Genomic DNA, 53437 nt, shown 5'->3' with positions numbered 1-53437 from the left:
GTGCCGGGGACCCCGCGCGCGCGGCCGCCGGCACGCCCGCGGCCGTCAGGCCGGACGCCGCCGGCAGGCAGTCCGGTGCGGGCGCACCAGGCAGGCCAGGGACGCGCGGCGCGCTCCCCGTGGGCGTGCCGTCGCGTCGTCGCCGCGGTCGACGCGCACTCGTGGTGCTCGCGCTCGTGCTCGCGCTGCTGCTCGCCTGGCCGCTCGGCCTCGCGTTCTGGGCCAACGGCAGGCTCGAGCGCGTCGAGGCGACGTCGGGCGCCGCCGACACCCCCGGCACGACGTACCTGCTCGCAGGCTCGGACTCGCGCGGCGACGGCTCGGTGGTGCGCCAGGACTCCACCGAGGGCGAGCGCACCGACACGATCATGCTGCTGCACGTGCCGCCGTCGGGCCCGAGCACGCTGCTCAGCCTGCCGCGCGACACGTACACCGACGTGCCCGGGTACGGGCCTGCCAAGCTCAACGCGGCCTTCGCCTGGGGTGGTCCACCGCTGCTGGTCGCATCGGTCGAGGACCTCACAGGCTTCACCGTCGACCACTACGTCGAGGTGGGCTTCGACGGGGTGGCGGGGCTCGTGGACGCGCTCGACGGCGTCGAGCTGTGCCTCGACCAGGACGTGAGCGACCAGAAGTCGAAGCTCGAGTGGACCGCCGGCTGCCACGTCTCCGACGGGAAGACGGCACTGGCGTTCGCCCGTATGCGGTACTCGGACCCCGAGGGCGACGTCGGGCGCGGTGCACGCCAGCAGCAGCTCATCAAGGCGGTCACGAAAGAGGCCGCGAACGTCGGCACCCTCGTCAACCCCGGCGAGCAGGTCAGGCTCGCGCGCGCGGGCACCGACGCGCTCGCGGTCAGCCAGGGGACGAACATCCTCGACCTCGGGCGCATGGCCCTCGCGTTCCGTTCGGCCACCGGGCCCGATGGCGTGACCGGCACGCCGTGGATCGCGTCGATGGACCACCGCCCCGGCGGCGTCGGGTCGACCGTGCTGCTCGACGACGCGCGCAACGCCGAGCTGTACCCCGCGATCATGAACGGGACGCTCGAGCCCGGGAAGGTGGGCGGCGTCCCCGAGTGACGTCGCGCGAGTGACGCCGTGCGGGTGACGCCGTGCGGCGGGCGCACGCCGAGCGGCTCCGGCCGGGTGACGTCCGGGCGTCGGTCGCCGTTCAGGCCCGCCCAGGACCCGGCCGCAGCGCGCGCTCGAGGACGTCACGCACCGGGCCGTGCAGACGCTTCTCCACCCCGTGGTGGATCACCAGTGCGAGGCCGATGCTCACCGCCACCGCGGCCGCGAGGGTGAGGTACGGCGGCAGGTGGTCGTGCAGCAGGTCGATGACCCACAGGCCCCAGAACTGGTGCACCAGGTACACGCCGTAGGTGATCGCGCCGAGACCCGGCAGCACGCCCCAGCTGAGCCGCGCGAGCGGGCTCATCGTGAGCAGCGCGACGCCCCCGAAGGTCGACAGCACCGCGAGCGTCACGAGCCGCGGATCCGCCTCGAACACCGTGACCTGGGCGATCGTGCTCACCGTGGGCTCGACGGTGGTGTGCAGCGCGAGCATCACGTTGCCGCCCACCAGCGCCCACAGCCACGGGCGGTGCCCGTCCCGGAAGACCAGGAACAGGAGCATGCCGCCCGCGAAGTACGGCGCGTAGCGCGGCATGAGCAGCATCGTCGGCACCTCCCAGCCGAGCCGCTCGACGAGCAGCGCGAGCGGTGGCCACAGGGCCGCGAACGCGATCACCCGGCGCGTGCTGAGCCCCACGGCCACGAGCACGGCGACGAGGGCGTAGAAGCGCAGCTCGGCCCAGAGCGTCCAGTAGACGCCGTCGACGTGGCGCACGCCGAGCGGCTCCTGGAGGAGGGTCGTGTTGACGAGTGCCTCACCCCAGGTGAGGTCCTTGCCGGCGGGCCAGAGCACCAGGAGCAGCACCGACGTCAGCGCGAGGGCGGCCCAGTACGGCGGGTACAGGCGCGCGAGCCGCGAGGCCGCGAAGCCCGCGACGTCGCGCCCCCACGCGGTCCACAGGATGACGAACCCGCTCACGACGAAGAAGAGCTCGGGCGCGAGCGTGAGGTAGATCATCGCGCCACCGAGGGTCGGGAAGATCTCACCCGGGCTCCGGTCCCACGACTCGCTCCACATCGCAGTGAAGTGGTAGAGCATCACGCCGACGGCGGCAGCGAAGCGCAGCCCGTCGAGGCTGTGCAGGCGCCGCCGCTCGCGCCCCGACCCCGCCGCGCGTGTCCGCGGCCGCGCGGGCGTGGCGGGGGTCGGGCTCGGAGTCGCGGCGCCGGCAGCCGCGACCGGGGCAGTCGTTACCATTCTGTGACCTTAGGTCGGTCACGTACGACGCGCGACCCGGGGTGCGTCGCGGCGCGTGGCGCCACTGGCGGTGGCGCGTGGGCGGTGGTGTGGCGCGCGCGGGCTCCGATGAGCCGAGCGTCAGGCGCTGAAGCCGACCGAGCCCTGCCGACGCGAGCGCAGCCGCTCACCCTTCGCGAGTGCCTGCTCACGCAGGCCGTCACCGAAGCGCACGAGCGCGGCACGCAGGCGCTCGGCCTCGGCTCCCTCCCCCGCGCCGAGGATGCGCGCCGCGAGCAGGCCCGCGTTGCGCGCACCGCCCACCGACACCGTCGCGACGGGGATGCCCGCGGGCATCTGCACGATCGAGAGCAGCGAGTCCATCCCGTCGAGGTGTGCGAGCGGGACGGGCACGCCGATGACGGGGAGCGGCGTGACCGAGGCCAGCATGCCCGGCAGGTGCGCGGCTCCCCCGGCCCCCGCGACGACGACGCGCAGGCCGCGGTCCGCGGCCGAGCGGCCGTACTCGATCATCTCGAGCGGCATGCGGTGGGCCGAGACCACGTCGGCCTCGTACGGCACGCCAAGCTCGTCGAGCACCGTCGCCGCGGCCTCCATGACGGGCCAGTCGGAGTCCGAACCCATCACCACGCCGACCAGCGGCTGCTCACCCATGGTCCGAGTCTCCCCTCAGCAGCGCCGCGGCCGCCAGGGCCCGCGCGCGCACGTCGTCCAGGTCGTCACCGCACACCGTCACGTGGCCGAGCTTGCGGCCCGCGCGGATCTCCTTGCCGTACAGGTGCACGTGCACCCCCGGGTCCGCGGTCACGGCGGGCAGCGCATCCGTCAGCCGCTCGAGCGAGCTGCCGAGCACGTTCGCCATGACGGACCACCGGTGCACCGCGCGCGTCTCTCCCAGCGGCAGGTCGAGCACGGCCCGCAGGTGCTGCTCGAACTGGCTCGTCACCGCACCCTCGATGGTCCAGTGGCCCGAGTTGTGCGGGCGCATCGCGAGCTCGTTGACGAGCACACGCGCAGGCTCGTCGCCGGCCGCGGGTACCTCGAACATCTCGACCGCGAGCACACCGGTCACGTCGAGCCCCTCAGCCACCCGCACGGCCGCGTCGACCGCGCTGCGCTCGAGCGCCGGATCCAGGCCCGGCGCCGGGGCGATCGCCTCCGCGCACACGCCGCCGGCCTGCACGGTCTGTGTCACGGGCCACACGCGCACCTCACCCGAGGGCCGGCGCGCGAGCAGCACGGCGAGCTCTCGCACGAACGGCACACGCTCCTCCGCGAGCAGGCCAGGGCCGCCGTCGGCCGCCGCAGCGAACCAGTCGGCCACCTCGTCGGCCGAGCGCACCACGCGCACGCCCTTGCCGTCGTAGCCCCCGCGCGCGGTCTTGACCACGGCGACGCCGTCGTGATCGGCGAGGAACGCCTCGAGCGCACCGGCGTCCGCCAGCTCGGCCCAGTCCGGGCCGGGGACGCCCAGCTCGCCGAGCCGGCGACGCATCGCGACCTTGTCGCGCGCGTGCAGCAGGGCCTCGGGCCGCGGGCGCACCGGCACACCGCGCTCGGCGACCGCGTGGGCGACCTCGGCGGGCACGTGCTCGTGCTCGACGGTCAGCACCCGGGCGGCCGGCCGCCCGGTGTCGCCCGCGACGAGCTCCACCACCGCGTCGACGTCGGCGGGCAGACCCACGGGCGCGTCGGCGAGCACCTGGGCGGCCGAGCCCGTGGGCGCCTCGACGAGCACCCTCAGGTGCACCCCGAGCGCCGAGGCCGCGGGCGCCATCATCCGTGCGAGCTGGCCGCCGCCGATCACTGCCACCACTGGTCCGGTCACGAGCGCCGAGACTAACAACGCCGGGCACGCACCTCGGCCGGTGTCCGTCTACGCTCGGTGGGTCACCCGAGCGGAAGTGGAGGCGCCCGTGCGGTCACGTCTCGCCGAGCTCGCGCGCTTCGGCTCCGTCGGGGCGGTCGCCTACGTGGTCGACGCCGGCCTGTTCAACCTGCTGCTGCTGGGGCCCGGCGGGTTGCTCGGCGAGAAGCCGCTCACCGCCAAGGTGGTCTCGGCCTCGGTCGCGACCGTGGTCGCCTGGCTGGGCAGTCGGTACTGGACCTTCCCGAGCCGACGGCGGCACCCGGTACCGGCCGAGCTCGTGGGGTTCGTGCTGGTCAACCTGGGCGGCATGGGCATCGCGGTCGCGTGCCTCGCCGTCTCGCGGTACGTGCTCGGCCTCACGTCGCCCCTCGCCGACAACGTCGCCGCCAACGTCGTGGGCCTCGCGCTCGGCACAGCCTTCCGCTACGTGGCCTACCGCTGGCTGGTGTTCCCCGGCGCGGCCGCCGTCAGCCCCGTGGCCGACGGGGCGGGGAGGGGCGTGGACGACGACGACACGCGCACGACGTCCGGGACGGGCGCCGATGCGGTGGGCACCGGCGTGAACGCGGTCGCGAGCGTGCCGGCTCCCCGCACCTGAGCGGGCCCGTCGGCTGCCGCGACCAGCGCCGCCTGCCCGCGGGTCAGCGTGAGCGAGCCGCCGTCGGCCTCGAGCTCGACCCGACCCTCGAGGCACAGCACGATGCGCGGACCGTCGCCCGGGAGCGCGACCGTCCCCGCCGAGCGGCGCACGGTCGTGACGCCGAGCGCGAACTCGCGCGCCGGCCCGCGGTAGACGGCCGTCGTCGGGTCCGGTCGGTCGGGCTCGGGACGTAGCGTCGGACCGGGCTCGTAGACCGTGCACTCGAGCAGCGCGGCGACGTCCACGTGCTTGCCCGTGAGCCCGGCACGCAGCACGTTGTCCGAGCACGCCATGATCTCGAGCGCCGAGCCCGCGAGGTACGCGTGCACCGAGCCCGCGGGGACGAACATCGCCTCCCCCGGCTCGAGCGTGACGCGGTTGAGGAAGAGCGAGGCGATCGCCCCGGGGTCCCCCGGGTACCACTGCGCGAGGCCCACGACGGTGCCGTCGGCCCGCGGGCAGTGGCTGCCGGCCCGCAGCCGCGCGTCGCACGCGGCGGCGGTCGCGACCACCTCGTCGGCCGGGGCGGGGGCGAGCAGGCTCTCGAACGCGCGGCGCACCCCGTCGGCGTCGGGCTCGGCCGTCAGCATCGCGCGCAGCCGTGCGGTGAGCGGTGTGTCGAGGCCGTCGAGCAGCTCGAGCACGCGCTCGGGCCGGCGGAACCCGCTCAGCGCGTCGAACCGGGTGAGCGCGACCACCAGCTCGGGCTTGTGCTCGGCGTCCTTGAACGAGCGCAGGGGCGAGTCGAGCGGGATGCCCGCGGCCTGCTCGCGCGCGAAGCCCGCGCGTGCGTGCTCCAGGTCGGGATGCACCTGGAGCGAGAGCGGCCGCTCGACCGCGAGCACCTTGAGCAGGTAGGGCAGCTGCGTCCCGTGCGCCTCGCGCACGCGCTCGCCCAGCAGCTCGTCGGGCGTGCGGTCGATGACCTCGTCGAGCCGCACCCGCCGGACGTCGCCCTCGGGGTCGGCCAGCAGCGCGGACGACGGCGCCGCGGGGTGGGCACCCATCCAGAGCTCCGCGAACGGGCGCCCGTCGGGCTCGACACCGAGGAGCTCGGGCAGCTGGGTGGTCGAGCCCCACGCGTAGTGCTGCACGGGGCTGTCGAGGCGGAACATCGTGGGACGCGGCCTTTCGTCAGGAACCCGGGAGTCTAGTCGGGGCAGGTGCCGGGGCGGTGGCGGCCCCGTGCAGGACCTGGGTCGCGCGACACGGCTCAGCGCGCGGGACCGCGGCGCAGACGGCGGCCCTTGCGGGGTGAGACGAGCGCTCCGCGCGGGAGCACGAGGTCGGGGTCGAGGGTGCGCGGCACCCCCGCGAGGAAGACCGCGAAGACGGGCGGACGGCGCTGCGCGAGCTCGAGCCGACCGCCGTCGGCCGCCACGAGGTCACGCGCGAGCGACAGGCCGAGGCCCGTGCCACGCCCCGAGGTCACCTCGCGCTCGAAGATGCGCGGGGCGAGGTCGTCGGGCACGCCCGGGCCCTCGTCGGCGACCTCGAGCACCACCATCCCGGCCGGGCCCGAGGCGCGCGAGCGCACCGTCGTTGTGCCGCCGCCGTGCGTCAGCGAGTTCTCGATCAGCGTCGCGAGCACCTGGGCGAGCGCACCCGGGGTCGCGAGCACCGTGACGTCGTCGGGCACCTCGACGGCCAGGCGCCTGCCCGCGGCGGCGTAGGCCGGACGCCACTCCTCCTCCTGCTGACGCACCACCTCGACCAGGTGGACCGCCTCGGTGGTGCCGCCCGACGCGCGGCGCGAGCGGGTCAGCAGGTCGTCGACCACGGTGACGAGCCGCTCCACCTGCTCGAGCGAGATGCGGGCCTCCTCACGCACCTCGTCCTTGTCGGTGGCCGCCGAGATCTCCTCGAGCCGCATCGACAGGGCGGTGAGCGGGGTGCGGAGCTGGTGCGAGGCGTCCGCCGCGAACTGCCGCTCGGCCGCGAGGCGCCCCGCGAGACGGTCGGCCGAGCGCGCGAGCTCGGCCGCGACCAGGTCGATCTCCTCGACCCCCGACGCCTCGAGCCGCGGGCGCACCTGACCCGAACCGAGCTGCTCGGCGCTCGCCGCGAGGTAGACCAGCGGTGCGGCCAGACGTTGCGCCTGCCAGAGCGCCATCGCGATGCCGGCGCCGAACGCGACGACCGACGCCGCGACCACGAGCCCGACGGCCCGTGCCGTCCGCCAGAAGATGGACCAGGCGTCGACCGAGATCAGCACGATCGCGCCGCTCTCGGTGCGCACCACCTCGGGGTGGGCGCGGCCCTCGACGGGCTCGCCGACGCTCAGCCGGGTGCCGTCGGGAGCCACCACGGAGACGGATGCGGCGAGGTTGCCCTCCTCGCCGCCGACGTAGGGCTCGAGCAGGTCCTCGGTGATGTCACGGCCGCTCGCGACCCGGCTCTCGACCTGGCGCGCGAGGTTCTCGGCCCGCGTCTCGACCTCGTTGACCTCACCCTCGCTCACCAGCTGGGCCCCGTAGAACCCGAGCGGGATGCCGAGCAGCACGACGGCGACCGTGACGGCGGCGATCGTCGCCTGGAGCACGCGGCGTCGCACGGCGCGTCAGCCCGTCACGTGCCGGTCTCGAACCGGAAGCCCATGCCCCGCACGGTCGAGATGTAGCGCGGCGAGTTCGCGTCGTCGCCGAGCTTGCGGCGCAGCCACGACACGTGCATGTCGAGCGTCTTGGTCGAGCCGCTCGGGTCCGAGCCCCACACGTCGCGCATGAGCTGGTCGCGCGACACCACCGAGCCTGCCTCGCGCACGAGCACGCGCAGCAGGTCGAACTCCTTCGCCGTCAGATGCAGCTCACGCTCGCCCTGGAACGCACGGTGCGCGGCGAGGTCGAGACGCACGTTCTGCGCCGCGACCTCGTCCTCCTCGGTGCCGTCGGTGTGTGACCTGCGCAGCAGCGCGCGCACGCGCGCGAGGAGCTCGGCCAGGCGGAAGGGCTTGGTCACGTAGTCGTCCGCACCCGCGTCGAGGCCCACCACGAGATCCACCTCGTCGGCACGCGCCGTGAGCACGAGCACCGGGGTGGTCAGGCCCTGGTTCCGGATCCACCGCGCGACGTCGAGGCCGTCCATGTCCGGCAGGCCCAGGTCCAGGATCACCATGTCCGCACCAGAGGCGGAGTCGATCGCGCCTTGACCCGTGCCTTGCACGACCACGTCGTACCCCTCTCGGCCGAGGGCCCGCGCCAACGGCTCGGCAATGGCCGGGTCATCCTCTGCCAAGAGAACCTGGGTCATGGGGGCCATGCTAGCCACACCCGATCACGGTGTGGTGGGACGCCGCGACGCCCTGTCGGGACTTCTGCGCCGCCTGGCTCCGGGCTCCGCGACGCCCGTGGCCGCTCGTAGTCCCGGGGGTGGAGCGAGGGTCGGCCCACGGTCCGATCCCGGGCCGGCGCCCGGCCCCTACGCTGGCGCGGTGCGGTGGTGGGAGCGCGTCGGCGCGTGGGACGAGACGAACCGGTTCACGGTCGACGCGGCCTGGGCCGCGCTCACCGCGCTGGTCGTGGTGCCGGCCTCGGCGACGTTCGACACCACGTACGGCACCCCCGCGGCGCCGTGGATCGCCCTCGGCATGTGCGTCGCCCTCGCCTGGCGACGCGTGCGTCCCGCGGCGTCCGCCGCGGCGGTCTTCACGGTGGGGCTGTTCCAGCTCGTCATCGGCGTCGACCTGATCTTCCCGGCGGACCTGCTCGTGCTCGTCGCGCTCTACTCCGTCACGGTGCACGGCCCGCGGTGGGCCTACCGCACGGCGATCCTGGGCGCGCTCGCCGGCTCGGCGGGCGTCGGCGCCCTCGCGCTGCAGGGCGTGGGCCTCGACGCGGGCCTGGGCCTCACGATCGTGTACAGCCTGTGCGCCGTCGCGACGTTCGCGATCGGGCTCGTGCGCAGGTCCCGCCGCGAGATGGTCGACTCGCTGCGCGACCGTGCCCGACGCCTCGAGGTCGAGCGGGACCAGCAGGCGCGCATCGCGACGGCGGCCGAGCGCGCGCGGATCGCGCGCGAGATGCACGACATCGTGGCCCACTCGCTCTCGGTGATCATCGCGCAGGCCGACGGCGGCCGGTACGCGGCCGCGCAGGACCCGGACGCCGCGACGCGCTCCCTCACCACGATCGGCGAGACCGGGCGTGCCGCCCTCGCCGACATGCGACGGCTCCTCGGCGTGCTGCGCCCCACCGAGAACGGCGAGCGCACGGCCGAGCGGACCGGCGAGGCGGTGCCCTCGGTCTCGACCCCGCGCGGCGCGTCCCAGCCACCGCCCGCGCCGCAGGGCCCTGCCGACCTGGTCCCCCAGCCTGCCGTCGGCGACGTCGAGACGCTCGTGGAGCAGGTGCGCGGCTCAGGGGTGCGGATCTCGCTCGTGCGGATGGGAGTCGCGCGACCGCTGCCGCCGGGGACAGGCCTCACGGTCTACCGGATCTGCCAGGAGTCGCTCACCAACATCCTCAAGCACGCCGGGCCCGAGCCCACCGCGACCGTGCTCGTGCAGTGGACCGCTCGGTCCCTCGTGCTCGAGGTGACCGACGACGGCCGGGGGGCGGCGGCCGACGCCGAGTCGGACGGCGCCGGCCAGGGCGTGCTCGGCATGCGCGAGCGCGCCGCGATGCTCGGCGGCACCCTGACCGTGGGGCCGCGTCCCGGCGGTGGGTACCGTGTGCGCGCCGAGATCCCCATCCCCGCCCTCGAGGAGTCGTCGTGACCGAGCAGCCCCTCGCCGCCATCCGGGTGGCGCTCGTGGACGACCAGCAGCTGGTGCGCGCGGGCTTCCGCATGGTGATCGACTCCCAGCCGGACCTCGAGGTGGTGACCGAGGCGGGCGACGGACGCGAGGCGCTGCACCGGCTCGCCGCGGTGCGCGCCGACGTCGTCCTCATGGACGTGCGGATGCCGCACCTGGACGGCCTGGCGGCGACCGAGCAGCTCACGGCCGGCGGCACCGACGCCCGACCAGCCCCGCGGGTGATCGTGCTCACGACGTTCGACCTCGACGAGTACGTGCTTGCCGCGATCAAGGCCGGTGCGAGCGGGTTCCTGCTCAAGGACGCGCCGCCCGAGGAGATGCTCGCGGCGATCCGGACCGTGCACGCGGGCGACGCGGTGATCGCGCCGTCGTCGACCAGGCGTCTGCTCGAGCACCTGGTGACGGCCCTGCCCGACGACGCCCCCGCGACCCCCCACCCGGGCATGGACGAGCTGACGGACCGCGAGCGCGAGGTGCTCGTGCTCATGGCGCGCGGCCGTTCCAACACCGAGATCGGCCACGACCTGTTCGTCGCCGAGGCCACCGTGAAGACGCACGTCGGGCGCATCCTGGCCAAGCTCGGCGCGCGCGACAGGGTCCAGGCCGTCGTCGCCGCCTACGAGTCGGGGCTGGTCCGCCCGGGTTCGTGAGCGACCGGCCGCAGGCGCGGCGCCACCCGGGTCACCGTGGGCCACGCCGACGCCGACCCTCCGGGCTGACGCGCCGTCCGACCACGGGATGACACGCCCTCCCACGGGACCATGCCGCGGCCCGACGCGCCCGCTCCCCGACCGTCCGTAGCGTCGTCGTCGTGAACGAACGAGCACCAGGAGACACCGTGGACCTCAGCCCCAGCACGACCCCGGCCCCGTCGGGCGCCCCGCGCGAGCACGACGGCGCGACCGCCGTCCGCGCGCGCGGCCTGCGCAAGACCTACGGCAGCGGTGAGGCCGCGGTGCACGCGCTCGCCGGGGTCGACATCGACTTCGAGGCGGGGGCCTTCACGGCCATCATGGGCCCGTCGGGCTCGGGCAAGTCGACGCTCATGCACCTGCTCGCGGGCCTCGACCAGGCGACCGCGGGCCAGGCGTGGCTCGGCACGACCGACGTGACGACGCTGGGCGACCAGCAGCTCACCGAGCTGCGCCGCGACCGCATCGGCTTCGTCTTCCAGTCCTTCAACCTGCTGCCGATGTTCACGGCCGAGCAGAACATCCTGCTGCCCCTCGAGCTCGCCGGCACCGCGGTGGACCGCACGTGGTTCGCGACGCTCGCGGACACGCTCGGCATCGCCGACCGGCTCACGCACCGCCCCAGCCAGCTCTCGGGCGGCCAGCAGCAGCGCGTCGCGATCGCGCGCGCCCTCATCGCCAAGCCCGAGGTCGTCTTCGCCGACGAGCCCACGGGCAACCTCGACTCCCGCTCCGGCGCCCAGGTACTCAGCTTCCTGCGCCGCTCGGTCCGCGAGCTGGGCCGCACCATCATCATGGTCACGCACGACCCGTCGGCGGCCGCGTACGCGGACCGCGTCGTGATGATCGCGGACGGGCGCATCGCGGGCGACATCTCCTCGCCCACGCCCGAGTCCGTGCTCGCGGGTCTCGACGCGCTGCGTTCGCTCGACGAGCCGGCGGTGCGCTGATGCTGCGCCTCACCCTGGCCCAGATGCGCCGCAGCCTCGGCAGGCTCGCGGCGGCAGGGGTCGCGATCGCGATCGGGACCGCGTTCCTCACCGCGACGCTGCTCGCGGGCAACGCACTGACCCGCACCACGTACGACGCGCTCACCACGACCTTCGCCGACGCCGACCTCGTCGTGCTCTCGAACGCGGGGCTCACGCCCACCGAGCTCGACGCGCTGCGCGAGGTCCCCGGCGTCGACGCTGTCGGCACCGAGCACGTGCTCGGCGTCGAGATGGCCGGTCCCGGCGGCGTCGCCTGGACCGGCGTGCGCACGGAGGCCGTGCACCCGCGCCTGGAGTCCTCGAACCCGGCCGAGGGTCGCCTGCCGTCGTCCGGCTCCGAGGTCGCGCTCCCCGGTTCGCTCGCCGACCGGCTCGAGGTCGGGCTCGGCGACACCGTCACGAGCCTGGTGACCGCCTTCACCGAGGATCCGGCGGCTGCCGACGGGACCACGACGACCGAGGTGCGCAAGGAACGGCTGACCGTCGTCGGCGTGCTCGAGGACGGAGCGGCCGAGGTGCTGGGCATGCCCGGGGACGCGATCGTGAGCGACACGACCTTCGACGCGTGGGCCGGGCTCACCGGGAGCAGCGACGAGACGGCGTACCTCGACCTCGCCCTCATGGCCCTGGCGCCCGGGAGCGACGTCGGTGCGACCCAGGACGCCGCGCGTGCGGCGCTCGAAGGCACCGACGCGATCGTCCGCACGCAGGACGAGCACGCGATGGCGCTGCTCGAGGAGCTGACGGGCCAGACCCGCGGCCTGACCAGCGTCGTCCTCGCCTTCGGGGCGGTCGCCCTGCTCGTCGCGGCGCTCGTCATCGCCAACACGTTCCAGGTGCTCGTCGCCCAGCGCACGCGCACCCTCGCGCTGCTGCGCTGCGTGGGCGCCGACAGGCGGCAGCTGCGCCGCTCGGTGGTGGTCGAGGCGCTGCTGCTCGGCGTCGCCGCGTCGCTCACGGGGCTGCTGGTCGGCGCGGGCGTCATCCAGGTGGTCCTGGCCATCCTCGGCAGCAGCACCGACGTGCCGGTGCCCGCGACCATCACGCCGTCCGTGGCCGCCGTCGTCGTCCCGCTCCTCGCGGGCGTGATCGTGACCGTGGGCGCCTCGCTCACCCCGGCCCGGGCCGCGACACGCGTCTCGCCCCTCGCGGCGCTCGCACCGGTCACCGCGCCGCGGCTCGCCGAGCGCGGCGGGCGCGTGCGCGCCTGGTTCGCCGGCCTGCTCGTGGTGGGCGGGACCGCCGGTCTCGTGCTCGGCATGCTCGCGGTCTCGATCGACCCGATGCTCGGCCTCGGCATCGCCGTGCTCGGCGGCGCGGTCTCGTTCGTCGGGGTGCTCGTCGGAGCGGTGTTCTGGGTGCCGCGCGTGGTCGGCCTGCTCGGCCGCGGGGCCGCGCGGCTCGGCGGCCCGCCCGCGCGCCTCGCCGCGGCCAACAGCATCCGCAACCCGCGGCGCACGTCGGCCACGAGTGCGGCCCTGCTCATCGGCGTGACGCTCGTCGCGATGATGGCGACGGGTGCCGCGACCACGCGGGTCGCGCTCGACCGGACGCTCGACGAGCGGTTCGCCGTCGACGTGGCCGTGACCGGGGCGGCCCCCGAGGTCACCCGCGACGGCCTGCCCGAAGGGTTCGTCACGACGGTCTCCGAGCTCGACGGCGTGGGTGCCACGAGCCTGCTCACGGGTGCACCGGTCGAGGTCACCTGGCCCGACGGCGGCGACGCGCCGATGAGCGTGACCGCCCAGGGCGTCGAGCTCGACGAGGTGCGTGAGCTCATGCGTGCCCCCGAGCACGTCGACGGGCTCACGGACGGCACGGTGCTCGTGCCCGAGCAGGTCACGCGCTGGTACGGGATCCCCGAGAGCGGCACCGTCACCATCAGCGGCAGCAGCGGAGAGCTCACCCTGGACGTCGTCACGACGTCGTTCGAGGCCGACGCCGTGCTGCTGACGAAGGACACCCTGGACGAGATCGCCCCGGGTGCTCCCGCGAACGCCCTGTGGCTCACGCTCGACGATCTCGACTCGGCCTCCGAGCTCGTGACCACCATCGCGGACACCGCCGCTGACACGGAGCTGGCCGTGTCGACCGCCGGGGCGGCCGTCGAGCGCGCCTTCTACCAGCGGGTGGTCGACACCCTGCTGGCGGTGGTCGTGGGCCTGCTCGGCGTGGCCGTGGTGATCGCCCTGGTGGGCGTCGCCAACACGCTCTCGCTCTCGGTGATCGAGCGCAGGCGCGAGTCCGCGACCCTGCGCGCGATCGGGCTGTCACGGCGTCAGCTGCGCAGCACGCTCGCCGTCGAGGGCGTGCTCATCGCGCTGGTCGGTGCGCTCGTGGGGTCGCTCCTGGGCCTCGTCTACGGGTGGGCCGGGGCGTGGACGCTGCTCGGCGAGCTCGCCGACGTGTCGCTCGTCGTGCCGTGGGCCCACCTGGGCCTCGTGCTCGTGGTCGCGGTGCTCGCGGGGCTGCTCGCCTCGGTGCTGCCCGGTCGCTCGGCGGCGCGCACCTCCCCCGTGGAGGCGCTCGCGGTCGACTGAGCCACGGCGCCGCGGTCGGGGGTCCGCGGCGTCGCTCGAGGAGGGCCGGTGCGCGGCCAGGAGGGGCCCGCGCGCCGGCCCTCGTGCGTGCCGCGACACCGTGCGGCGGCACCCGTGGCGCGGTGCGGCCGGCCGTGTCCCCACGGACCGCGAGGCGTACCGCCTGTCCCCAGCCGCCACGGCCCACGCCGACCCGAGGCCGACGCCGTACGCAGACTTCCTCCCGTGCGGGTGGTGATCGACACGGGCGGGGAGCTCGAGCTCGAGCCGGGACGCACCCTCGGCGAGGCGCGCGAGGCGATCGCCGCGGCGGGTGGTCCGCCCGCCGGAACGCCGCTGCGCGTCGGCGGACGCGTGCTCGACGACGCCCACGTGGTCGGCACCCCACCGCTCGTGGCAGGGGCGGCGCTCAGCGCGTCCGAGAGCGCGAGGGTGGACACCGCGGCGCTGGCGGCGCGCGCGCCGTGGCACGTCGCCGTGCTGACGGGGGACGACGCAGGCACGGTGCTCGTCCCACGCGCCGACGGCACGGTGCTTGTCCCACGCGCCGACGGCACGGTGCTCGTCCCACGCGCCAACGGCACGGCGGTCCCGAACGGCCGGCGCGGCGTGCGGGGTGGTGTCGTCGTGCGGCGCGCCGCGCCGTGGACCGTGCTCGTGCCGGCAGCGCTGCGTCGCGCACCGGGCCGACGCATGCTGCGGCCAGGTGAGCGCACGAAGGTGGGGCACGGGGCGGGCGCGGCGCTCGTCGAGCTCAGGCAGCCTGCGCGTCCCGGTGCGCGGTCGCCGGCGTCGGCGGGCAGCACCCAGCCGACCGAACCCCTCGCGGGGACCCCGCGGACCGCGGCTCCCGCGCCCATGGTGTGGCTCGCCCCCGCCCTCGTCTCGGTGGGCCTGGCGGCGCTGCTCCGCAGCCCCGTGCTGCTCGCGTTCGCCGCCGTCGGGCCGCTCACGGCGCTCGGCCCGTGGCTCGCAGGACGGCGGCGGCGCGGCCGGACGACGCTGGTGCCCGATCCCGCGGCGATCGCGCTCACGGTGGGCGACACCGCCGAGCAGGGCGGATGGGTCGCGCACGCACGCGACGGTGGTCTCGTGCTGCGGGGCCCGGACGCGCACGCGGTCGCGCGTTCGCTCATGCTGTCCCACACCGGGCCGCTCACGCTGCTCCACCCTCGTGACGAGGACGAGCGCTGGGCCTGGGCCCGGTGGCTCGTGCCCAGGCTCGCCGTCGCGCGGTCGGACGGGTCGACGCGCGCGGCCCTGGCCCGCGACGTCACGGGTCCGCACCTCGTCGTCGTCGTGCGGCCCGCACGGGTCGAGAACGCTCTCGAGGGCTGGGGCACCCAGCGACGCGGACCCGCGGACGCGCTCGTCGTCGTGGCCGAGGAGCCGCGGAACGGCTCAGCCCCGCCAGACGCCCCCGGCCCCCGGGCGGACGACGGCACCGCGGACCGCGACGTCCCGTCCTGGTGCCGGTGGACGCTCGGCACCGGGCCGCGCGCACGGCTCACGGGGCCCGGCACCGACCGGCGCCTCGAGGTGTGGACCGCAGGCACGACCTGGGCCGAGCGCACGGCTCGCCGACTGGCCCCCGCCGCCGCCCCGGCCGACACGGGCGGAGCCCTCCCCGCACGTGCAGCGCTCGCCGACCTGCTGCCCACCGAGCCGGCAGACCTCGCCCGGCGGTGGAGCGCGCTGGGCGCCCCGACGTGCCCGATCGGCGTGGGCACGTCGGGCGTGGTCGAGCTCGACCTGCGCCGCGACGGCCCGCACGCCCTGGTGGCCGGGACGACGGGCGCCGGCAAGTCCGAGCTCCTGCAGAGCCTCGTCCTCGGGCTCGCGCACGCCCGCCCCCCGGGCGAGCTCGCCTTCGTGCTCGTCGACTACAAGGGTGGCGCCGGGTTCGGTCACTGCCGCGACCTCCCGCACGTGGTCGGCACGGTCACGGACCTCGACGAGAACGGCGCCGCCAGGGCCGTGCACGCGGTGCGCGCCGAGCTGCGCCGCCGCGAGCAGCTGCTGGCCGCGGCCGGGGTCGCCGACCTGGAGAGCCTGCGCGCGGTCGACCCCCACGCGCCACCCGCCCTCGTGATGGTGGTCGACGAGCTGCGGGCGCTCGTCGACGACATGCCCGACGCCGTGCCGGCGCTGATCCGCATCGCGACCCAGGGACGTTCGCTCGGCGTGCACCTGGTGCTCGCGACCCAGCGACCGGCCGGGGCGGTGAACGCCGAGCTGCGGGCCAACCTCGCCCTGCGGATCTGCCTGAGGGTCGCCGACGAGGCCGACTCGCTCGACGTCGTCGACGCGCCCGACGCCGCCGCGATCGCCCCGGCGTGCGCGGGGCGGGCGCTCGTCCGCCGAGGGCCAGGAAGCCCCGAGGCCGTCCAGACGGCGTGGGCGGCGGGTCAGCCGCGCGCGGCTCGGCCGCCCGCACGGCGAGCCCCGGCGTGGAGAGAGGTCGAGTGGCCGGCCCACGACGAGGCCACGCAGCACGGGCTCGCGGCGGCGTCCGACGACGGTGTCGACCACGCCCTCACGCTCGTGCGCACCGTGCGCGCCGCCGCACGGCTCGCGGGCAGCGCTGCCCCGGCGGCGCCATGGCTCGCGCCCCTGCCCGCACGGATCTCGCCCGACGACGTGCCCCGGCTGCTCGCGGCCGGAGCGCCCGCCCACGACGGACCCGCGCTCGGGACGGCCGACACCGGCCCCGCGCGAGACGAGGGTCTCCTGCTGGGCATCACGGACCTGCCGGCCGAGCGTCGCCGTGGCGTGGTGCGCTGGCGACCGGCGTCGGGGCCGCTGCTGGTCGCCGGCCCACCCGGATCGGGACGCAGCACCGCGCTGCGGACCGTCGCCGCGGCCGCGCTCGCCTCGGGCCACCACGTCCACGTGCTCCACGCGGCCGCGCGTCCCCTCGCGCTGCCTGCGACGGTCGGCACGGTGGTGGGGGCCGACGACCCGCGGCGGGTCCAGCGACTCGCGGACCTCCTGTCGCGCGGGCACGCGCCTGCACCCCACGTGCTCCTCGTCGACGACGTCGGCGCCGTCGTGCGCGCGCTCGACGAGACCACCCGGGAAGGCGGGACCACGCTGCTCGACCAGCTCGTCCGTGCACGCGTGCCCATCGCTGTCGCCGGCCTGCCCGGCGACGCGGCCCGTCTGCTCCCCCACGCCCGCGACCTGCTGGCGCTGGGCCGCCCCGACGTGGCCGACACAGCCCTGCTCGGCCTGCCCGCCCACGCACCCGGGACGCGGCCCGACGCCTCGGTGGCTGGGCGCGGGCGGCACCGGGGGACGTCCGGGGTGCAGGTGTGCCAGGTGGTGCTCGCCGACCCCGCCGCGGCGACGCTGCCGGCAGGCACGCCGGAGCCACCACGCCTACGCGCCCTGCCCGCGCACGTGCGACCCGACGACCTGCCGGCCGACCCGCCGGGCACCCTGGTCACGGTGGGCCTCGGTGGTGACGAGGCCGGGGCCGTGCGGCTCGAGGTCGCCGCCGGCGCCCTCGTCGTGGGCCCACCCGGCACCGGGCGCACCACCGCGCTGCGCACGCTCACGGCACGCCTCGCCCGCCAGGGCTGGGAGGTGATCACGCCGCCACCGCACCGCCTCTCCACCGAGGCGCTCGGCGAGCTCACCGTCGCGCGTGCGGCACCCCGCGCCCTCGTCGTCGACGACCTCGACCTCCGCCTGCGCGCCGACCCCCTGATGGAGGCCGCCCTCGAGACGCTCGCCGAGCCTCGCGGCCCCCACGTGCCCGGGACGCCTGCACCACCCGTGCTCGTCGCGTCGAGCCGCACCGAGGCCGCCGCGACTGCGTTCCGCGGCCCGCTCGCCACCCTCCGCAACCACGCCGCGCTCGTGCTGCTCGCCCCGCTCGAGCCGGGATCGCGCGAGGTCGCCGGCACGGACCTCAGGGCCGAGGCCGACCCGGCCCACCCGCGCCTCCCCGGTCGAGGCGTGGTCGTCGAGCGCGGCCGTGTGACCGGGGTCCAGGTCGCCGACGCGCAGGCGGGCCCGCCCTGAGGCGTCGGACGCGTCGCGCGAGGTGCCTAGCCGCGCGCCTGCGGCACGGTGCCTACCCGCGCGCCTGCGGCACGGTGCCTACCCGCGCGCCTGCGGCACGGTGCCTACCCGCGCGCCTGCGGCACGGTGCCTACCCGCGCGCCTGCGGCACGGTGTGCACGACGACCGGGCGCGTCATCATCGCCACCCCCACCACCACGGCCACCGCGAGGGCCGCCCACGCCGCCCACACGGCCGGGGCCGGCAGGGCCCGCACGAGCGTCAGGGCCGTCGCCGCCTGCAGCAGCTGCCACGTGACCACGGGCGCACGACCGCCGCGGCGTCCGTCGCGCAGCGCCCGGACCGAGGCGACGAGCACGGCCGCGACCGCCAGGCCCGCGACCACCAGGAACACCGCGACCCCCGGCGCCGTCGTCACGCCGCGCACCAGGTCGACCACGCCCCACCCCGCGAGCAGCACGCACACGGCCGCCTCGAGCAGCACCAGCACGCCCACGAGGACGACCGGGCGGGGCACGGGGACCGGGGCGGGCGCGGAGGCGGTGGGACGGCTGACCACGGCCCGACCCTAGCGCCGTCCGGCACCGGCCTGGAGCCGCCCCTGAGCACGCCGCGACGCACTCGAACCGATGTGACCAAGACCTCACGGCCACCGCGCCGAAACCTCTTCGTGACCTCTTGTGCACGACGAAGACACGTGTGAGGCTTGTACGCAGTCATAGGACGTTCGCACGACCCCCCAACCGAGCCGCTCCCCGACCGGGAGTCGGCTCGCCGTGTGCCCGAGAGGTGATCCCATGGATTGGCGCCACCGCGCTGCCTGTTTGGACGAGGACCCTGAGCTCTTCTTCCCCATCGGCAACACCGGCCCGGCCCTGCTCCAGATCGAGGAGGCGAAGGCCGTGTGCCGTCGCTGCCCCGTCATGGACACGTGCCTGAAGTGGGCGCTGGAGTCCGGTCAGGACGCCGGCGTCTGGGGCGGCCTGTCCGAGGACGAGCGCCGCGCGCTCAAGCGACGCACCGCGCGCGCCCGTCGCGCAGGCTGACCCGCCGCAGCACGACCGAGGGCCCTGGCCCGGCGACACCGCCGGCCAGGGCCCTCGGCACGTCCGACCCCGGACGCGTCCGGTCCCGCCGCGCCGTGGGTCTCAGCTGAGGACGGCCTGCTGACGCGGGTCGCGCAGGTCGAGGTCGATGACCACCTCGGTGCCCCCGCCCTCACGCGGGCCCCACGTGATGGTCCCGCCGAGCTCGTTGCGCACGAGGGTCGAGACGATCTGCGTCCCGAGCCCCGACATCGGCACGCGCCCCTCGGACAGCCCGACGCCGTCGTCGCTCACGACCGCACGCAGGTGCGAGCCCACGCGCTCGGCCACGATCTCGACCGTTCCCCGCTCGATCCCCGCGAGGCCGTGCTCGACGGCGTTCGTCACCAGCTCGGTCAGCACGAGCGCGAGCGCGGTCGCCCCTTCGGCCGGGACCATCCCGAACGTCCCGGTGCGCAGCGTGCGCACCGAGGCCCCCGCCGACGCGACGTCGGCCGCCAGTCGCAGGCTGCGGTCCACGAGGGCGTCGAAGTCGACCGTCTCGTCCAGCGTCTGCGAGAGGGTCTCGTGCACCAGGGCGATCGTGGTGACACGTCTCATCGCCTCGTCGAGCGCCGCGCGCGCCTCGGGGGACGTCATGCGACGCGACTGGAGCCGTAGCAACGCGGCCACCGTCTGGAGGTTGTTCTTCACACGGTGGTGGATCTCGCGGATCGTCGCGTCCTTCGTGATGAGCTCGCGCTCACGGCGTCGCAGCTCGGACACGTCACGGCACAGCAGCACCGCACCGATCCGCTGGCTCTGCTCGGTGAGCGGGACCGCGCGCAGGGACAGGCACACACCACGCGCCTCGAGCTCGGTGCGCCAAGGGGCACGCCCCATCACCACGAGGGGGAGGGACTCGTCCATGGGCGAGCTCTCCTCGAGCAGGTCCGTGGTGACCTCGGCGAGCGACCTGCCCACGAGCGAGCCGAGCACGCCGAAGCGGTGGAAGCAGCTGAGCGCGTTGGGGCTCGCGTAGAGGACCTCTCCCTCGGAGTTGAGCCGGATCAGGCCGTCGCCCACACGCGGTGCGCCACGTCGCGGGCCCGTGGGAGCGTTCGGGGCCGGGAACTCGCCGCGCGCGATCATCGCGACCAGGTCGTCGGCGGACTCGACGTAGTTGAGCTCGAGCCGGCTCGGCGTGCGGGCACCGCCCAGGTTGGTCTGGCGGGCGACGACGGCGATCGCGCGCCCGTCGTGCACCACGGGCACGGCCTCCTCGCGCACCGCGTACGTGCCGAACCACCGCGGCTCGCGTGACCGCTGGATCGCGACGTCGGTCAGTGCCCGCTCGAGCTGGGGACGCTGCCCCTCGGGCGCCGTCGAGCCCACGACGTCGTCGTAGTGCACGGTCGCACCGGTCGAGGGACGCGCCTGGGCGACGGCGACCCAGCTCTCGTCGCGCGTGGGCAGCCAGAGCACGAGGTCGGCGAACGCCAGGTCGGAGATGAGCTGCCAGTCCCCCACCAGCAGGTGGAGCCACTCGATGTCGGCCGCCCCCAGGTCGGCGTGGCGCTGGACGAGGTCACTGAGCGTCGACACGTGCCCAGGGTAGGCGCAGCGGACGAGCCCCGCCGCCGCCTCCGGCTTGTTAGCCTCGTGCCACCCACCGCACCCCGCCCACGGGGGCGCCGATCCACGAGGACCACCGTGCACCTGACCGCCCAGGCCCGCTACGACGCCGACGTCGTGACCGTGGCAGCGATGCTCGCCGACGAGCGCTTCGTCGAGGCCAAGGTGCGCGCGTCCGGGGCACTGTCCCAGCACGTCGACGTGGTCGGCTCGGCCACCGAGGCGTTCACCGTGACCACCCGACGCCAGATGCCCACCACGGGCATCCCGCCGCAGTTCCGCTCGCTCGTGGGCGCGACGCTCGAGGTCCGTCAGGTGGAGGCGTGGGAGGCCCCCGAGTCGGGTGACGCGGGCCGCCGCGGCACCGTGGTCGTCGAGATCCAGGGCGCCCCGGTGCGGCTGAGCGGCCGCCTGCGGCTCGTGCCCGACGGCGACGCGACGGCCCAGCACGTCGAGGCCGAGCTCAAGGCCTCGGTGCCGCTGTTCGCGTCGGCCGTCGAGGAGGCCACGGCGGGGGCCGTCCGCGCCGCCTTCGACGCCGAGGAGGCGACCGCGCGCGAGTGGCTCACGGGCGCCCACCCGGACGGCTGAGACCGCTTGACTTCCCCCAGGGCGGCCCCGAGGATGCCTCCCACGTGGAACCGCTTCCATGCCGCCTGACGACGGCAGGAGGAGCCCCACCACCCAGCGACGGTCGGCCGCCATGCGTGCCGGCCCGGACGCGGCAAGGAGATGCCGATGACGGCAGACGTGCGACCAGGCCGGCGCGCGCCCGGGACAGCGGCACCCCACGCCCCCACGCTCGAGCAGGTCGCCGCGCGCGCCGGGGTCTCCCGCTCGACCGCGTCGCGCGCCATCAACGGCGGCTTCAAGGTGAGCCCCGAGGCCCAGGCCGCCGTCGACTCCGCGGTCGCCGATCTCGGCTACACCCCCAACCGCGCCGCCCGCACGCTGGTCACCAGACGCACCGACTCGATCGCCCTCGTGGTGCCCGAGCCGGACGAGAAGGTGCTCACGGACCCGTTCTTCGCGGGCACCCTGCAGGGCCTCAGCGCAGCCCTCGCCGAGACGGACATCCAGCTCATCCTGCTCATCGCGCGGCGCGGTGACGAGGTGCACAAGACCACCCGCTACCTGCGCAACGGTCACGTGGACGGCGCCGTCGTCGTCTCCCACCACCGCGACGACGCCCTCGAGTCCGTGCTCGCCGCCTCACGCCTGCCGTGCGTGTTCGTGGGGCGTCCGTGGAGCTCCCAGCCCGGGCTGCAGTACGTCGACGTCAACAACTACCTGGGCGGACGGCGGGCGACCGAGCACCTCATCGCCGCGGGCTGCCGCCGCATCGCGACCATCGCGGGGCCACTCGACATGGCCGCCGGCGTCGACCGGCTCGCCGGGTGGCGTCAGGCGCTGCAGGACGCGGGGCTCTCGGACGAGGCGATGGTGCGCGGGGACTTCACCGCGACGAGCGGCGCGGCCGCGATGGACCGGCTGCTCGACGCCCACCCGGACGTGGACGGCGTGTTCGCGGCCTCCGACCTCATGGCCGTCGGGGCGTTGTCGGTGCTCACGGCGCGCGGGCGTGCGGTGCCCACGGACGTCAAGGTGATCGGCTTCGACGACCTGGGCGTCGCGGTCTCGACCGCTCCCCCGCTCACCACCATGGTCAACCCCGTGGTCGAGATGAGCCGTGTCGCGGGCGAGCTGCTGCTCGAGCAGATCGCGGGGCTCGCGGGGTCCACCGAGCCGCGGATCTTCGGCGCGCAGGTGGTCGTGCGGCAGTCCGCCTGACCGCACCGGCCCAGGACGCGGAGCGCCCCCGGCGTGTCAGCGCACGAGCCTGATGCCGCGGATCTCCTCGCCGTGCAGCTGCGTCGCGATCCCGCGGGCCCAGCCCTGGACCTCCTCCCACGCGCGGAAGTCGCCCTCCTCCGCACGGACCAGGGCGACGACGGCCCGCTCGGCGAGCCCGAGCGCAGCCGCGTCGAGGCGTCCCGCGAAGCTGCGGTGGTCGCGCGCGCCGAGCCGCGCGACCAGACCCGGTACCTCGTCGGGGTCCTGGGCCGGCACCGCCGGGAAGCCGAGGGGTCCGGACGAGAACAGCCACACCGGCCTCTGCACGAGGCCCGAGGCGCACCGGTCGACCATCGCGCGCGCCGAGGCCGCCCAGCGTCCCACGTAGACCGCCGAGCCGAGGACGACGGCCTGGTACGGGTCCACCGCGTCGACGTCGTCCGGGTCTGCGAGGTCGACGTCGAAGCCCTCCTCGCGGAGCACCTCCGCGATCGCCTGACCGATCTCCCGGGTCGAGCCGTGCCGGGACGCCACCGCGACGAGGACCTTCATGACGCACCTCCTGCCGGCCGGGCCGTCGCACCGACGACCACGTCCCGTCCAGCGTCACCCGGCCCGACGCCAGGCGCCTGGGTCGCAGGTCCCGCAGACTGGGGCCATGAGCGACACCATCCCGACCATCGACCTGCGCACGCCCACCGGTGACCTGCCGATCCCGCTGCTGGGTCTGGGCACCTGGCAGTCCGAGGGCGACGACTGCTACCGCGCGGTGCGCCACGCGCTCGACGTGGGCTACCGCCACATCGACACCGCTGCGGCCTACGGCAACGAGGACCAGGTGGGCCGCGCGCTCGCTGACTCGGGCGTCGCGCGCGAGGACGTCTTCGTGACGACGAAGCTGCCGCCGGACGCCGCGGGCCGCGAGCGCGAGACCCTCGAGCAGAGCCTCCGGCTGCTCGGCACCGACCACGTGGACCTGTGGCTCGTGCACTGGCCGCCGAACAAGCAGGCGACGCCGAGCACCTGGCAGGCCTTCCGCGAGCTGCGCGACGAGGGCAGGGCACGGGCGATCGGCGTGAGCAACTACTCGGTCGCGCAGATCGACGAGCTGGTCGAGGCGACCGGTGAGGCCCCCGCGATCAACCAGATCCCGTGGAGCCCGAGCGACCACGACGCGCAGCTGGTGAGCGAGCACGCGCGGCGCGAGGTCGCCCTCGAGGGGTACAGCCCCTTCAAGCGCACCGACGCGCAGGACCCTGTGCTCACCGACGTCGCCCAGGCGCACGGCGTCACGCCGCAGCAGGTGGTGCTGGCCTGGCACCTGCGCCACCGGGTCGTGGTGATCCCGAAGTCGGTGACCCCTGCGCGGATCGAGCAGAACTTCGACGTCCTCGGGCTGCACCTGAGCGACGAGGAGGTCGCACGCATCGACGGCCTCGGCGGTGCCGGCGGCGCATGAGCTCCCGGCCGGTGCCCCGCCCGTCGGGGGCGGGGCACCGCTTGACCGGACGGGCGGGGACGGGTGAGGGTCTGACGCGATGACCGACCACACCCCTGCACCCGAGCGGGTCCGAGCACGAGCCCGGACCCGGGCGCACCCGTGGCGCGACCGCCGCGTCCTGGCCGGGCTGGCGCTGCTCCTGGTGGCGCTCGTCGCGGTCGTCGTCGTCCAGGTCCGTGCGCAGCAGGCCGAGGACGAGCGCGCACGGCTCGCCGCCGTCGCCGCGGAGGCCGCCGCGCAGGCCGAGCGCGCCGAGCTCTCGCTCGCCCGGACCGCGCTCGAGGAGGCACGCGCGGGCCACGACGCCGCGGTCACCGAGCTCGCGACCCTGCTCGCCGCCGTGACCGAGCAGCGGGCCGAGGGTGCGCAGCTGCTGACCGACTCCGCGGGCGAGGTGGCCGACGACGCGGTGCGGGACGGCCTGGCGCAGGCACTCGACGTGCTCGACGCCGAGGTCGCGCGTGCGGCGGCGGCGCTCGAGGCGGCCCAGGAGGCGGCCGACGACGACGCGGCGTCGGACGGCTCGGCGACGGCCGAGGACGTCGACGCGCAGACCGCACGCCTGAGCGAGGCGGTGCGCGGCCTCCCCGTGGACGACCTGACCACCGCCGCCGCGGGCCTCGAGGAGGCGACCGCCGCGGTGGCCCAGTCCCGCGAGGCGTGGGAGGACGAGCAGGCCGCGCGGGCGGCCGAGGAGGAGGAGGAGAAGGCCGCCACCGCCGAGAGCTCGGGCCACCCGTCCGGACTGGGCGGCCCGCCGTCGACGGGTGCCGGCCCCGACTGCGGAGGCCCCGAGTCGCGCGAGCCTCCCAAGAACGACGGCAGCCCCGTCTTCTACACCTCGACGCCCTCGACCTCGGGCGACGGGAGCAACGGCCGCATGCCGCGGAGCTCGATGGCGCCGCTCGCGTGGTGCACCGACAGCCAGGGCAACCAGCAGTGGCTGCGTGCCGACGCGGCCGCGGCGCTGACGCGCCTCAACGAGGAGTTCCGCGCCGAGTTCGGGGAGAACATCGCAGTCGACCTGAGCTACCGCTCGTACGAGGACCAGGTCGAGATGCGCGAGTGGTACGGCTCGGTCGCGGCACGTCCCGGGACGTCCAACCACGGCCTCGGCACCGCGTTCGACGTCTGGGAGTGGCGCGCGTACGGGTTCGGCTCGGCCCGCTACCGCTGGCTCGTCGAGAACGCGCCCCGGTTCGGCTGGGTCGCACCCGGCTGGGCGCGCGAGAACGGCTCCAACCCCGAGTACTGGCACTTCGAGTACACCGGCTGAGCGGACCGCCCGACGGCGCGGCCGGAGCGACACAGGGCGCCCCGGGGCCGGTCGGCGTGAGAGATTGTGGCTCGCGGGTCCGAACGGCCCGCCGAACCCACGCCCGGCCGGGCGCCCACAGGCGCGCGGCCCGACGCTCGAGGAGGCGCGTCCGTGACCGATCCCGCCCTGCCGTCCGCCGCCGCACCGTCCCCCGGTGCACCGTCCCCTGCACTGCCCGACGAGGCCCCCGGAGACCTCGCGGGCCCGAGCCGGCCCGGTCCGCTCGCGACGGCTCAGGCGCAGCTCGCGAGCGCGATCTCCCAGCTCGGCTACGACGAGGGCATGCACGCGATGCTCGCGACCCCGCGCCGCGAGATCAACGTCGCGATCCCGCTGCGCCGCGACGACGGCCGCACCGAGCTGTTCCACGGCTTCCGGGTGCAGCACAACGTCTCGCGCGGCCCGGGCAAGGGCGGGCTGCGCTTCCACCCGAGCGTCGACGTGGACGAGGTGCGTGCACTCGCCATGTGGATGACCTGGAAGTGCGCGGTGGTCGAGCTCCCCTACGGCGGCGCGAAGGGCGGCGTCGCGATCGACCCTCGGTACTACTCGGCGGGCGAGCTCGAGCGGGTCACGCGGCGGTACACGAGCGAGATCATGCCGATGATCGGTCCCGAGCGGGACATCATGGCGCCCGACATCGGCACCGACGCCGCGACGATGGCCTGGGTGATGGACACCTACTCGGTCAACCGGGGCTACACGATCCCCGGCGTGGTCACGGGCAAGCCGCTCGAGGTGGGCGGCTCGCTGGGCCGTGCGACGGCGACGTCGCGGGGCGTGGTCCACAGCACGCGGGCAGCCCTGGCCGAGGGCGGGCGCAAGCTCGACGAGGTGAGCGTCGCCGTCCAGGGATTCGGCAAGGTCGGGGCGCACGCGGCGGACTTCTTCGACGACGCGGGGGCGCGTGTCGAGGCCGTCAGCGACCAGTACGGCGCGATCCACTCGAGCCGCGGGCTGCACGTGCAGCGGGTCATGGAGCACGTGCGCGAGACCGGATCGGTGGTCGGCTACCCGGACGCGGACCCGATCGACAACGCGCAGCTGCTCGCGCTCGACGTCGACGTGCTGGTCCCGGCCGCGGTCGAGGGCGTCCTCACCGCCGACAACGCGGGCGACGTGCGGGCACGTTGGGTGGTCGAGGGCGCCAACGGCCCGACGACGCCCGACGCCGACGCGATCCTCGCCGACCGGGGGGTGGTCGTGGTGCCGGACATCCTCGCGAACGCGGGCGGCGTGGTCGTGTCGTACTTCGAGTGGGTGCAGGCGCAGCAGGCGTACTGGTGGACCGAGCCCGAGATCGAGGCACGGCTCGCCGAACGCATGCAGATCGCCTACGACGCCGTCGCGCAGATGGCGCGGACGAGGGACGTCTCGCTGCGGGACGGCGCTCTGCTCATCGGCGTCCAGCGGGTCGCGACTGCGCACCGCACGCGCGGCCTCTACCCCTGACCGGACCGGCCGAGCGGGGTGAGCACGCGCGGTGCTGCGGCCTGCGTGGGGACGGAGACCTCGGCCGCGGCCAGGGCCCGGTCGCGGCCGGCGTCCTTGGCCGCGTAGAGCGCCCGGTCGGCGTCGCGCAGCAGGTCCGCCGCGCCGTGGTGGCGGGGCTCCCGGGTCGCGACACCCGCGCTCGCCGTGCACCGCAGCAGGGCGCCCGGCACCTCGAGGTCGACGGCCGCGAAGGCGCCGACGAGCTCACGGACACGCCGCAGCGCGACGTCGGGCGAGCACGGCCCGAGCACGACCGTGAACTCCTCGCCGCCCGTGCGGGCCACGACGTCGTCACCGCGCACGTGCGCGCTGAGGACCTCGGCGAAGCGGACGAGCACGAGGTCACCCGCCGCGTGGCCGTGCGCGTCGTTGACGGCCTTGAAGTGGTCGAGGTCGAGCACCGCCACGTGCAGGTCCCCAGCGGCGGCCCACGCGCGGTCGAGCACGTCGTCGAGCCCACGTCGGTTGAGCAGTCCCGTGAGCGGGTCGCGCCGCGCGCGGTCGTCGAGGCTGCGCATGAGCGCCTCCGAGCGCTCCGCGACCAGGCGCACGCTCACGCTGCAGAGCACCGCGATGAAGACGGTCACGGTCCAGCCGAGGGTCGAGAAGAGCGGGTCGGGCGTGCGCGCGAGCGCCGTGGCCATGCCGACCGCGACCACCGCGACTGTCAGGACGGTGCCCAGCCGTGACGAGAAGTACGGCGCGGCGACCGCGGGCCACACCAGGAGCATGGGGAGCACGCCCACCTGGGTCGTCGACGCGACGAGCACGAGGGTCGTGAGTGTCGGCGCACCGATCGCGACGGTGTCGACGACCCACGGCCGCGTCGTGGGCGCCACGTGCAGCACGACCGCGCACGCGGCCAGTGCGAGGCCCACGAGCGCGTAGAGCGGTCGTTGGTCGGCGGGTCGCTGCCCGATGAACGGCGCGAGCGCGACCACGACCGCCGTGACGAGCATGATCGGCACGCCGATGCGCCGCAGCGCCCGGCTGCTCGCGCCGTCCGACGGCCCGTTCGCACTGGCACGGGGTCCGGTCGAGACCGCGTCGAGGCGGCCGAGCCACAGCTCGCGGGTCCTGTCGGTCACCCCCGTCCCATCGGCCACCGGACGGGGGGTGCGAGCGCTTCGCGCCGGACTCACCCGCTCCCCGCCGGGGTCGGCGTCCGGCCACCCCGGCGTCCGGGCGTGGCAGGAGCACCGGTCCCGGGCGTGCGGGACATAGGCTCGGGGCGTGAGCACGGTGAGCGAGGGCGCGCGGCGGACCTACCTGCTGGTCGACGGCGAGAACATCGACGCGACCCTGGGCGGGTCGATCCTCGGGGCGAGGCCGGCGCCCGAGGAACGGCCGCGGTGGGAACGGGTGCTCGAGTTCGCGCGCACCGCGTTCGGTGGCGACGAGGTGACGGGGCTGTTCTTCCTCAACGCGTCGCACGGGACCATGCCCATGTCGTTCGTGCAGGCGCTGCTCGCGATCGGGTTCCGGCCGATCCCCCTCGCGGGCTCGGCCGAGGAGAAGGTCGTCGACATCGGCATCCAGCGCACGCTCGACGCGCTCGCCGACCGCCCCGGCGACGTGCTCCTGGCCAGCAACGACGGCGACTTCGCGCCCCAGCTCGCCGCGCTGCTGGGCCCCGGACGCGAGGTGGGCGTGCTCGCCTTCACCGAGTTCGCGAGCACGGCGCTGCAGGGCCTCACCGAGGGCGGGCTGCGGATCTTCGACCTCGAGCAGGACGTGCGCGCGTTCAACGTGACGCTGCCGCGCCTGCGGATCATCCCGCTCGACGAGTTCGACCCGACCCGCTACCTCTGAGTCCGCGGGTCGTCGACCGCCGAGGGCCGGAGGGCTACCGACCGCGCACGCGCAGGACGACCGCCGTCCCGAGGACGACCACGGCGGCTCCGGCGGCCGCCACGGCCGCGGGGGTCGAGGCGGGCTCGCCCGTGCTGCGCGCGACCGCGATCCACGCCAGGCCCCACGCGAGGGCCGCAGCGGCCGACACCCGCGCGTGCGAGACGCGCGCCGCGTGCAGCGCGACGCCCACGCCGATCGCGGCAGCCACCACCAGCACGACGACGGCCCACGCATCGGGTCCGAGGCCCAGCTCGTCGACCCCCGACGCGGCGAGCGTCGCGGCGACGTCGGCGACTGTCGCGATCGTCACCCACCCGAAGTACAGGCCGAACGTCGTGTCGACGACCACGGCCTCGACCCGTCCCGAGGCCCTCGTCCGCACGAGCCGCACGTGGATGACGGCGAGCACCACGAGGAGGGCGACGATGACGGCGACCCCCAGCCCGAGCGCGTCGGCCTGCACCGTCCCGATCCACGCCGCGTTCAGCACGAGCGAGGCGAGCGCGAGCCACCCGGTGGCGCGCTGGCGCGGGTCGGTCCGCTGCGCGGGCAGCACCTGCCAGACCGCGTAGGCGACGAGCCCGGTGTAGATGACGGACCAGATCGAGAAGGCCGGCCCACCGGGCGCGACGTGCGTCGCGTCCGCCGCGAGCGCACCGCCGGCCGCCTCATCGACCGGCGTGCCACCCAGGGCGCCCGACCCGAGGAACGCACCCGCCACGGCGAGGAGCGAGCCGACGAGCACGACCACCTGACGTACGAGATCCGAAGGCCGTGCGGCCGCGGAGGCGCTCTCGCGCGTGCGTGCGGGGACCGGCGCGGTGGTGTCCATGTGCCCATGGTCACCCCGCACCGCGGCGCACGCGACCGCTGCACCGCAGGTGAGGGCCCTGTCCGGGCGCCGGTCGCGGCGAAGGGCGCACCGGGCGTCGCGAGTCAGCCGGTCGATGACGTGGCGACCTGCGGATCTCGTCGTCCTGACCCGTTCGGGGTGCGCGACGGTCACGGTCGTATTACGGTCGGATCACTCCTCCAGAGCCACCCGCGAGAGCGGTGGCCGGCCCCTCGGGGCCGTCGGCGGGAGCCACACCCTGTGCGGGTGAGACTCCGCTGCTCGCCCCCGCTCGCCCTCGGGTGAGCGGGGGCGCATCATGTCCGCACCAGGACGAGGAGGCCGAGAGTGCGCGAGCACGTCGCCGGGGACGGCACCGATCCGGAGCGGACGCCCGACCGCCACGAGACGCCCGTCGAACGGCTCGACCGCAACTGGAACGAGATCCTCCAGGAGCTGCGCGTCACGCAGACCGGTATCCAGATCCTCACCGGGTTCCTGCTCACGGTGCCGTTCCAGTCGCGCTTCGCCGACCTCACGCACGACCAGCGCATGCTCTACCTGGTGCTCGTGGTGCTGGCTGCGATCACCACGGGCCTCATGGTGGCGCCCGTGAGCCTGCACCGTTGGCTCTTCCGCAAGCACGCGAAGTCGACGCTCGTCTCGGGAGCGGACCGGTTCATGCGGATCGGCCTGGTGTTCCTCGCGCTCGTCGTGGCCGGGGTCGTGCTGCTCGTCTTCGACGTCGTCGTGAGCCGCGTCCCGGCCCTCGTCGCCGCGGGCTCGATCCTGCTGCTCCTCGTGGGCGCGTGGTTCGCGCTCCCCGCGCTGCTGGCGCGCGGGCCTCGGGGCCGGCTCACCGAGGGCACGCGGGAGCGCGGCTGACACGTGCCCGCCGGGCGCCCGCTCAGCCGCACGTGCGGGCGCGGCTCAGGCGATCTCGCGGGCCACGAGGTGCTGGAGCAGCACCGGACCGGGGCGGCCGAGCAGGTAGCCCTGGACGATGTCGCACCCGGCAGCGCGCAGCGAGGCGAGCTGCTCGGCGTCCTCGACGCCCTCGGCCACCACCTCGATCGAGAGCTCGCGCGCGAGGGCGAGCACGCCACGGACGACCGCGACCGACGCGCCGTCGTCGGGCAGACGCATCACGAAGCTGCGGTCGATCTTGATCTGGTCCACGGGCAGCGAGTGCAGCCACGACAGCGTCGAGTAGCCCGTGCCGAAGTCGTCGAGCGACAGGCGCACGCCGAGCTGGCGCAGCTCGCGCATCGCGTCGACGACGCCCGGCAGGTCCGCGAGCGCGCGACTCTCGACCACCTCGATCTCGAGACGGCCCGGCTCGAGGCCGCGCGACGCGAGGGCCGTGCGGATCGTCGGCAGCATGCGCGGGTCGAGCAGCGTCGCGCTCGCCATGTTCACCGCGATGCGCAGCGGGACGGGACCCGGCTCGAGCCCGGCGAGCGCACCGCACGCGGCGTCGACGGCCCACAGGTCGAGCTCGGTCACGAGCCCGCTCTCCTCGGCGAGCGGCAGGAAGGCCGCGGGCGAGAGCAGCCCCAGGCGCGGGTGCGCCCAGCGCAGCAGCGCCTCGGCACCCACCACGCCGCCGTCAGGCGTCGTGACGTCCACGAGCGGCTGGAAGAACAGGCGCAGCTGGTTGCTGCCCGCGGCCTGCGCGAGCTCGGCCTCGAGGGACGGCACGACGGGCGCGCTCTCCTCGGCACCCGCCATGACCACCTGGTTGCGACCCCGCTGCTTGGCCTCGCGCATGGCCTGGTCGGCGGCGGCCAGCAGGCGGTCGCCGCGCCCCCCGCCACCGTCGTGGACGGCGAGGCCGACGCTCACGGTGATGCGCAGGTCGCGTCCCTCGATGCGGAACGCGCTGTCGAGGCTGTCGACCAGACGGTGGGCGACGGCGTCCGCGCGCTGGTCGTCGACGTCCACCAGGAGTACCGCGAACTCGTCGCCGGCGAGCCGGGCGACGACGTCCTGCGCGCGCAGCTCACCACCGAGGCGGGCCGCGACCTGGCGCAGCATCTCGTCGCCAGCGCTGTGCCCGAAGAGCTGGTTGATGCCCGTGAAGCGGTCGAGGTCGCACAGCACGACGGCCGTGCCCTCGCCGTCGACGGCGTCGCGCAGCACCTCGTCGAGGCGGTTGCGGAAGCTCGTGCGGTTCGCGAGGCCCGTCAGGCCGTCGTGCGTGGACTGGTGGTGCACCGCAGCCAGCAGGCGGAGGTTGTGCCACGAGGTCGAGGCGAGCTCGGCGAGGGAGACCAGGGAGTCGAGCACCTCGGCCTCGCCGTCGGCGAGCGCGTCGACCTGCCCCCACCCGGCCGTGAGGACGCCGAGCAGCTGGTCCTCGGCCACCAGCGGGACGGAGAGGACCGTCGCGCTCCCGGTGATGCGGAACAGCTCGCGCAACGGCTCGCTCGCGGTGGCGATGTGCAGCACCGCGGGCTCGCGCCGGTTGAGCATCGCCGCGAGCTCGGGCACCTCGCTCGCCCGGATCGGGGTCACCAGGAGGTGCTCGCGCTGTGCGTCGTCGTGCCCGTGCGCGGCGACCACGTGCAGCTCGCCGACCTTGGGCTCGAGGCGCATGACCGTCGCGGCACGCGCTCCCGTGAGACCGGGCAGCGCCCGGGCGACGACATCGGCGAGGGTCTGCTCGTCGGCCGCCGTCGCGACCTCGTGCGTGAGACGGGCCAGACGGGTCATCCGCTCGGACTCGCGCGTGCCGACCTCGAGCACCGTGCGCAGCTCGAGCGCGACGCCCGCGTGGGCGGCCGCGGCCTCGAGCAGCCGGTCGGCGGCGGGGTCGAGCGGGGCCGCAGGGTCGTGCACGACGGCGAGCACCGCGGTGCAGGTGCGGCAGGGCACCTGCGTGACGAGCACGTGCTCGGGCACCGCACCCTGCTCGAGCACACCCTCGGCGAGGGCCTCGGCGTCACGGACGTCGAGGTCGCCCGCGTGCCACACGTGCCGCCCGTCGGCGCACTCGACAGCGAGCACCGCGGCGACCGCACCCGCGCTGCGCGCGACCTGCTCGAGGACACGGTCGAGCGCGACGTCGCCGTGGACGTCCGCGAGCTCGTGTGCGTGTGCCATCCCCCTCACCATCGGCACGCACGGTCCGGACTGAAGCGTTCCAGGCAGATTGCCCCTGGCGGGGCCGGAAGATCTGGGCCGATCGGATCACGCGTCACCCGTCCGGCCGCGCCGCACGGGTGGTCGCGTGTCAGCCCGGGGCGCCCGACCGGTCGACGTCCTCGACGCGGTCGTAGCGCACGCCGTCGGCGGCCACGCGCGCACCCGCGGCCGGGACGTGCTCGGTGAGCCCGCCGTCGTGGCCCAGGTGGTGCACCGGGACGCCGTGCAGCAGCACCGCGACGTCGGCCACCAGGCGGCGGTGGCAACGCCACCACAGGCTCTCGCTGCACAGCACCGTGGTGCGCTGCCGCGCGACCCCCTCGAGCAGCTCGGCCGTCGCGGCCCGGAACTCGTCGGTGCGCGTGTGGGCCGCGTACGCGGCGAACGCCGCGACCCGCCACCACGGGTCCGGGTTCGCCGGCTCCCCGGTCTCGTTCGCGGGGCCCTCCCCCTCCTTCGGGCGGCTGCGCCGGCCCCCGAGCCGCGGCTCCCACCGGTAGGCCAGGCCCGCCTCGGGCAGCCAGCGCGCGAGCTCGTCACGCGCGACGTGCGGGTGGCGGCGGCTGCCCGGGAAGCGCCGGACGTCCACGACCGCCTCGACGCCCGCGCCCCGCAGCACGTCGAGGAGCTCGTCGCGCGACGCGGTCCCGTGCCCGAAGGTCAGCAGGCCGGAGAGCGTGGTGGCCTGCGCCCGTGGCGCACCCGTGGCCGCCCCCGTCACCGACGCGAGGAGGTCTCGCGCGTGCGCTCGACCCGCTCCCAGCCCGCGCGTGGCGCGCGCGCGCCGAGGCGAGAGGACTTCGAGCGGTACACGACGTACGGGCGGACCAGGTACCCCAGCGGCACGCTGAACACGTGAACGAGGCGCGTGAACGGCCACAGCGCGAACAGCAGCATCGCGCTCATGCCGTGGGCCTGGAACCCGAACGGTGCCTCGGCCATGAGCTCGGGGTGCAGGTCGAAGCGGAAGATCCCGCGGAACCACACGGAGACTCCCTCGCGGTAGTCGTAGTGCCCACCGAGGTTGAGGATCGAGCCCGCGATCGTGTTCCACATGCCGAGGAAGATCACGATCGCCAGCACCAGGTACATGACCTTGTCCATGGGCGTCGTCGCGCTGAACACCGGTCCCACGGTGCGGCGCCGGTAGATCAGCAGCACCATGCCGACGACGGTGCAGACGCCCGCGACCGCGCCGATGCTCACCGCGAGGAAGTGGTAGATCTCCTCGGTCATGCCCACGGCCTCGGTCCACTCCTTGGGGATCCCCAGGCCCATGACGTGCCCCAGGAACACCGCGAGGATGCCGAAGTGGAACATCGGGCTCGCCCAGCGCAGCAGCCGGCTCTCGTAGAGCTGCGACGAGCGCGTGGTCCAGCCGAACTTGTCGTAGCGGTAGCGCCACACGTGACCCAGCACGAAGAACGCGAGGCACACGTAGGGGATGACGACCCACAGGATCGTGTCGGCGGTCGAGGTCATCGTCGGGCTCCCGGGATGGGCTCGGGCATGCGGCCGGGCTGCGGCGCACGGGTGGTGGGGAACGGCAGGGCGACCGGCGGCGGCGTCATCGGCTGGACCGAGCCCGACGACGGGTACGGGTCGAGACCGACCTCCTCCTCGGGTGGGCCCTGGGCCGCGAGCCGCGCGACCGCCTCGCGCTCGTCGCCGTCGAGCGCGGGCAGCGTCGCGCACACCGCGACGAGCGCACCCGCCCAGGGCGAGCCGGAGTCGAGCAGGGCGAGCCGGAGCAGCTCGAGGCCCGCGCGGTGGCCGAGGAGCAGCCGCAGGCCCTCCTCCTGCGCCTGCTCACCCTCGGCCGAGCACAGCTCGAGCACCACGCACAGGTGGTCGGGCAGCTCGTCGTCGGCGATCTCGTACCCCGCGCGTCGGCACGCCTGCTTGAACTCGACCAGCGCGACGCCGCGCTTGCGCGTGTCGCCGTACGCGAAGTAGGTGAGGTAGAGCGAGCAGCGTCGGCGCAGGTCGAACGTCGTGACGTACTCGGCCTCGAGGTCGACGAGGTCGCCCTCGGCCAGATGCTCGACGAGCCCCGCGAGCGGGGCCGCGAGGCGCGGTGGGAGCTCGTCGAGCGCGGCCCGGACGGTCGGCAGCAGCGCGACCAGCTCGGCCGTCGGGTACTCGAGCAGCAGCCCCGCGACGCGGTGCACGACGGCGGTCTCGCGGCTCGCGGCGCGACGGGCCGCGGCGGTGCGGTGGGCGCGGTTCATCGTGGCGCCGTCCCGTCCCCCGCAGGCCCGGCGTCGCTCCCGCCCGCGGGCCGCGGCTGCACCTCGGCCGGTGCGGCACTCGCCGGGACCTCGGCACCCACACCCGCCGCGGTGCCGTCGGCCTCGTCGTCCGCGCGCGGCGGGAAGAGCCCCGGCGGGGCGCCCTTGCCGTCCCAGTTGAGCAGGTTGACCCTGGCCTTGCGCGTCGCGGGGTCGGCGACCGTGTCGGCCGTCTGCCGGGCCTGGAGCATGTGGAAGTTCTCGACCGCGATGGGGTCGGAGAACCCGGGGCCCGAGCCCTCGCCGAACGGTCCCGAGCCGCCCATGCCCGGACCACCCTCGTAGTCCAGGCTGCACTCGGTCGCGAGCTCCTCGAGGCTGTGCGCCTGCTCGGCGTGCGCGCTCGGGATCACGTACCGCTCGTCGTACTTGGCGAGCGCCAGCAGGCGGTACATCTCGTACATGCTCTGCTCGTCCATGCCCACGGCCGCCGGGATCGACGCGTCGCCCTCGCGGCCCATGTTGAGGTCGCGCATGTAGGAGCGCATCGCCGCGAGCCGCTGGAGCACGGCGGTCACCGGCGCGACGTCGCCCGCGGTGAACAGCTCCGCGAGGTACTCGACCGGGATGCGCAGGCGGTCGATCGCCGCGAACAGGTTGCCCGCGTCCTCGCCGTCCTCCCCGGTCTCGGTCACCACGTCGACCACGGGCGACAGCGGCGGGATGTACCAGACCATCGGCATGGTGCGGTACTCGGGGTGCAGCGGCAGCGCGACCTCGTAGTCGTGGATGAGGCGCCAGATCGGCGAGCGCTGCGCGGCCTCGACCCAGTCGCGCGGGATGCCCTCACGCTCGGCCGCGCGCTGGACCTCCGGGTCGTGCGGGTCGAGCAGCACGCTGCGCTGCGCTGCGAGGAGCTTCGTCTCGTCGGGCTCGCTCGCGGCCTCGAGCACGCGGTCGGCGTCGTAGAGGACCAGGCCGATGTACCGCAGGCGGCCCACGCAGGTCTCCGAGCACACCGTCGGCAGGCCCACCTCGATGCGCGGGAAGCAGAACGTGCACTTCTCGGCCTTGCCCGTGCGGTGGTTGAAGTAGACCTTCTTGTACGGGCAGCCGGTGATGCACTTGCGCCAGCCGCGGCACTGGTCCTGGTCCACGAGGACGATCCCGTCCTCCTCGCGCTTGTAGATCGCGCCCGAGGGGCAGGACGCCGCGCACGACGGGTTGAGGCAGTGCTCGCAGATGCGCGGCAGGTAGAACATGAACGTCTGCTCGAACTCGAGCTTGACCTGCTCCGAGACCTTGGCGAGCACCGGGTCGGCCGTCGCGAGGTCGGCCGAACCGCCCAGGTCGTCGTCCCAGTTGGCGCTCCACGACACGTTCATGTCCTTGCCGGAGATGAGGGACTTGGGACGCGCGACCGGAGTGTGCTCCTGGAGCGGGGCGTTGGTCAGGTTCTCGTAGTCGTACGTCCACGGCTCGTAGTAGTCGTCGATGGACGGCATCTTGGGGCTCGAGAAGATCGTGAACAGGTTCTTGAGCCGGCCGCCCGCCTTGAGCTGCAGGCGCCCCCGCTTGTTGAGCGTCCAGCCGCCCTCCCACGTCTCCTGGTCCTCGTAGGTCCGGGGGTAGCCGCGACCGGGGCGCGTCTCGACGTTGTTGAACCAGACGTACTCGGTGCCGGTGCGGTTGGTCCAGGCCTGCTTGCAGGTGACCGAGCACGTGTGGCACCCGATGCACTTGTCGAGGTTCATGACCATCGCCATCTGTGCCATGACCTTCATCGGAGGCCTCCCGTCGTCGTCGAGCTGGTCGAGCGGCTGGTGGTCGAGGGTGTGCGCATCAGTACTCGACCTCCTGGCTGCGGCGGCGGATGACCGTGACCTCGTCCCGCTGGTTGCCGGTGGGACCGAGGTAGTTGAACGCGTAGGACAGCTGGGCGTAGCCGCCGATGAGGTGGCTCGGCTTGACCAGCAGGCGCGTGAGCGAGTTGTGGATGCCGCCGCGCCGGCCCGTGGTCTGCGAGCGCGGCACGTCGATCAGCCTGTCCTGGGCGTGGTGCATGTAGACCGTCCCCTCGGGCATGCGGTGGGAGACGACGGCGCGCGCGACCACCACGCCGTTGCGGTTGACGGCCTCGACCCAGTCGTTGTCGGTGATGCCGACCTTCGCGGCGTCGCGGTCGCTCATCCAGATGGTCGGACCGCCCCGGGACAGCGACAGCATGAACAGGTTGTCCTGGTACTCGGAGTGGATCGACCACTTGTTGTGCGGGGTCAGGTAGCGCACCGTGACACCCAGGGACCCGGCCCCGCCCGTGGCGGCGGCGTCGCCGACCTCGCCGAGCGCCGACTCGCCGAACAGCGCCTCCATGTTGAGCGGTGGTCGGAACACCGGCAGGCCCTCGCCGATCTCCGTCATCCAGTCGTGGTCGAGGTAGAAGTGCTGGCGGCCGGTGAGGGTGTGCCACGGCTTGAGCCGCTCGACGTTGACCGTGAACGGCGAGTAGCGCCGCCCGCCGTGCTCGGTGCCGGACCACTCGGGTGAGGTGATGACCGTCGTCGGCGCGGCCTGCGTGTCCGCGAAGGTGACCATCTTGCCCTCGTGCTCGGCCGCGAGGTCGGCCATGCGCGTGCCCGTGCGCTTCTCGAGCGTGTGGAAGCCCTGCACCGCGAGGCGCCCGTTGGTGGTGCCCGAGAGCGCGAGGATCGCCTCGCACACGTGCACGTCACGGCTCAGCAGCGGTCGCCCGTCGGCGACCCCGCCCGGGGTGCCCCCGGCGACGCCGTTCTTGCTCGCGAGGTACTGGATCTCGCGGTCGACGTCGAACGTCACGCCCTTGGTCGTCAGGCCCAGGGTGTCCGCGAGTGGGCCGAGCGTCGCGAGCTTCGCGGCCGTCGCGCCGTAGTCCCGCTCGACGACCACGAGCTTCGGCATGGTCTTCCCGGGCACGGGCGCGACCTCGCCGTCCTTCCAGTCGACGACCCGGCCGTGCGGGGTCGCGAGCTCGTCCGGCGTGTCGTGCATGAGCGGCACGGCGACGACGTCCTTGCGCACGCCCAGGTGCGTGGCCGCGAGCGCGCTGAACCGGCGCGCGAGCGTGTGGAAGATGTCGAAGTCCGTGCGGGTCTGCCACGGCGGCGCGATCGCGGGGCTGAACGAGTTCACGAACGGGTGCATGTCCGTGGTGTTGAGGTCGTGCTTCTCGTACCAGGTGGCCGCCGGCAGCACGACGTCGGAGTAGACCGTGGTGCTCGTCATCCGGAAGTCGAGGGTGAGCAGCAGGTCGAGCTTGCCCGTGGGCGCGTCCTCGTGCCAGACGACGTCGCGCGGCCGGGCCGCCTCGGGGGCCTCCTGGGCGCGCAGGTTGGAGTCCGTGCCCAGCAGGTGGTGCAGGAAGTACTCGTTGCCCTTGGCCGAGGAGCCCAGCAGGTTCGCGCGCCAGATGGTCAGCACCCGCGGGAAGTTCTCCGGGGCGTCCGGGTCCTCGGCCGCGAACCGCAGCCGGCCCGCGGTGAGCTCCGCGGGCACGTGCTCGCCGATCGGGACACCCGCGGCCTCGGCCTCGTCGGCCAGGTCGAGCGGGTTGCGGTCGAAGGTCGGGTACGAGGGCATCCAGCCGAGGCGCGCGGACTGCGCGATGACGTCGGCCGTCGTCTTGCCCGCGAGACCGCCCGGCCCCGTGCTGCGCGCCGCGGTCGCGGCCGTGAGCGTGTCCGCCCCGAACGCGTCGTAGCGGAACTGGTCGGTGTGCAGGTACCAGTACGCCGTCTGGATCATCGTGCGCGGCGGGCGCGCCCAGTCGTTCGCGGTCGCGTACATCTGCTGACCGGTGACCGGCCGCACCTTCTCCTGGCCCACGTAGTGCGCCCAGCCGCCGCCGTTCACGCCCTGGCAGCCCGTGAGCGTCGTGAGGGTGAGGAACGCGCGGTAGATCGTGTCGGAGTGGAACCAGTGGTTGGTCCCCGCCCCCATGAGGATCATCGAGCGCCCGCGCGACTCCTCGGCGTTGGCCGCGAACTCGCGCCCGATGCGCTCCGCCTTGGCGGCCGGGACCCCGGTGAACTGCTCCTGCCAGGCCGGCGTGCACGGCTGCGTCGGGTCGTCGTAGCCCGTGGGCCACTCCCCCGGCAGTCCCTCGCGCCCGACGCCGTACTGCGCGAGCAGCAGGTCGAACACCGTGGTGACCAGGTGGTCGCCCACGCGGCGCACCGGGACCCCGCGGCGCACCGCGTCGGCCGCGCCGTCGAGCGCGTCGAAGCGCGGCAGCGCGATCTCGACGGTCTCGGGGGCCGACGACGCCGCGGACGGGTCGAGCAGCGTGAGCTGCGGCTCGACGTCGCCCAGGTCGAGGTTCCACCGGCCCTCGCCGTCGGGCCCGTAGTGGTGACCGAGCGAGCCGTTCGGCACCGCGGGCGCGCCGGTGCGCGCGTCCATGAGGACCGTCTTGAAGGCCGCGTTCTCGGTGTGCGCCTCGGCGCCCGGCAGGTCGGCCGCGGTCAGGAACTTGCCCGGGACGTACGCGTCGCCGTCGGGCTCGAGCCGCACCAGGAACGGCAGGTCCGTGTAGTGCGTGACGTAGTCCATGAAGTACGGCACGCGACGCTCGACGAAGAACTCGCGCAGCGTCACGTGCCCCATGGCCATGGCGAGCGCGCCGTCGGTCCCCGGCTGGACCGCGAGCCACTCGTCGGCGAACTTCACGTTGTCCGCGTAGTCGGGTGAGACGGCGATGACCTTCTGGCCGCGGTAGCGCGCCTCGGCCATCCAGTGGGCGTCCGGGGTGCGCGTGACCGGGAGGTTCGAGCCCCACATGATCAGGTAGCCCGCGTCCCACCAGTCCCCCGACTCGGGCACGTCGGTCTGGTCGCCGAACACCTGGGGTGACGCGACCGGCAGGTCGGCGTACCAGTCGTAGAACGAGAGCATCGGGGCGCCGATGAGCGAGTGGTACCGCGCGCCTGCACCGTGGGACACCATCGACATCGCCGGGATGGGCGAGAAGCCCGCCACCCGGTCGGGGCCGTAGCGGGCGATCGTGTGGACCTGCGCGGCCGCGGCGATCTCGACGGCCTCGTCCCACGTCGCTCGGACCAGCCCGCCCTTGCCGCGGGCCTGCTTGTAGCGCCGGGCCTTCTCGGGGTCGTCGACGATGCTCGCCCACGCCTCGACCGGGTCGCCGCCCACCGCGGCCTTGGCCTCGCGGTACATCTCGAGCAGCAGGCCGCGCACGTAGGGGTAGCGCACGCGCGTGGGCGAGTAGGTGTACCAGCTGAACGCCGCACCGCGCGGGCAGCCCCGCGGCTCGTACTCGGGGCTGTCCGGACCCACCGACGGGTAGTCCGTCTGCTGCGACTCCCACGTGATGATGCCGTCCTTGACGTACACCTTCCACGAGCACGAACCCGTGCAGTTGACGCCGTGGGTCGAGCGGACCACCTTGTCGTGGCTCCAGCGGTCCCGGTAGAACGTGTCGGCGTCCCGGCCGCCCTCACGGTGCAGCGTGCGCAGGTCCGCGCTGACCTCGCCGCGGCGCAGGTGGCGACCGAGGCGCAGGAGGGCGTCCGACGCCGGTCCGTCCAGGCCCGGGGCGGCGCCCCGCTCGGTGCGAGCGTCCGGCGTGGTGGTCATCTACGGCTCCTCACGGTCGTGCGGCGCCCCCGGTCGGGACGGGTGGGTCAGCTGGGCTTGGGCGCTCCCGGGCGGGCGTAGTACACCCAGGTCAGGAGGGTGCACACGGCGAAGAAGACGGTGCAGCCGAGGAAGAACGCGCGCGGCGCGACCATCGACAGCGCGATCCCCACGAGGAACGGGCCGAACGCCGCGATCGAGGCGGTGAAGCCGATCACCCCGCCCGCCTGCCGGCGCGGGAAGATCATCGGCATCTGCTTGAACGTGCCCGCGTTGCCGATACCCGCGAAGAAGAAGATCGCGAGCATCCCGGTGAGGAACCAGGTGAACTGGCCGCGGTCGGTGGGGCTCAGGAAGAACAGCGTGAAGGCGGTGCTGAGCGTCATGCCGACGCCCGCGACGAACGTCCACACCGCACCGCCGAACCGGTCGCACAGCGGCCCCCACCCGGCTCGCGTGGCCGAGCCGATGAGCGGGCCCAGGAACGCGAACTTCAGCGGGTCCGGTGCGTTCTCGAAACCGCCGTACTCGTTGACGATGATGAGGCCCAGCTGGGCCGCGAACCCGCTGAAGGCGCCGAACGTCATGAGGTAGATCGCCGTCATGATCCACGTGTGCTTCTCGCGGAAGATGTCGAGCTGCTCGCGGAAGTTGGCGGTGATGGGCACGCGGCGCAGGAAGACCGCGGCGAGCACCATGCCGAGCACCACCCAGGGCACGAGCACGAGGGCCGCGTTGTGCAGCCACAGGTCCTCGCCCGTGCGCGTCTGCTGCGGCGTGAGGGCCGCGGTGCCCAGCAGGCCGAACCCCACGACCCACGGGGTGAGGAACTGGATGAGGCTCACGCCGAAGTTCCCCAGGCCGGCCTGCAGGCCCAGCGCCGTCCCGGAGAGCCGCTTCGGGAAGAAGTAGCTGGTCGAGGGCATGAACCCCGAGAACGCGCCGCCGCCCACCCCCGCGGCCGCGGCGAGCAGCAGCAGCACCGAGTACGGCGTCGAGGCGTCGCGGATCGCGAGGGTCCAGCCGAGCATCGGCAGCAGCATGAGCGTCGCCGAGCCGCCCACGAGCGTGCGCGTACCCACGATGGGCGGCAGGAACATGTAGATCAGCCGCATGAGCCCGCCCGCGAGGCCCGGGATCGCGACGAGCCAGTAGAGCTGGCCCTTGGTCAGGTCGAAGCCGATGTCGTTGAGCCGCGGGGCGATCGCGCTCACCAGGTACCAGACGCAGAACGCGAGCGTCAGGTTGTAGGTGGTGATCCACAGGGTGCGCCACGCGAAGCCGCTGTCCCAGCGCTCCGGGTCCTCCGGGTCCCAGGTGGCGAGGTCCACCTTCGGTGAGACGAGTGACGCCATCGCTCCTCCTGGTCCGTGCGCTCGAGCCCTGCCCGCGGCTCACCCTGGGCCTGCTCGCAGTCTCGCGGTGGAGCGCCGCGTGATGAAGCGGCGAACACCGTGAAAAATCGGCGTGCGTGTGACCCGAGTCACCTCGACCCTAGCGGCGATGTCGCCGCCTGCAAGATCGACGCGCGGCCACGCGGCCGGCGCCGACGATCAGCTCCGGCGCAGGTGCAGCACGCAGTGCTCGGGACCCACGAACGGCTGCAGACGGGCGGCCTCGAGCGGCCCGCCCTGGCGGTTGAGCACCCCCCGGGTGAGGCCCAGGTGCACGCTGCACACCACCTCGGTGCGCTCACGCGCGAGGTCCACGAGCGGACACCTGAGCAGGTGCACCTCGAGCGCGTCGCGGTCCACCTCGGGCTCGAAGCCGAGCTCCTCGAAGTGCTGCTCGAGCGCGACCAGCTGGGCGACCTCAGGGTCGTCCGTCGCCTCGACCGGCGCCGGACCGCGCTCCTCCGCCCAGCGGCGGCCCGCGTGCTCGGCCTCGACCTCGACGGCCGCCATGGGGCGCCCGTAGCCCGCGACGAGCAGCCGCGCGAGCTGGTCACGGGCGCGCGCGTCCATGGTGCTCGCGGCCTCGCGCTCGACCGCGCGGTAGCTGAGCCGCGGCCGCCCGCGTGCCCCCGTGTGCTGCGCCTCGCGCGCGACGAACCCGCCCGCGACCAGCCGGTCGAGGTGCTCGCGCGTCGTGTTGGGATGCAGCTCGACGTGCCGCGCGATCGCGTCGACGGTGAGCGCACCGTCCGTCTGCTGGAGCAGGTGGAGGATCTCCATGCGGCTGCGCGAGGCGAGCGTGCGGTAGGCGTTCTGCGCCGCGACGACCCGCGCCTCGTGCCGCCGGCTGCCCTGGACCATGCCTCGATCTTTCACGGTCCCCGACTGGTCAACCTGGGACCTTCGATGGGTACGGTGGCGCGATGGGGCACTCCGAGCAGCTGCGCGCAGGGGTCCGGGCGGCCGTGGTGGTCGCCTCCGACCGCTGCGCGAGCGGCACGGCCGAGGACCGCTCCGGCCCGCGGGCCGTCGAGCTGCTGCGGGCGGCCGGCCTCGAGGTCGACGACGCCGTCGTCGTGCCCGACGGCGTGGCCAGCGTCGCCGACGCGCTGCGGGCGGCCCTCGCCGCGGGTGCGCGCGTGGTCGTCACGAGCGGAGGCACGGGCGTGGGGCCGCGCGACCTCACCCCCGAGGCGACACGCACCGTCGTCGACCGTGAGCTGCCCGGCGTCGCCGAGGAGCTACGGCGCCGCGGCGCCGAGCGCGTGCCCACCGCGGTCCTGTCCCGCGGCGTGGTCGGGGTGACCGCCGAGGGCGCCGTCGTCGTCAACCTGCCCGGCTCGCCGTCGGGCGTGGATGAGGGCCTCGACGTCGTCCTGCCTCTGCTCGGCCACCTGCTCGCCCAGCTCGAGGGAGGGGACCACGCATGACCGCACCCACCGACGTCCGGGGGCCGACCCCTCACGCCGGGCCGCAGCCCGTGCACGCGGCCCTCAGCGCGCAGCCGCTCGACCTCGCCGCGCACGTCGCCGCCGTGCAGCACACGCGAGCGGGGGCCGTCGCGACGTTCGTCGGGCAGGTGCGCGACCACGACCCGTCGGTGACCGGCGAGGTCACCGCGCTCGAGTACTCGGCGCACCCCGACGCACCGGCGGTGCTCGAACGACTCGCATCGACCGCCGCCGCGCACGACGGCGTGCTCGGCCTCGCGGTCAGCCACCGCGTGGGCCGCCTCGAGGTCGGCGAGCCCGCGATCGTCGTCGCGGTCGCCACGGCGCACCGCGAGCTCGCGTTCACCGTGTGCCGCGACCTGGTCGAGTGCGTCAAGGCCGAGCTGCCCGTGTGGAAGCGCGAGCTGCTCGCGGACGGCTCGCACGTGTGGGTGGGGTCGGCATGAGCACCGAGCCCCGCACGAGCCCCGCGCCGCGTGGCACGACCGGCACCGGGCCTGCGCCCCTCGTCGACCGGCACGGCCGGCTGCACCGGGACCTGCGCATCTCCCTGACCGACCGCTGCTCGCTGCGCTGCACGTACTGCATGCCCGCCGAGGGCGTGCCGTGGCTCGCGGGCTCGACGATGCTCAGCACCGACGAGCTGGTGCGGATCGCGCGCGTCGGCGTGGGTCTGGGCATCACCGAGGTGCGCCTCACGGGCGGTGAGCCGTTGCTGCGGCCCGACGTCGTCGACGTGGTGCGGCGCATCGCCGAGCTCGAGGGACCGCAGGGGCGCCCCGAGGTCTCGCTCACCACGAACGCACTGCGGCTGCCCGCGCTCGCCGCCCCGCTGCGCGATGCGGGCCTGGCTCGCGTCAACATCAGCATCGACACGCTCGACCGCGAGCGGTTCCGCACGCTCACGCGCCGCGACCGCCTGCACGACACGCTCGCGGGGATCGCGGCGGCCGACTCGGTGGGCTTCACGCCGATCAAGCTCAACGCCGTGGCGATGCGCGGCGTCAACGACGACGAGGTGGTCGCGCTCACGCGCTTCGCGATCGAGCGCGGCTACCAGATGCGGTTCATCGAGCAGATGCCGCTCGACGCGGGCCACACCTGGGAGCGCACCTCGATGGTCACCCAGGGCGAGATCCTCGAGCGGCTGCGCACCGCGTTCGAGCTCACCGAGGTGCCCGGGCGCGGCTCGGCGCCGGCCGAGCTCTGGTACGTCGACGGCGGCCCTGCGACCGTCGGCGTGATCGCCTCGGTCAGCGCGCCCTTCTGCGGCGCGTGCGACCGCGTGCGCCTCACGGCCGACGGCCAGCTGCGTGCGTGCCTGTTCGCGCGCAGCGAGACGGACCTGCGCACGCTGCTGCGCGAGGGCGCCGACGACGACGCCCTGGGCGCCGCCTTCCGGGCGTGCCTCGCGGGCAAGAAGCCGGGCCACGACATCGACGACCCGTCGTTCCTCCAGCCCGACCGCCCCATGAGCGCGATCGGCGGCTGAGCGCCCCGCACGACCGGTGTGCCGCGCGAGCGCTCGGGCATCCGCCCGTCCCACCGAGCCCGCCGAACCCCACCGAGCCCGCAGCCCGCCGCACCCCACCGAGCCCGCCGCACCCCGTCGAGCCCGCAGCCGGCCCGTGCCGTGGTCCGTCCACGCGGTGCGTGTGACTCGTGAGCACCGTGGGGCTCGTGCGACGTCCCACGAGCCACACCGGCCCCACCCGTCACATGCACCGCGTGGACGGACCGCAGCACGCGTCCCGACGGTGAGCCGGAGCGTCGCGACGTCCGCGGCGGCACCGACTCCGGGACCGAGCCGGTCAGCCGCCGGCGAAGGGCGGGAGCACGTCGACCGTGGCCCCCGCGGGGACCGGCGCGTCGTCGGTGTCGAGCCGCACGCCGTCGGCGAGCAGCGAGCAGCGCGTGAGGACACGCGCGAGGTCCGCCCCGTGGGTCGAGGTCATCGCGGCGCGCAGCTCACCGGCCGTCGTGGCGGTGACCTGCTCGCTGTCGGTGCCCGCAGCCTCGGCAGCGGCCGCGAAGTAGCGCACCGTGACGGTGCCGGTCACCCGGCCTCACCCGCCCCGTCGCGGTGCTGCGCGAGCTCGGTGACCCGCGCGACCACCGCGTCGAGCGCCGCCCTGTCACCGCCGCGCGCAGCGACCGCGTAGCCGACGAGGAAGCTCGTCACCGGCACGGCGGGGCGCGCCACGTGGTGCGCGACGTCCCGCGCGAGATCGAGCAGCACGTCGATGTCGAGGGCGTCGGCACTGGCGTCCAGGTCCTCGACCAGCGTCGCGGCCCAGGCGTGCAGCGTGCCTCCTGGCAGCGTCGGGTCCTGGTGCGCGCCCTCGGGTGCCGGCTGGGTCATCGTCTGCCTCCCGGAGATCGCCTCGTCGAGCGTCCGGACATCGTGCCACGTGTCCGCGTCCGCCCCCGCGCCGCTCGGGTCGGGCACGTCCACCACGTCCAGGTGCTCGTCGAGGCGTCGCACCGAGACCCCGTGCACGCCACCGGTGGCCATGAGCTCGGCGAGGGCGCGACGCAGCGGGGCACGGCGGTAGGCGGCGACGAGCTGGCCGTGGCCGTCGGCGTCGACGAGCCGCGCGGCGTCGGCCTCGGGGTGGGCGGCGAGAGCCTGGAGCACGGTCGGCACCACGAGCGCCGCCCTCGGCACGTCGCACGGCAGCACGAGCACCGCGGGCTCCCCGGGCTGCGCGGACGACGGACCGGGCGACGCCCGGTCCTCGGACGCCGTGCCGGGCGCGGCGCCCGGCACCGCGTCGCGCACCGGGTCCAGCGCCGTGTCGTGCGCCGGGTCCAGCGCGGTGAGCCCCGCGTCGATGCCCGCGACCGGCCCGCCGGACGCCGGGTGCTCGAGCGTGGTCGCCACCCCGGGACGCGCGAGACGCTCGGGCCCCACGACGACGACGCACCGCGCATGCGTGGCCGCGTCGAGCACGTGGTCGAGCAGCATGCGCCCGGCGACGAGCACCTCGGCCTTGCTCACACCGCCCAGGCGGCGGGCGGCACCACCGGCGAGGACGACGACGTCGTGCTCGGGGAGCCGGCCGTCCGGGACCGGGGCGCTCACGGTCGTGCGTCGGGCTCGTCGCGTCGCCACTCCCCCGACCGCCCGCCGCTCTTGGCGAGCAGCCGCACGTCGGTGAGGCTCGTGGCCTTGTCGAGCCCCTTGACCATGTCGAGCACGGCGAGGCCGGCGACGGAGACGGCGGTGAGCGCCTCCATCTCGACGCCCGTGCGGTCGGCCGTGCGGACCGTCGCGGTGACCTGCACGCCGTCGTCGGTCACCTCGAGGTCCACGGTCGCGCCGTGCACGCCGATCACGTGCGCGAGCGGCAGCAGCTCGGCCGTGCGCTTGGCCCCCGCGATGCCCGCGACGCGCGCGACCGCGAGCACGTCACCCTTGGGCACCGCCCCCGCGCGCAGGGCCTCGACCACGTGCGGCGAGCAGCGGACCACTCCCGCGGCGGTGGCCGAACGCACCGTCGGAGTCTTCTCGGTCACGTCGACCATGCGCGCGTGGCCCGCGGCGTCGAGGTGGGTGAAGGGCTGCTCGGTCATCGGTCCAGCACCATGACGCGCACCCTATCCCCGGCCGCGACCGCGTCGACCTCGGCCGGGACGACGGCGAGCGCACGCGCCCGGGCCAGACCCGCGACCAGGTGCGAGCCCGACCCTCCCGCGACCGCGGGACGCACGAGCACGTCGTCGGGCGCGTCCTCGAGCACGGCCGGCAGGTACTGCTGACGCCCCGCAGGACTGCGCCAGCCGACCGCGGCGACGGCCTCCACCACGGGCCGCTCGAGGTCCGTGAGGCCGCGCATGCGCAGCAGCGCCGGACGCACGTGCACCTCGAACGACACGTGCACGCTCACCGGGTTGCCGGGGAGCGCGACCAGGGGTGTCCCTCTCGGCAGGCGACCCAGGCCCTGGGGCTTGCCGGGCTGCATCGCGACCTCGACGAACTCCATGCCGGCCTGGGTGGCGAGCACCTCCTTGACCACGTCGAACGCACCCTTGCTGACCCCGCCCGAGGTGAGCACCAGGTCGACGTCGCCGTCGAGGCGCGCCAGGAGGTCGCGCAGGACCGCCGCGTCGTCGGGCACCGCCGCGTGCCGCACCACGTCGCAGCCCGCGTCCGCGACGGCCGCCGCGAGCAGGTAGGAGTTCGAGTCCGGGATCTGGCCGCGACGCAGCGGCTGCCCCGGCGGCACGAGCTCGTCGCCCGTCGAGAGCACCGCGACCCGCGGGCGCCGGTGCACCTCGAGCCGCGCGCGGCCCACCGAGGCCGCGGCCGCCACCTGCGTGGGGCCGAGCAGCGCGCCGACCTCGAGCACGACGTCACCCGGGACGACGTCCTCGCCCGCACGGCGCACGTGCGCGCCCGGGGCGGCCGACGTGCGGATGAGCACGTGCGCGGTGCCGCCGTCGGTGTGCTCGACGGGCACGACGGCGTCCGCCCCCGGGGGCAGCGGGGCGCCCGTCATGATCCGGGCCGCCGTGCCCGGCAGCACGGTCGGCTCCGCTGCGCTGCCCGCCGCGAGGTCGGCCAGCACGGGCAGGCACACCGGGTGAGCGTCGTCGGCCCCGGTCACGTCGGCCGCGCGCACCGCGTAGCCGTCCATGGCCGAGTTGTCCCAGCGCGGCAGCGGCTCGGGCGCGCGGACCTCGTGCGCCAGCACGTGGCCCGCCGCGGACTCGAGATCCACCTCGACCACGGGCAGGGGCGCGACGAGCGCGAGGACGGCGGCACGGTGCTCGGTGACGGTTCGCATCGACGGCAGGATCCCACGGGTGCCCCGTCCGGGTCAGCGGGCGAGCACGCTCAGCAGCAGTACCCGTCGGCGCCTTCAGCAGCAGTGACCCGGGACCCGGCCGATCCGCACCCGCCACACCTCGGGGCCCTCGGCGAGGTACTCCCAGGTGATCTGGCCGGGCTCCTCGGCGTCGAGCTGGTAGCGCAGCGGCTTGGGGTCGTGGTCGTTGACGAGCACCAGCTGCTCACCCGGCTCGAGCTGCGCGATGCGCGCGAAGATCTGCTGGTGACGCTGGGCAGGCGCGAGGGTGCGCACGTCGAGGTCGTCGGGTGCGAGCTCGACGGCCGGCGCGGCCTCCGCCTCGGCCCCGCCGCACCCGCATCCGCCGCACCCGCAACCGCCACCGGCGTTCTCGGCCTCGACCGAGGTCAGGCTCAGCTCGGGACGGTCGCCCGCCGTCGGGACGTCGACCAGGTCGGTGCGCTCGGTCATGCGGGTTCTCCTTCGACTCGCCCCGAGCGGCACCCGAGGTCCTGGCTTGTTCTTACTCCCTTAGCAGTGGAAAATGCAAACCATGCCCGTCCCGCGTCAGGACCCCACGCTCCGCCTCCCTCCCGGCGAGCGCCGTCGCGCACTGCTGGCCGTGCTGCGCGAGCACGACGACGGCCTCGGGGTGGCTGACCTGGCCGCGCAGGTGGGGCTACACGCGAACACCGTGCGCGCGCACCTCGAGGCGCTCGTGCGCACCGGCCATGCGACCCGGCGGTCCGAGAACCGCGGCCGAGGCCGACCGCGCGAGGTGTACCGCGCGACGGGTGCACCCGAGGGTGACCGGCGGTACCAGGTGCTCGCGCAGATGCTCATGGCCCGCCTCGCCGAGCTGGCGGAGGACCCGCAGGCCGAGGCCGTGCGGGCAGGTCACGCGTGGGGAGCCGCGGCCGCGCCGCTCCCGACCGTCGGGTCGCCCGACCGCCCCACCCCCGGGGCGGAGGACGAGGTGCGCGCCGCCGTCGGGCCCGTGCTGCGCATGCTCGAGGACACCGGCTTCGCGCCGCGCCTGGCTCCCGACGCGCGGACGATCGAGCTGCACCACTGCCCGTTCCTGGAGCTCGCCGAGCAGCAGCCCGACGTCGTGTGCGGCGTCCACCTCGGCCTCGTCCAGGGTGCGCTCGACCGACTCGGCTCACCGGTCGCGGCGACACGGATCCTGCCGTTCGTCCGACCCGGCCTGTGCCTCGCCGAGCTCTCCGGCCCGGAGACCGACCGGACGACGGTCGACGAGGTCGCGCCTCGATAGGACGTGCGCCCGCGGGCGCGGGGGACGTCGCACGAGGCGTGCGCGGCGGGCCCCTCCCGGCTCCGGTCAGACCGGCGGCGTGCCGGACGCTCCGCGCCCCCTCCGACGGCGGGTAGGGTCGCGAGTCGTGCGCACCCTGTACCCCGAGATCGAGCCCTACGCGTCGGGGATGCTCAACGTCGGTGACGGCCACGCCGTGTACTGGGAGACGTCGGGCAACCCGCAGGGCAAGCCCGTGGTGTTCCTGCACGGTGGACCGGGTGGCGGCACCAACCCCGCGCAGCGCCGGCTGTTCGACCCCGAGCGCTACCGGATCGTGCTCCTCGACCAGCGGATGTGCGGGCGCTCGACGCCGCACGCCGCGGCACCCGACGCCGACCTGAGCGCCAACACGACCTGGCAGCTCGTGGCCGACCTCGAGCGTCTACGCGAGCACCTCGGCATCGAGCGCTGGCAGGTGTTCGGCGGCTCGTGGGGCTCGACCCTCGCGCTCGCCTACGCCCAGACCCACCCCACGCGCGTGACCGAGCTCGTGCTGCGCGGCATCTTCACGCTGCGCCGGTCCGAGCTCGACTGGTACTACGAGGGTGGCGCCGCAGCCCTGTTCCCCGACCTCTGGGAGAGCTTCGTCGCACCGATCCCGTCTGCCGAGCGCGGCTCGATGATCGAGGCGTACCACCGGGCGCTCACGGACCCGGACCCAGCGGTGCACCTGCCCGCCGGGGTCGCGTGGACCACGTGGGAGGCGTCGACGGTCACGTTGCGCCCGCGCCCCGAGCTGGTCGAGACGATGGCCGAACCGGCGCACGCGCTCGCCTTCGCCCGGATCGAGAACCACTACTTCCGGCACGGCGGGTGGATGACCGAGGGTCAGCTCATCGCGGGTGCGCCGGCCCTCGCCGGCATCCCGACGGTGATCGTGCAGGGCCGCTACGACGTGTGCACCCCGGCGACCACGGCCTGGGACCTGCACCGGGCCCTCCCCGGCTCCGAGCTCGTCCTCGTGCCCGACGCCGGTCACGCCTACGACGAGCCGGGCACCCTCGACGCGCTGATCACCGCGACCGACCGGTTCGCCGCCCCCTCCTGAGGCGTACCGGGGGTCAGGACGGCCGACTCCCACAGCTCGACGGGCCTCGCCCCGCATCACGGTTCGTCGAGGAAGCCCTCGAGGAACTCACCGAACGACGCCCACCGTCCATGGATCGCCATGTCGTCGGCGGACGCGTAGAAGCACACCCCAGCCGACTCGCCGTCCCCGTGCAGCGCGAAGACGTTGCCACCCTGATCGCACGCGAACGGCAGCAGACGGGCGGGGTCGAGACCTGCCGGCACCGTGTCCACGTCCAGATCGCGCTTGAAGAACCGCAGGTCGTCGACGTCGTAGAACTCATGGACGCCGAACACCTGGTTCCCATCGCTCACCGCGCCATGCGTCGGGGTACCCCCGTTGTGGAGACGGTAGAGAGCGACGAACTCCCGCGGGAGATCGACGGGGAGCTCGGCGGCCAACGCGTCCAGCTCATGCGCCGACACGGGGCTGCTGCTGTCCGTGAGCTCGATCATGGGTGCCTCTCCTCGTCAGTAGGTCGGCAGCGACGGGTCCACGTCGCGCACCCACGCGAGCACACCGCCGTCGAGGTTCGTCACGTCGTGGCCGAGCGCGCGCAGCACCACCGCGGCCTGGGCCGAGCGCGCACCCGACCTGCAGTGCACGACGATCGGCTGCCCCTCGGGCAGTTCGCCGAGCCCCGATCCGTCGAGCACGCGCGCGAGGGGCAGCAGGCGCGCACCCGGGATCGCGACGAGCTCGTGCTCGCCGGGCTCACGCACGTCGAGCAGCTCGAAGTCGTCACGCCCCGCCGCCCTCGCCTCGAGCCGCGCGGCGAGCTCACGCGCCGTCGTCGTGGGCAGGTCCGACGACGGCGCCACGGCCGCCTCCGCCGGACCGCGGGCGGGCAGGCCGTCCTGGGTCCCCGAGCCCTCCGCGACCACGGCCGCCGCCGTGCCGGGACCGCCACTCCCCCGCTCACCCGCCGGCCGCCCGCGCAGCGGGACCTCGGTCCACCGCGCCGCGAGCGCGTCGAGCACGAGCACCCGGCCCAGCAGCGGCCGTCCCACGCCCGTGATCAGCTTGAGCGCCTCGGTCGCCATGAGCGAGCCCACCTGCCCGCACATCGCGCCCAGCACCCCGGCCTCGGCGCACGAGGGCACGGTGCCCGGCGCGGGCGGCGCGGGGAACAGGTCGCGGAGGTCCACGGGCTCCACACCGGCCGGCGGACGGCCCCAGAACACCGCGACCTGGGCGTCGAAGCGGAACACCGAGCCCCACACCTCGGGCAGGCCGAGGCGCACGCACGCGTCGTTGACCAGGTAGCGCGTCGGGAAGTTGTCGGTGCCGTCGATCACCAGGTCGTAGCCGCCCAGCACGTCGTCGACGTTCGCCGCGTCGAGCCGCACGTGGTGCAGCACCACGTCGGCCTCAGGATCGACCGCGAGCACCGCGTCCCGCGCGCTCTCGACCTTGGGGCGGCCCACGTCGGCCTCGCCGTGCACCACCTGCCGCTGGAGGTTGGTCACCTCGACGTCGTCGACGTCGACGATGCCGATGCGCCCCACGCCGGCGGCCGCCAGGTAGAGCAGCACGGGCGCCCCCAGGCCGCCCGCACCCACCACGCACACGCGCGCCGCGGCGAGCCGGCGCTGGCCCTGCTCCCCGACCTCGGGCAGCAGCAGGTGCCGCGACCACCTGCCGGCCCGCGCCGCGGTGAGCGGCGGGCCGGGCTCGACGACCGGCGGGACGCGCATGCCGTGGGTGCTCACCGGCTCAGGCTAGCCACGCGCGCTCACTCGACCCGCACCAGCCCGTGCGCCCCGCGCTCGGCGTCGACCATGAGGTGCGAGACGAACGGGTAGTGGCCGGCCTCGGGGAAGGTCAGCTCGACGAACCCGCCCTGGGCCGGGTGCAGCCCGAGCACCTGCGCGCCACCCGTCGTCGGCGTCGCACCCGGGCCGCCCAGGGTCCAGGCCCCCTCGTGGAACACCGTGTCGAACTGCCCGCCCACCACGTGGAAGGCGCTCGGCCGGTTGGGCCCCACGTCGAGCACCCACAGCCGCACACGCTCGCCCACGCGTGCCTCGAGCGGTGCGTGGTCGTACTGCGTCGCGTGCCCGTTGAAGACGACGGCGTCCGGGCGCTCGCCCGTGATCTTGTCGGCGTCGGCCACCCCGCGCTGCGGGCCGAGGTAGAGCTCGCTCTGGACCAGGAGGTACTCGCGGTCCACGGGCGGGAGGTCGGGCGGGTCGATCACGACCGCGCCCGCCATGCCGTTGGCGATGTGCATCGACATGGGCATGGTCGAGCAGTGGTACATCCAGATTCCCGAGCGCGTCGCGGTGAACGTGTACGTGAGCGTCTCGCCGGGCTCGATGGTGCGCATCGGACGGTCGGGCGCGAGCGCACCCGCGTGGAAGTCGATCGAGTGACCGAGCGAGCCGTCGTTGACCAGCGTCACCTCGAACCGGTCGCCGACCTTGCCGCGCAGCACCGGGCCCGGCGCGGTGCCGCCGAAGGTCCACACGGTCTGCTCGACGCCCGGCGCGACCTCGCGCACGACCTCCGTGACCTCGAGCCGCACGCGGTGCACCGTGGACTCGGGGGCCGGCGCGAGCACCGGGTCGTACGTGGTGAAGGCCTCGCCCGGCGGCGCCATCAGGTCCATGTCCCCCTCGGCGGTCGGCGCGGATCCCTCCGCGCCGTCCGTCCCGGCCGCTGCCCCACCGTGCCCGACGGCGTCGTGGTGGCTCGCTCCGCCGGACGGGTCACCGTCCGGCCCGTCCTGCGCCGCGGCGTCGTCGGGCACTCCGCCGGTGCCCACCACCTCGACGTCGAAGGTCATGCCCATCTGCCGGTGGCCGGCGACCGAGCACCAGCCCTCGACCGCACGACCGACCACGCCCGCCTCGACGCGCGTCGTGGCACCCGGGGCCAGGCGTCCGGAGGCCACGCCGGTGTCGAGCACGAGGTCGTGGACCGTGTCGTCGACGTTGGTCACGACCAGCACCAGCTCGTCGCCCGCCTCGACCTGCACGGACGCGGGCACGAACCGCATGTCGCGCGCCTCGACCTCGACCTCCACGACGCGGCCCGACGCCGGAGCCGTGGCCGCCGTCGCCCCCAGGCCCGCTGCGGCCTCTTATACACATCT

46 protein-coding genes and 1 pseudogene are annotated in these 53437 nt (G+C 74.7%); 20 read left to right on the top strand and 27 right to left on the bottom strand.

Annotation, left to right across the window (positions count from 1 at the left end; all coding sequences use genetic code 11):
• The coding region (locus GXB85_RS15280) for an LCP family protein (protein ID WP_237728309.1) at positions 1-1082 on the top strand (1082 nt) is incomplete at its 5' end.
• Between the two features lie 91 nt (positions 1083-1173).
• Here the strand turns inward: GXB85_RS15280 and GXB85_RS15275 are convergent.
• The 3 genes from GXB85_RS15275 to GXB85_RS15265 form a co-directional block, all read right to left on the bottom strand.
• A complete protein-coding gene (locus GXB85_RS15275; RefSeq protein ID WP_161918521.1) occupies positions 1174-2334 on the bottom strand; it encodes an acyltransferase in 1161 nt (386 codons plus the stop codon).
• Positions 2335-2454: 120 nt separating this feature from the next.
• Positions 2455-2988, bottom strand: coding sequence for a 5-(carboxyamino)imidazole ribonucleotide mutase (purE, locus tag GXB85_RS15270; protein ID WP_161918520.1), 534 nt, complete (start codon positions 2986-2988; stop codon positions 2455-2457).
• Positions 2981-4162, bottom strand: a complete 1182-nt coding sequence (locus GXB85_RS15265) for a 5-(carboxyamino)imidazole ribonucleotide synthase (RefSeq protein ID WP_161918519.1) — start codon at positions 4160-4162, stop codon at positions 2981-2983. Before GXB85_RS15265 ends, purE begins: the two co-directional genes overlap by 8 nt.
• Here GXB85_RS15265 and GXB85_RS18965 point away from each other — a divergent pair.
• Positions 4053-4595: pseudogene (locus tag GXB85_RS18965) on the top strand (GtrA family protein); the annotation flags it as partial. The gene GXB85_RS15265 and the pseudogene GXB85_RS18965 sit on opposite strands and share 110 nt — an antisense overlap.
• A 41-nt stretch (positions 4596-4636) precedes the next feature.
• On the opposite strand, the gene manA reads toward GXB85_RS18965, so the two are convergent.
• The 3 genes from manA to GXB85_RS15245 all read right to left on the bottom strand — a co-directional run bounded on the left by manA (position 4637) and on the right by GXB85_RS15245 (position 8093).
• Positions 4637-5959 (bottom strand): mannose-6-phosphate isomerase, class I, encoded by a 1323-nt coding sequence (manA, locus tag GXB85_RS15255; RefSeq protein ID WP_202628044.1) that lies wholly within the window; start codon positions 5957-5959, stop codon positions 4637-4639.
• Between the two features lie 98 nt (positions 5960-6057).
• Positions 6058-7398 carry an ATP-binding protein gene (locus GXB85_RS15250; RefSeq protein WP_161918517.1) on the bottom strand — a complete coding sequence of 447 codons (1341 nt, stop codon included), beginning with the start codon at positions 7396-7398 and terminating at the stop codon, positions 6058-6060.
• 14 nt (positions 7399-7412) lie between these two features.
• Entirely contained in the window at positions 7413-8093 is a 681-nt protein-coding gene (locus tag GXB85_RS15245) for a response regulator transcription factor (protein ID WP_161918516.1), read from the bottom strand.
• A 181-nt stretch (positions 8094-8274) separates the two neighbouring features.
• On the opposite strand from GXB85_RS15245, the gene GXB85_RS15240 reads away from it, so the two are divergent.
• The 5 genes from GXB85_RS15240 (at position 8275) to GXB85_RS15220 (ending at position 17853) form a co-directional block, all read left to right on the top strand.
• Positions 8275-9558: a sensor histidine kinase gene (locus tag GXB85_RS15240; RefSeq protein WP_370524275.1), complete on the top strand. Its 1284-nt coding sequence runs from the start codon at positions 8275-8277 to the stop codon at positions 9556-9558.
• On the top strand, positions 9555-10250 hold the full coding sequence (locus GXB85_RS15235; protein ID WP_161918515.1) for a response regulator transcription factor: 696 nt from the start codon (positions 9555-9557) through the stop codon (positions 10248-10250). The genes GXB85_RS15240 and GXB85_RS15235 overlap by 4 nt, the downstream gene beginning before the upstream one ends.
• A 188-nt stretch (positions 10251-10438) precedes the next feature.
• Positions 10439-11242, top strand: coding sequence for an ABC transporter ATP-binding protein (locus tag GXB85_RS15230; protein WP_161918514.1), 804 nt, complete (start codon positions 10439-10441; stop codon positions 11240-11242).
• Positions 11242-13824: an ABC transporter permease gene (locus tag GXB85_RS15225; protein ID WP_161918513.1), complete on the top strand. Its 2583-nt coding sequence runs from the start codon at positions 11242-11244 to the stop codon at positions 13822-13824. Before GXB85_RS15230 ends, GXB85_RS15225 begins: the two co-directional genes overlap by 1 nt.
• A 225-nt stretch (positions 13825-14049) precedes the next feature.
• Positions 14050-17853 (top strand): FtsK/SpoIIIE domain-containing protein, encoded by a 3804-nt coding sequence (locus GXB85_RS15220; protein ID WP_161918512.1) that lies wholly within the window; start codon positions 14050-14052, stop codon positions 17851-17853.
• 130 nt (positions 17854-17983) lie between these two features.
• Here the strand turns inward: GXB85_RS15220 and GXB85_RS15215 are convergent, their stop codons facing one another.
• Positions 17984-18412, bottom strand: a complete 429-nt coding sequence (locus tag GXB85_RS15215; RefSeq protein WP_161918511.1) for a hypothetical protein — start codon at positions 18410-18412, stop codon at positions 17984-17986.
• Between the two features lie 238 nt (positions 18413-18650).
• Between GXB85_RS15215 and GXB85_RS15210 the strand changes: the two genes are divergently transcribed.
• Positions 18651-18899: a WhiB family transcriptional regulator gene (locus tag GXB85_RS15210; RefSeq protein ID WP_161918510.1), complete on the top strand. Its 249-nt coding sequence runs from the start codon at positions 18651-18653 to the stop codon at positions 18897-18899.
• A gap of 102 nt (positions 18900-19001) precedes the next feature.
• On the opposite strand, the gene GXB85_RS15205 is transcribed toward GXB85_RS15210, so the two are convergent.
• Positions 19002-20483, bottom strand: a complete 1482-nt coding sequence (locus GXB85_RS15205) for a PAS domain-containing sensor histidine kinase (protein ID WP_161918509.1) — start codon at positions 20481-20483, stop codon at positions 19002-19004.
• 108 nt (positions 20484-20591) lie between these two features.
• Here GXB85_RS15205 and GXB85_RS15200 point away from each other — a divergent pair, with 108 nt between their 5' ends.
• Both GXB85_RS15200 and GXB85_RS15195 read left to right on the top strand, forming a co-directional pair.
• On the top strand, positions 20592-21104 hold the full coding sequence (locus GXB85_RS15200) for a DUF2505 domain-containing protein (RefSeq protein ID WP_370524274.1): 513 nt from the start codon (positions 20592-20594) through the stop codon (positions 21102-21104).
• A gap of 147 nt (positions 21105-21251) precedes the next feature.
• Positions 21252-22304, top strand: coding sequence for a LacI family DNA-binding transcriptional regulator (locus GXB85_RS15195; protein WP_161918508.1), 1053 nt, complete (start codon positions 21252-21254; stop codon positions 22302-22304).
• Positions 22305-22340: 36 nt separating this feature from the next.
• Here GXB85_RS15195 and GXB85_RS15190 read toward each other — a convergent pair whose 3' ends face one another.
• Positions 22341-22859 carry a flavodoxin domain-containing protein gene (locus tag GXB85_RS15190; RefSeq protein ID WP_161918507.1) on the bottom strand — a complete coding sequence of 173 codons (519 nt, stop codon included), beginning with the start codon at positions 22857-22859 and terminating at the stop codon, positions 22341-22343.
• Positions 22860-22965: 106 nt separating this feature from the next.
• Here GXB85_RS15190 and GXB85_RS15185 point away from each other — a divergent pair, with 106 nt between their 5' ends.
• The 3 genes from GXB85_RS15185 (at position 22966) to GXB85_RS15175 (ending at position 26578) form a co-directional block, all read left to right on the top strand.
• Positions 22966-23766: an aldo/keto reductase gene (locus tag GXB85_RS15185; protein WP_161918506.1), complete on the top strand. Its 801-nt coding sequence runs from the start codon at positions 22966-22968 to the stop codon at positions 23764-23766.
• A gap of 79 nt (positions 23767-23845) precedes the next feature.
• Complete coding sequence (locus GXB85_RS15180; protein ID WP_161918505.1) at positions 23846-25084, top strand: M15 family metallopeptidase; 1239 nt, start codon at positions 23846-23848, stop codon at positions 25082-25084.
• A gap of 213 nt (positions 25085-25297) precedes the next feature.
• On the top strand, positions 25298-26578 hold the full coding sequence (locus GXB85_RS15175; RefSeq protein WP_237728314.1) for a Glu/Leu/Phe/Val dehydrogenase: 1281 nt from the start codon (positions 25298-25300) through the stop codon (positions 26576-26578).
• Here GXB85_RS15175 and GXB85_RS18960 read toward each other — a convergent pair.
• Positions 26569-27708 carry a GGDEF domain-containing protein gene (locus GXB85_RS18960; RefSeq protein WP_161918504.1) on the bottom strand — a complete coding sequence of 380 codons (1140 nt, stop codon included), beginning with the start codon at positions 27706-27708 and terminating at the stop codon, positions 26569-26571. The genes GXB85_RS15175 and GXB85_RS18960 overlap by 10 nt on opposite strands.
• 145 nt (positions 27709-27853) lie before the next feature.
• On the opposite strand from GXB85_RS18960, the gene GXB85_RS15165 reads away from it, so the two are divergent.
• The gene (locus tag GXB85_RS15165; protein WP_370524273.1) at positions 27854-28432 is read left to right on the top strand and encodes an NYN domain-containing protein; all 579 of its coding nucleotides are present in this window, start codon (positions 27854-27856) and stop codon (positions 28430-28432) included.
• A 34-nt stretch (positions 28433-28466) separates the two neighbouring features.
• On the opposite strand, the gene GXB85_RS15160 is transcribed toward GXB85_RS15165, so the two are convergent.
• Positions 28467-29306: a tryptophan-rich sensory protein gene (locus GXB85_RS15160; RefSeq protein ID WP_161918503.1), complete on the bottom strand. Its 840-nt coding sequence runs from the start codon at positions 29304-29306 to the stop codon at positions 28467-28469.
• Positions 29307-29654: 348 nt separating this feature from the next.
• Here GXB85_RS15160 and GXB85_RS15155 point away from each other — a divergent pair, with 348 nt between their 5' ends.
• Positions 29655-30191: a DUF6328 family protein gene (locus GXB85_RS15155; protein ID WP_161918502.1), complete on the top strand. Its 537-nt coding sequence runs from the start codon at positions 29655-29657 to the stop codon at positions 30189-30191.
• Between the two features lie 45 nt (positions 30192-30236).
• On the opposite strand, the gene GXB85_RS15150 is transcribed toward GXB85_RS15155, so the two are convergent.
• The 8 genes from GXB85_RS15150 to GXB85_RS15115 all read right to left on the bottom strand — a co-directional run bounded on the left by GXB85_RS15150 (position 30237) and on the right by GXB85_RS15115 (position 42570).
• Complete coding sequence (locus tag GXB85_RS15150; protein WP_161918501.1) at positions 30237-32411, bottom strand: bifunctional diguanylate cyclase/phosphodiesterase; 2175 nt, start codon at positions 32409-32411, stop codon at positions 30237-30239.
• A gap of 130 nt (positions 32412-32541) precedes the next feature.
• Positions 32542-33174, bottom strand: coding sequence for a DUF488 domain-containing protein (locus GXB85_RS15145; RefSeq protein WP_161918500.1), 633 nt, complete (start codon positions 33172-33174; stop codon positions 32542-32544).
• The gene (gene narI, locus GXB85_RS15140; protein ID WP_161918499.1) at positions 33171-33935 is read right to left on the bottom strand and encodes a respiratory nitrate reductase subunit gamma; all 765 of its coding nucleotides are present in this window, start codon (positions 33933-33935) and stop codon (positions 33171-33173) included. Before narI ends, GXB85_RS15145 begins: the two co-directional genes overlap by 4 nt.
• Positions 33932-34684 carry a nitrate reductase molybdenum cofactor assembly chaperone gene (narJ, locus tag GXB85_RS15135; RefSeq protein ID WP_161918498.1) on the bottom strand — a complete coding sequence of 251 codons (753 nt, stop codon included), beginning with the start codon at positions 34682-34684 and terminating at the stop codon, positions 33932-33934. The genes narI and narJ overlap by 4 nt, the downstream gene beginning before the upstream one ends.
• Complete coding sequence (gene narH / locus GXB85_RS15130; protein WP_161918497.1) at positions 34681-36468, bottom strand: nitrate reductase subunit beta; 1788 nt, start codon at positions 36466-36468, stop codon at positions 34681-34683. Before narH ends, narJ begins: the two co-directional genes overlap by 4 nt.
• Positions 36469-36526: 58 nt before the next feature.
• On the bottom strand, positions 36527-40315 hold the full coding sequence (locus GXB85_RS15125) for a nitrate reductase subunit alpha (RefSeq protein WP_161918496.1): 3789 nt from the start codon (positions 40313-40315) through the stop codon (positions 36527-36529).
• Between the two features lie 47 nt (positions 40316-40362).
• Positions 40363-41670 (bottom strand): MFS transporter, encoded by a 1308-nt coding sequence (locus GXB85_RS15120; protein WP_161918495.1) that lies wholly within the window; start codon positions 41668-41670, stop codon positions 40363-40365.
• Between the two features lie 198 nt (positions 41671-41868).
• Entirely contained in the window at positions 41869-42570 is a 702-nt protein-coding gene (locus GXB85_RS15115) for a metalloregulator ArsR/SmtB family transcription factor (RefSeq protein WP_161918494.1), read from the bottom strand.
• Positions 42571-42632: 62 nt separating this feature from the next.
• Here GXB85_RS15115 and GXB85_RS15110 point away from each other — a divergent pair, with 62 nt between their 5' ends.
• The 3 genes from GXB85_RS15110 to moaA are packed head-to-tail and all read left to right on the top strand — an operon-like array spanning position 42633 to position 44652.
• Positions 42633-43139 carry a molybdenum cofactor synthesis domain-containing protein gene (locus GXB85_RS15110; RefSeq protein ID WP_161918493.1) on the top strand — a complete coding sequence of 169 codons (507 nt, stop codon included), beginning with the start codon at positions 42633-42635 and terminating at the stop codon, positions 43137-43139.
• The gene (locus GXB85_RS15105; RefSeq protein WP_161918492.1) at positions 43136-43606 is read left to right on the top strand and encodes a molybdenum cofactor biosynthesis protein MoaE; all 471 of its coding nucleotides are present in this window, start codon (positions 43136-43138) and stop codon (positions 43604-43606) included. The genes GXB85_RS15110 and GXB85_RS15105 overlap by 4 nt, the downstream gene beginning before the upstream one ends.
• Positions 43603-44652 carry a GTP 3',8-cyclase MoaA gene (moaA, locus tag GXB85_RS15100; RefSeq protein WP_161918491.1) on the top strand — a complete coding sequence of 350 codons (1050 nt, stop codon included), beginning with the start codon at positions 43603-43605 and terminating at the stop codon, positions 44650-44652. The genes GXB85_RS15105 and moaA overlap by 4 nt, the downstream gene beginning before the upstream one ends.
• Positions 44653-44971: 319 nt before the next feature.
• Here moaA and GXB85_RS15095 read toward each other — a convergent pair whose 3' ends face one another.
• From GXB85_RS15095 to GXB85_RS15075, 5 genes are all read right to left on the bottom strand, one after another.
• Positions 44972-45220 (bottom strand): MoaD/ThiS family protein, encoded by a 249-nt coding sequence (locus GXB85_RS15095; RefSeq protein WP_161918490.1) that lies wholly within the window; start codon positions 45218-45220, stop codon positions 44972-44974.
• Positions 45217-46245, bottom strand: a complete 1029-nt coding sequence (locus GXB85_RS17925; RefSeq protein WP_161918489.1) for an NTP transferase domain-containing protein — start codon at positions 46243-46245, stop codon at positions 45217-45219. Before GXB85_RS17925 ends, GXB85_RS15095 begins: the two co-directional genes overlap by 4 nt.
• Positions 46242-46736, bottom strand: coding sequence for a cyclic pyranopterin monophosphate synthase MoaC (moaC, locus tag GXB85_RS15085; protein ID WP_161918488.1), 495 nt, complete (start codon positions 46734-46736; stop codon positions 46242-46244). Before moaC ends, GXB85_RS17925 begins: the two co-directional genes overlap by 4 nt.
• Positions 46733-47950, bottom strand: a complete 1218-nt coding sequence (glp, locus tag GXB85_RS15080; protein ID WP_161918487.1) for a gephyrin-like molybdotransferase Glp — start codon at positions 47948-47950, stop codon at positions 46733-46735. The genes moaC and glp overlap by 4 nt, the downstream gene beginning before the upstream one ends.
• Before the next feature lie 75 nt (positions 47951-48025).
• Complete coding sequence (locus GXB85_RS15075) at positions 48026-48424, bottom strand: DUF2249 domain-containing protein (RefSeq protein WP_161918486.1); 399 nt, start codon at positions 48422-48424, stop codon at positions 48026-48028.
• An 82-nt stretch (positions 48425-48506) separates the two neighbouring features.
• Here GXB85_RS15075 and GXB85_RS18390 point away from each other — a divergent pair, with 82 nt between their 5' ends.
• Together GXB85_RS18390 and pip are read left to right on the top strand one after the other, a co-directional pair.
• Positions 48507-49229: a metalloregulator ArsR/SmtB family transcription factor gene (locus GXB85_RS18390; RefSeq protein ID WP_161918485.1), complete on the top strand. Its 723-nt coding sequence runs from the start codon at positions 48507-48509 to the stop codon at positions 49227-49229.
• A 127-nt stretch (positions 49230-49356) separates the two neighbouring features.
• Positions 49357-50319 carry a prolyl aminopeptidase gene (gene pip / locus GXB85_RS18385; RefSeq protein ID WP_161918484.1) on the top strand — a complete coding sequence of 321 codons (963 nt, stop codon included), beginning with the start codon at positions 49357-49359 and terminating at the stop codon, positions 50317-50319.
• A gap of 56 nt (positions 50320-50375) precedes the next feature.
• Here the strand turns inward: pip and GXB85_RS15060 are convergent, their stop codons facing one another.
• The 3 genes from GXB85_RS15060 to GXB85_RS15050 are packed head-to-tail and all read right to left on the bottom strand — an operon-like array spanning position 50376 to position 53410.
• Positions 50376-50795 carry an SMI1/KNR4 family protein gene (locus GXB85_RS15060; RefSeq protein ID WP_161918483.1) on the bottom strand — a complete coding sequence of 140 codons (420 nt, stop codon included), beginning with the start codon at positions 50793-50795 and terminating at the stop codon, positions 50376-50378.
• A gap of 15 nt (positions 50796-50810) precedes the next feature.
• On the bottom strand, positions 50811-52037 hold the full coding sequence (locus tag GXB85_RS15055; RefSeq protein ID WP_161918523.1) for a ThiF family adenylyltransferase: 1227 nt from the start codon (positions 52035-52037) through the stop codon (positions 50811-50813).
• Between the two features lie 38 nt (positions 52038-52075).
• Positions 52076-53410, bottom strand: coding sequence for a multicopper oxidase domain-containing protein (locus GXB85_RS15050; protein WP_161918522.1), 1335 nt, complete (start codon positions 53408-53410; stop codon positions 52076-52078).
• Positions 53411-53437: the final 27 nt, after the last annotated feature.

The sequence above is a fragment of the Cellulomonas sp. APG4 genome, assembly GCF_009996735.1.
Classification (GTDB): Bacteria; Actinomycetota; Actinomycetes; order Actinomycetales; family Cellulomonadaceae; genus Actinotalea.
Note: the sequence above shows the minus strand (reverse complement) of the source record. Positions and strands in the feature narration are given on the sequence as shown.

Excerpts from the sequence above, each read along its gene's own strand:
- GXB85_RS15275 (WP_161918521.1), bottom strand. The coding sequence starts at position 2,334 with ATGGTAACGACTGCCCCGGTCGCGGCTGCCGGCGCCGCGACTCCGAGC.
- purE (WP_161918520.1), bottom strand. The coding sequence starts at position 2,988 with ATGGGTGAGCAGCCGCTGGTCGGCGTGGTGATGGGTTCGGACTCCGAC.
- manA (WP_202628044.1), bottom strand. The coding sequence starts at position 5,959 with ATGTTCCGCCTCGACAGCCCCGTGCAGCACTACGCGTGGGGCTCGACC.
- GXB85_RS15245 (WP_161918516.1), bottom strand. The coding sequence starts at position 8,093 with ATGACCCAGGTTCTCTTGGCAGAGGATGACCCGGCCATTGCCGAGCCG.
- GXB85_RS15225 (WP_161918513.1), top strand. The coding sequence starts at position 11,242 with ATGCTGCGCCTCACCCTGGCCCAGATGCGCCGCAGCCTCGGCAGGCTC.
- GXB85_RS15210 (WP_161918510.1), top strand. The coding sequence starts at position 18,651 with ATGGATTGGCGCCACCGCGCTGCCTGTTTGGACGAGGACCCTGAGCTC.
- GXB85_RS15195 (WP_161918508.1), top strand. The coding sequence starts at position 21,252 with ATGACGGCAGACGTGCGACCAGGCCGGCGCGCGCCCGGGACAGCGGCA.
- GXB85_RS15190 (WP_161918507.1), bottom strand. The coding sequence starts at position 22,859 with ATGAAGGTCCTCGTCGCGGTGGCGTCCCGGCACGGCTCGACCCGGGAG.
- GXB85_RS15185 (WP_161918506.1), top strand. The coding sequence starts at position 22,966 with ATGAGCGACACCATCCCGACCATCGACCTGCGCACGCCCACCGGTGAC.
- GXB85_RS15180 (WP_161918505.1), top strand. The coding sequence starts at position 23,846 with ATGACCGACCACACCCCTGCACCCGAGCGGGTCCGAGCACGAGCCCGG.
- GXB85_RS15160 (WP_161918503.1), bottom strand. The coding sequence starts at position 29,306 with ATGGACACCACCGCGCCGGTCCCCGCACGCACGCGCGAGAGCGCCTCC.
- GXB85_RS15150 (WP_161918501.1), bottom strand. The coding sequence starts at position 32,411 with ATGGCACACGCACACGAGCTCGCGGACGTCCACGGCGACGTCGCGCTC.
- narI (WP_161918499.1), bottom strand. The coding sequence starts at position 33,935 with ATGACCTCGACCGCCGACACGATCCTGTGGGTCGTCATCCCCTACGTG.
- narJ (WP_161918498.1), bottom strand. The coding sequence starts at position 34,684 with ATGAACCGCGCCCACCGCACCGCCGCGGCCCGTCGCGCCGCGAGCCGC.
- narH (WP_161918497.1), bottom strand. The coding sequence starts at position 36,468 with ATGAAGGTCATGGCACAGATGGCGATGGTCATGAACCTCGACAAGTGC.
- GXB85_RS15125 (WP_161918496.1), bottom strand. The coding sequence starts at position 40,315 with ATGACCACCACGCCGGACGCTCGCACCGAGCGGGGCGCCGCCCCGGGC.
- GXB85_RS15120 (WP_161918495.1), bottom strand. The coding sequence starts at position 41,670 with ATGGCGTCACTCGTCTCACCGAAGGTGGACCTCGCCACCTGGGACCCG.
- GXB85_RS15115 (WP_161918494.1), bottom strand. The coding sequence starts at position 42,570 with ATGGTCCAGGGCAGCCGGCGGCACGAGGCGCGGGTCGTCGCGGCGCAG.
- GXB85_RS15110 (WP_161918493.1), top strand. The coding sequence starts at position 42,633 with ATGGGGCACTCCGAGCAGCTGCGCGCAGGGGTCCGGGCGGCCGTGGTG.
- GXB85_RS15105 (WP_161918492.1), top strand. The coding sequence starts at position 43,136 with ATGACCGCACCCACCGACGTCCGGGGGCCGACCCCTCACGCCGGGCCG.
- moaA (WP_161918491.1), top strand. The coding sequence starts at position 43,603 with ATGAGCACCGAGCCCCGCACGAGCCCCGCGCCGCGTGGCACGACCGGC.
- moaC (WP_161918488.1), bottom strand. The coding sequence starts at position 46,736 with ATGACCGAGCAGCCCTTCACCCACCTCGACGCCGCGGGCCACGCGCGC.
- glp (WP_161918487.1), bottom strand. The coding sequence starts at position 47,950 with ATGCGAACCGTCACCGAGCACCGTGCCGCCGTCCTCGCGCTCGTCGCG.
- GXB85_RS15075 (WP_161918486.1), bottom strand. The coding sequence starts at position 48,424 with ATGACCGAGCGCACCGACCTGGTCGACGTCCCGACGGCGGGCGACCGT.
- GXB85_RS18390 (WP_161918485.1), top strand. The coding sequence starts at position 48,507 with ATGCCCGTCCCGCGTCAGGACCCCACGCTCCGCCTCCCTCCCGGCGAG.
- GXB85_RS15060 (WP_161918483.1), bottom strand. The coding sequence starts at position 50,795 with ATGATCGAGCTCACGGACAGCAGCAGCCCCGTGTCGGCGCATGAGCTG.
- GXB85_RS15055 (WP_161918523.1), bottom strand. The coding sequence starts at position 52,037 with ATGCGCGTCCCGCCGGTCGTCGAGCCCGGCCCGCCGCTCACCGCGGCG.